The sequence below is a fragment of the Paracoccus sp. TOH genome, from assembly GCF_030388245.1.
In the GTDB taxonomy this organism is placed as follows: Bacteria; Pseudomonadota; Alphaproteobacteria; order Rhodobacterales; family Rhodobacteraceae; genus Paracoccus; species Paracoccus simplex.
Genome location: NZ_CP098362.1, coordinates 113,946 through 169,949 on the forward strand (window position 1 = coordinate 113,946; position 56,004 = coordinate 169,949).

The 56,004-nt window shown below is 69.4% G+C and carries 52 protein-coding genes (2 of these 52 running past the window's edge); 16 read left to right on the forward strand and 36 right to left on the reverse strand.

Going from position 1 to position 56,004, the window contains the following annotated elements; translation table 11 throughout:
• The 4 genes from NBE95_RS17665 to NBE95_RS17680 all read right to left on the reverse strand — a co-directional run.
• On the reverse strand, positions 1–5,446 hold the 5' portion of the coding sequence (locus NBE95_RS17665) for a hypothetical protein (protein WP_289896346.1). Its footprint begins 749 nt before the window's first position; only the first 5,446 of its 6,195 coding nucleotides appear in the window; its start codon is at positions 5,444–5,446; its stop codon lies beyond the left edge, outside the window.
• A gap of 115 nt (positions 5,447–5,561) precedes the next feature.
• Complete coding sequence (locus NBE95_RS17670) at positions 5,562–7,733, reverse strand: M23 family metallopeptidase (protein ID WP_289896347.1); 2,172 nt, start codon at positions 7,731–7,733, stop codon at positions 5,562–5,564.
• A 3-nt stretch (positions 7,734–7,736) separates the two neighbouring features.
• Entirely contained in the window at positions 7,737–8,516 is a 780-nt protein-coding gene (locus NBE95_RS17675) for a hypothetical protein (RefSeq protein WP_289896348.1), read from the reverse strand.
• 7 nt (positions 8,517–8,523) lie between these two features.
• On the reverse strand, positions 8,524–8,925 hold the full coding sequence (locus NBE95_RS17680) for a DUF1036 domain-containing protein (RefSeq protein WP_289896349.1): 402 nt from the start codon (positions 8,923–8,925) through the stop codon (positions 8,524–8,526).
• A gap of 80 nt (positions 8,926–9,005) precedes the next feature.
• Between NBE95_RS17680 and NBE95_RS17685 the strand changes: the two genes are divergently transcribed.
• The 5 genes from NBE95_RS17685 to NBE95_RS17705 are packed head-to-tail and all read left to right on the forward strand — an operon-like array spanning position 9,006 to position 12,005.
• On the forward strand, positions 9,006–9,500 hold the full coding sequence (locus NBE95_RS17685) for a hypothetical protein (RefSeq protein ID WP_289896350.1): 495 nt from the start codon (positions 9,006–9,008) through the stop codon (positions 9,498–9,500).
• A complete protein-coding gene (locus NBE95_RS17690) occupies positions 9,500–10,129 on the forward strand; it encodes a MotA/TolQ/ExbB proton channel family protein (RefSeq protein WP_289896351.1) in 630 nt (209 codons plus the stop codon). The genes NBE95_RS17685 and NBE95_RS17690 overlap by 1 nt, the downstream gene beginning before the upstream one ends.
• 3 nt (positions 10,130–10,132) lie before the next feature.
• Positions 10,133–10,609: a biopolymer transporter ExbD gene (locus NBE95_RS17695; protein WP_289896352.1), complete on the forward strand. Its 477-nt coding sequence runs from the start codon at positions 10,133–10,135 to the stop codon at positions 10,607–10,609.
• Positions 10,606–11,001 carry a biopolymer transporter ExbD gene (locus NBE95_RS17700; protein WP_289896353.1) on the forward strand — a complete coding sequence of 132 codons (396 nt, stop codon included), beginning with the start codon at positions 10,606–10,608 and terminating at the stop codon, positions 10,999–11,001. The genes NBE95_RS17695 and NBE95_RS17700 overlap by 4 nt, the downstream gene beginning before the upstream one ends.
• The gene (locus NBE95_RS17705; RefSeq protein WP_289896354.1) at positions 10,998–12,005 is read left to right on the forward strand and encodes a hypothetical protein; all 1,008 of its coding nucleotides are present in this window, start codon (positions 10,998–11,000) and stop codon (positions 12,003–12,005) included. The genes NBE95_RS17700 and NBE95_RS17705 overlap by 4 nt, the downstream gene beginning before the upstream one ends.
• Here NBE95_RS17705 and tssH read toward each other — a convergent pair.
• The 11 genes from tssH to NBE95_RS17760 form a co-directional block, all read right to left on the reverse strand.
• Positions 11,990–14,620, reverse strand: coding sequence for a type VI secretion system ATPase TssH (gene tssH, locus NBE95_RS17710; RefSeq protein WP_289896355.1), 2,631 nt, complete (start codon positions 14,618–14,620; stop codon positions 11,990–11,992). The two genes, NBE95_RS17705 and tssH, sit on opposite strands and share 16 nt — an antisense overlap.
• Positions 14,620–15,618 carry a type VI secretion system baseplate subunit TssG gene (gene tssG / locus NBE95_RS17715; protein ID WP_289896356.1) on the reverse strand — a complete coding sequence of 333 codons (999 nt, stop codon included), beginning with the start codon at positions 15,616–15,618 and terminating at the stop codon, positions 14,620–14,622. Before tssG ends, tssH begins: the two co-directional genes overlap by 1 nt.
• A complete protein-coding gene (tssF, locus tag NBE95_RS17720; RefSeq protein WP_289896357.1) occupies positions 15,615–17,516 on the reverse strand; it encodes a type VI secretion system baseplate subunit TssF in 1,902 nt (633 codons plus the stop codon). Before tssF ends, tssG begins: the two co-directional genes overlap by 4 nt.
• A 10-nt stretch (positions 17,517–17,526) precedes the next feature.
• The gene (locus tag NBE95_RS17725; protein WP_289896358.1) at positions 17,527–18,051 is read right to left on the reverse strand and encodes a GPW/gp25 family protein; all 525 of its coding nucleotides are present in this window, start codon (positions 18,049–18,051) and stop codon (positions 17,527–17,529) included.
• 162 nt (positions 18,052–18,213) lie between these two features.
• Positions 18,214–18,711, reverse strand: coding sequence for a type VI secretion system tube protein Hcp (locus tag NBE95_RS17730; protein WP_289896359.1), 498 nt, complete (start codon positions 18,709–18,711; stop codon positions 18,214–18,216).
• A gap of 37 nt (positions 18,712–18,748) precedes the next feature.
• Positions 18,749–20,239, reverse strand: a complete 1,491-nt coding sequence (gene tssC, locus NBE95_RS17735; protein WP_289896361.1) for a type VI secretion system contractile sheath large subunit — start codon at positions 20,237–20,239, stop codon at positions 18,749–18,751.
• Entirely contained in the window at positions 20,239–20,757 is a 519-nt protein-coding gene (tssB, locus tag NBE95_RS17740) for a type VI secretion system contractile sheath small subunit (protein WP_019352244.1), read from the reverse strand. The genes tssC and tssB overlap by 1 nt, the downstream gene beginning before the upstream one ends.
• Positions 20,758–20,826: 69 nt before the next feature.
• A complete protein-coding gene (locus tag NBE95_RS17745) occupies positions 20,827–22,173 on the reverse strand; it encodes a type VI secretion system ImpA family N-terminal domain-containing protein (protein WP_289896362.1) in 1,347 nt (448 codons plus the stop codon).
• A gap of 15 nt (positions 22,174–22,188) precedes the next feature.
• Positions 22,189–23,379, reverse strand: a complete 1,191-nt coding sequence (gene tagH / locus NBE95_RS17750; RefSeq protein WP_289896363.1) for a type VI secretion system-associated FHA domain protein TagH — start codon at positions 23,377–23,379, stop codon at positions 22,189–22,191.
• Between the two features lie 6 nt (positions 23,380–23,385).
• Positions 23,386–23,970 (reverse strand): hypothetical protein, encoded by a 585-nt coding sequence (locus NBE95_RS17755; RefSeq protein ID WP_289896364.1) that lies wholly within the window; start codon positions 23,968–23,970, stop codon positions 23,386–23,388.
• 141 nt (positions 23,971–24,111) lie between these two features.
• Positions 24,112–24,258 (reverse strand): hypothetical protein, encoded by a 147-nt coding sequence (locus NBE95_RS17760; protein WP_289896365.1) that lies wholly within the window; start codon positions 24,256–24,258, stop codon positions 24,112–24,114.
• Positions 24,259–24,475: 217 nt separating this feature from the next.
• On the opposite strand from NBE95_RS17760, the gene NBE95_RS17765 reads away from it, so the two are divergent.
• Together NBE95_RS17765 and NBE95_RS17770 are read left to right on the forward strand one after the other, a co-directional pair.
• The gene (locus tag NBE95_RS17765; protein ID WP_289896366.1) at positions 24,476–25,240 is read left to right on the forward strand and encodes an adenylyltransferase/cytidyltransferase family protein; all 765 of its coding nucleotides are present in this window, start codon (positions 24,476–24,478) and stop codon (positions 25,238–25,240) included.
• A gap of 24 nt (positions 25,241–25,264) precedes the next feature.
• A complete protein-coding gene (locus tag NBE95_RS17770; protein WP_289896367.1) occupies positions 25,265–25,822 on the forward strand; it encodes a HutD family protein in 558 nt (185 codons plus the stop codon).
• A gap of 18 nt (positions 25,823–25,840) precedes the next feature.
• Here NBE95_RS17770 and NBE95_RS17775 read toward each other — a convergent pair whose 3' ends face one another.
• The 7 genes from NBE95_RS17775 to NBE95_RS17805 all read right to left on the reverse strand — a co-directional run bounded on the left by NBE95_RS17775 (position 25,841) and on the right by NBE95_RS17805 (position 33,225).
• The gene (locus tag NBE95_RS17775) at positions 25,841–27,013 is read right to left on the reverse strand and encodes a LysR substrate-binding domain-containing protein (protein WP_289896368.1); all 1,173 of its coding nucleotides are present in this window, start codon (positions 27,011–27,013) and stop codon (positions 25,841–25,843) included.
• Positions 27,014–27,106: 93 nt separating this feature from the next.
• On the reverse strand, positions 27,107–28,072 hold the full coding sequence (locus NBE95_RS17780; protein ID WP_289896369.1) for a LysR family transcriptional regulator: 966 nt from the start codon (positions 28,070–28,072) through the stop codon (positions 27,107–27,109).
• A gap of 59 nt (positions 28,073–28,131) precedes the next feature.
• Positions 28,132–29,310, reverse strand: a complete 1,179-nt coding sequence (gene argE, locus NBE95_RS17785) for an acetylornithine deacetylase (RefSeq protein WP_289896370.1) — start codon at positions 29,308–29,310, stop codon at positions 28,132–28,134.
• Between the two features lie 57 nt (positions 29,311–29,367).
• Positions 29,368–30,045 carry a DUF1028 domain-containing protein gene (locus NBE95_RS17790; protein WP_289896371.1) on the reverse strand — a complete coding sequence of 226 codons (678 nt, stop codon included), beginning with the start codon at positions 30,043–30,045 and terminating at the stop codon, positions 29,368–29,370.
• 7 nt (positions 30,046–30,052) lie between these two features.
• Positions 30,053–30,472, reverse strand: a complete 420-nt coding sequence (locus NBE95_RS17795; protein WP_289896372.1) for a RidA family protein — start codon at positions 30,470–30,472, stop codon at positions 30,053–30,055.
• An 18-nt stretch (positions 30,473–30,490) separates the two neighbouring features.
• A complete protein-coding gene (locus NBE95_RS17800; protein WP_289896373.1) occupies positions 30,491–31,945 on the reverse strand; it encodes a 4-hydroxyphenylacetate 3-hydroxylase family protein in 1,455 nt (484 codons plus the stop codon).
• Between the two features lie 146 nt (positions 31,946–32,091).
• Positions 32,092–33,225 carry a branched-chain amino acid ABC transporter substrate-binding protein gene (locus NBE95_RS17805; protein WP_289896374.1) on the reverse strand — a complete coding sequence of 378 codons (1,134 nt, stop codon included), beginning with the start codon at positions 33,223–33,225 and terminating at the stop codon, positions 32,092–32,094.
• 263 nt (positions 33,226–33,488) lie between these two features.
• Between NBE95_RS17805 and NBE95_RS17810 the strand changes: the two genes are divergently transcribed.
• From NBE95_RS17810 to NBE95_RS17830, 5 genes are all read left to right on the forward strand, one after another.
• On the forward strand, positions 33,489–34,406 hold the full coding sequence (locus NBE95_RS17810) for a branched-chain amino acid ABC transporter permease (RefSeq protein WP_289896375.1): 918 nt from the start codon (positions 33,489–33,491) through the stop codon (positions 34,404–34,406).
• A 4-nt stretch (positions 34,407–34,410) separates the two neighbouring features.
• Positions 34,411–35,589 carry a branched-chain amino acid ABC transporter permease gene (locus NBE95_RS17815; RefSeq protein ID WP_289896376.1) on the forward strand — a complete coding sequence of 393 codons (1,179 nt, stop codon included), beginning with the start codon at positions 34,411–34,413 and terminating at the stop codon, positions 35,587–35,589.
• A complete protein-coding gene (locus tag NBE95_RS17820; RefSeq protein WP_289896377.1) occupies positions 35,586–36,380 on the forward strand; it encodes an ABC transporter ATP-binding protein in 795 nt (264 codons plus the stop codon). Before NBE95_RS17815 ends, NBE95_RS17820 begins: the two co-directional genes overlap by 4 nt.
• Positions 36,373–37,071: an ABC transporter ATP-binding protein gene (locus tag NBE95_RS17825; protein ID WP_289896378.1), complete on the forward strand. Its 699-nt coding sequence runs from the start codon at positions 36,373–36,375 to the stop codon at positions 37,069–37,071. The genes NBE95_RS17820 and NBE95_RS17825 overlap by 8 nt, the downstream gene beginning before the upstream one ends.
• A gap of 114 nt (positions 37,072–37,185) precedes the next feature.
• Positions 37,186–39,552 (forward strand): penicillin acylase family protein, encoded by a 2,367-nt coding sequence (locus NBE95_RS17830; protein WP_289896379.1) that lies wholly within the window; start codon positions 37,186–37,188, stop codon positions 39,550–39,552.
• Between the two features lie 49 nt (positions 39,553–39,601).
• On the opposite strand, the gene NBE95_RS17835 is transcribed toward NBE95_RS17830, so the two are convergent.
• The gene (locus NBE95_RS17835) at positions 39,602–41,254 is read right to left on the reverse strand and encodes an iron ABC transporter permease (protein ID WP_289896380.1); all 1,653 of its coding nucleotides are present in this window, start codon (positions 41,252–41,254) and stop codon (positions 39,602–39,604) included.
• 16 nt (positions 41,255–41,270) lie between these two features.
• A complete protein-coding gene (locus tag NBE95_RS17840; RefSeq protein ID WP_289896381.1) occupies positions 41,271–42,284 on the reverse strand; it encodes an extracellular solute-binding protein in 1,014 nt (337 codons plus the stop codon).
• Between the two features lie 90 nt (positions 42,285–42,374).
• Between NBE95_RS17840 and NBE95_RS17845 the strand changes: the two genes are divergently transcribed.
• Positions 42,375–43,490, forward strand: coding sequence for an ABC transporter ATP-binding protein (locus tag NBE95_RS17845; protein ID WP_289896382.1), 1,116 nt, complete (start codon positions 42,375–42,377; stop codon positions 43,488–43,490).
• 216 nt (positions 43,491–43,706) lie between these two features.
• On the opposite strand, the gene NBE95_RS17850 is transcribed toward NBE95_RS17845, so the two are convergent.
• From NBE95_RS17850 to NBE95_RS17860, 3 genes are read right to left on the reverse strand one after another with little or no spacing between them, the layout of a single operon-like run.
• Positions 43,707–44,597: a U32 family peptidase gene (locus NBE95_RS17850; RefSeq protein WP_289896383.1), complete on the reverse strand. Its 891-nt coding sequence runs from the start codon at positions 44,595–44,597 to the stop codon at positions 43,707–43,709.
• A gap of 2 nt (positions 44,598–44,599) precedes the next feature.
• Complete coding sequence (locus NBE95_RS17855; protein ID WP_289896541.1) at positions 44,600–45,595, reverse strand: peptidase U32 family protein; 996 nt, start codon at positions 45,593–45,595, stop codon at positions 44,600–44,602.
• Positions 45,595–46,125 (reverse strand): SCP2 sterol-binding domain-containing protein, encoded by a 531-nt coding sequence (locus tag NBE95_RS17860; RefSeq protein ID WP_289896384.1) that lies wholly within the window; start codon positions 46,123–46,125, stop codon positions 45,595–45,597. Before NBE95_RS17860 ends, NBE95_RS17855 begins: the two co-directional genes overlap by 1 nt.
• A gap of 107 nt (positions 46,126–46,232) precedes the next feature.
• On the opposite strand from NBE95_RS17860, the gene NBE95_RS17865 reads away from it, so the two are divergent.
• The 3 genes from NBE95_RS17865 to ric are packed head-to-tail and all read left to right on the forward strand — an operon-like array spanning position 46,233 to position 48,942.
• On the forward strand, positions 46,233–47,702 hold the full coding sequence (locus tag NBE95_RS17865; RefSeq protein ID WP_289896385.1) for a UbiD family decarboxylase: 1,470 nt from the start codon (positions 46,233–46,235) through the stop codon (positions 47,700–47,702).
• Positions 47,699–48,280 carry a UbiX family flavin prenyltransferase gene (locus tag NBE95_RS17870; RefSeq protein WP_289896386.1) on the forward strand — a complete coding sequence of 194 codons (582 nt, stop codon included), beginning with the start codon at positions 47,699–47,701 and terminating at the stop codon, positions 48,278–48,280. The genes NBE95_RS17865 and NBE95_RS17870 overlap by 4 nt, the downstream gene beginning before the upstream one ends.
• Positions 48,277–48,942: an iron-sulfur cluster repair di-iron protein gene (ric, locus tag NBE95_RS17875; protein WP_289896387.1), complete on the forward strand. Its 666-nt coding sequence runs from the start codon at positions 48,277–48,279 to the stop codon at positions 48,940–48,942. Before NBE95_RS17870 ends, ric begins: the two co-directional genes overlap by 4 nt.
• A gap of 24 nt (positions 48,943–48,966) precedes the next feature.
• Here the strand turns inward: ric and NBE95_RS17880 are convergent, their stop codons facing one another.
• The 9 genes from NBE95_RS17880 to NBE95_RS17920 all read right to left on the reverse strand — a co-directional run.
• Positions 48,967–49,239, reverse strand: a complete 273-nt coding sequence (locus tag NBE95_RS17880; protein WP_289896388.1) for a DUF6522 family protein — start codon at positions 49,237–49,239, stop codon at positions 48,967–48,969.
• Positions 49,240–49,329: 90 nt separating this feature from the next.
• A complete protein-coding gene (locus tag NBE95_RS17885) occupies positions 49,330–50,046 on the reverse strand; it encodes a Crp/Fnr family transcriptional regulator (protein WP_289896389.1) in 717 nt (238 codons plus the stop codon).
• A gap of 178 nt (positions 50,047–50,224) precedes the next feature.
• On the reverse strand, positions 50,225–50,935 hold the full coding sequence (locus tag NBE95_RS17890; protein ID WP_289896390.1) for a Crp/Fnr family transcriptional regulator: 711 nt from the start codon (positions 50,933–50,935) through the stop codon (positions 50,225–50,227).
• A gap of 88 nt (positions 50,936–51,023) precedes the next feature.
• The gene (locus NBE95_RS17895; protein WP_289896391.1) at positions 51,024–51,842 is read right to left on the reverse strand and encodes an SUMF1/EgtB/PvdO family nonheme iron enzyme; all 819 of its coding nucleotides are present in this window, start codon (positions 51,840–51,842) and stop codon (positions 51,024–51,026) included.
• A 69-nt stretch (positions 51,843–51,911) separates the two neighbouring features.
• A complete protein-coding gene (nirK, locus tag NBE95_RS17900) occupies positions 51,912–53,042 on the reverse strand; it encodes a copper-containing nitrite reductase (protein WP_289896392.1) in 1,131 nt (376 codons plus the stop codon).
• A 177-nt stretch (positions 53,043–53,219) separates the two neighbouring features.
• Positions 53,220–53,498 carry a metal-sulfur cluster assembly factor gene (locus NBE95_RS17905; protein ID WP_289896393.1) on the reverse strand — a complete coding sequence of 93 codons (279 nt, stop codon included), beginning with the start codon at positions 53,496–53,498 and terminating at the stop codon, positions 53,220–53,222.
• 5 nt (positions 53,499–53,503) lie between these two features.
• The gene (locus tag NBE95_RS17910) at positions 53,504–54,037 is read right to left on the reverse strand and encodes a DUF2249 domain-containing protein (protein WP_289896394.1); all 534 of its coding nucleotides are present in this window, start codon (positions 54,035–54,037) and stop codon (positions 53,504–53,506) included.
• Complete coding sequence (locus tag NBE95_RS17915) at positions 54,009–55,373, reverse strand: hypothetical protein (protein WP_289896395.1); 1,365 nt, start codon at positions 55,371–55,373, stop codon at positions 54,009–54,011. Before NBE95_RS17915 ends, NBE95_RS17910 begins: the two co-directional genes overlap by 29 nt.
• Before the next feature lie 111 nt (positions 55,374–55,484).
• Positions 55,485–56,004, reverse strand: partial view of a GntR family transcriptional regulator gene (locus NBE95_RS17920; RefSeq protein ID WP_289896396.1) — the 3' portion only. It continues 137 nt past the right edge of the window; only the last 520 of its 657 coding nucleotides appear in the window; its start codon lies beyond the right edge, outside the window — the gene reads right to left on this strand; the stop codon is at positions 55,485–55,487.

Here is a 56,004-nt window from a genome sequence, read left to right on the forward strand (position 1 = left end):
CGCCCAGCACGCCGAAGGCCATGTTCCAGCCGCCGAAACGGTCGTCGAAACAGGCCAGGTCGGTGCCGACCTGCATGCCGTAGTAATCGGCCTTGACCTCGCTTTCGACCTTGCTGATGCCATTGTCGGTATTGCCGTTCGCCGTGGCATGGCCTCCGATGGCGCGTCCCCAGCTGCCGATGCCGCAGGGTTTTTCCGTGTCTTCATAAGCCAGCGAGGTGACGAAGGGGCTGGTCGGCCGGTTCACCACCGAGCCGATCAGCGACTGCACCAGCGCCACGTTGCCGAAGATCGCGCCCATGGCCGGGTTCAGCTGGCTGACCAGGTCCAGGTTGCCTCGGCCGGCCTCGCGCTCGATCGAATAGACGATGCGCTCGGAACCGGCCGGCAGCTCGTCATGGCGGAAGACGAAATCGTTCTGCGAGCCGAAGGATTCGTCCACGTCGATCAGCGTCAGCCGCTCGCCGGATTGCGGGATGGTGTCGCGGTCGCCCAGATCGAAGCTGAGATAGTAGCTGCCGCGCGCCGCGCCGCCGTCCACGACGATCCGGTCGGCGGTCATGTCGCGCAGGTTCACGTCCAGCGCATAGGTGCCGTTGCCCGACAGCCCGCCCACGGTCAGCACGCCGCCGGTGCTGTCGTCCTCGAGGTCGATGGTGCCGTTGTTGGTCACCGCGCCGGTCACGCGCCCCTGGGCGCCCGAGGCATCGAGCATGCCGTGGTTCACCAGCGCGCCGTTCAGCGTGCCCGCCAACCCCAGCGTGCTGTCCGAGCCCACCACCGTGCGGGCCGCCGCGATCTGGCGGCCGGCGCCGACCGTGTAATCGGCGTTCAGCATGAAATCGCCGCCGATGCTCAGGCCGTTCCGGGTGGTCAGCGACCCGCCGTCATAGATCAGATCGCCGGTGATCCGACCGCCCAGCGTCGCGCTTCCCGAGGTCTGCAAAGACCCGTCCAGCGTGCCGGTCTGGTTCAGCGTGCCCTCGTTCAGCAGATCGCCCCGCAGCGTGCCGAGCAGCGCGAAGCCGGCGCCGGCTGCGTTCAGGCTGGCGGTGCCGGCCCCGGTCTCGGTCCGGGTCACCAGGGTCGAGCCCGAGGCGACCTCGATCTGGGCCCCGGATTCGTTGCGCAGCCCGCCCAGGATGGTCGCGGTGCCGCGCGTGGTCAGCGCGCCGGATCGGTTGACCACCCCGCCGGCGACGCTGCCGCCCAGCCGCAGCAGCGATTCATTGCTGACCGTGCCGCCGATGTGGCCGTCCCATTCGGCCGTGCCGCGGTTCAGCACCGATCCGGTGATCGTGCCGCCACCGCCCAGCCGGCCGGCATTGGCCAGCGAACCCGCCAGCGTGCCGTCGACCGTCAGGTCGCCCCCCGCCAGGTTCTGCGCGGCGACCGGGGCCGCCTCGGCCGCCGCGTCGGGATCGGCCATGGTCAGCCGGTTCGGCTCGGCGATGATCGCGGTGCCGGCATTGACAAAGCCCTCGGTCACCAGTTCGCCGCCGACGCGCAGGGTGCCCTCCGCCAGGTTCTCGACCGTGCCGACCCGGCCGCCGATCCGGGCGTTGCCGGCGTTTTGCAAGACGCCCTCGATGGTGCCCTGCCCGGTCAGCGTCCCCAGGTTGCCCACGTCGCCGCGCAGGGTGCCCCCGGCCAGCGTGGCCGTGCCGCCGGCGCGGTTCAGCAGGTCGGCATCCAGCGTGCCCGCAAGGCCCAGCCGGTCGTTGTTCTGCACCGTCGCGGCCGAGCGCAGCAGGCTGCCGGCGCCGATCGAGACGATCTCGTCATTGACTAGCTGGCCGATGGTCAGCGCACCGCTCGCGGTCAGGGTGCCGCGGTTGTGCAGCAGCCCGGCGATCTGGCCGGCGCCCGACAGCGTGCCGCTGTTGGCCACGTTGCCGTCGATGGTGCCGGCAAGCGTGGTGGTGGCGCGGTTGTCCAGCGAGCCGTCCAGCGTCCCGGCCACGGTCAGCCGGTCGCGGTTCAGCAGCGCGTTGCCCGTGGTCAGCGTCCGGCCCGCCGCAATGGCGACGACCTCGTCATTGATCAGCGTCCCGACCGCAAGGTCGCCCGACAGGCCCAGCGTGCCGGTGTTCTCCAGCCGCTCGACCTGCCCGGCGATGGTCGCCCGGCCGCTGTTCGCCAGCGTGCCGTCGATGGTGCCGCTGCCGGTCAGCGTGCCGCTGTTGGCCAGCCGGCCAACCAGGGTGCCGCCGGCCAGCGTGGTGTCGGCGAGGTTGCGCAGATCGCCCTGCACCCGGCCGGCCAGGTTCACGCTGCCGTTGTTGACGATGGCGCTGTCGGAAAGCAGGGTGCTGCCCCGCGCCACGTTCAGCTGTTCGTTGTTGGCCAGCCCGGCGACGCTGAGCGTGCCGTTGCTGGTCAGCGTGCCGTCATTCGTCACCGTCCCGGTCACCCGACCGCCGAGATAGGCGGCGGCGTTGTTCGCCAGCGTGCCGTCTATGGTGCCGCTGCCGGTCAGGCGGCCGTTATTGGTGACGGCGCCGGCGATGGTGCCGCCGCTCAGCGCGGTGGTGCCGGTGTTCACCAGATCGGCGGCCAGCCGGCCCGCCACCCCAAGCTGGTTGCCGTTCTGCACCGCCGTATCGGATTGCAGCGTGCTGCCCGCCGCGACCTCCACCGTGCCGGTATTCACCAGCGAGGCGGTATGCAGCGTGCCTTCGGATTCCAGCCGGCCGCTATTGGTCACGCCCGCGACCAGCCGGCCGCCGATGGTAGCGGTGCCGCTGTTGGTCAGCACGCCGGTGATGGTGCCGCTGCCGGTCATCTCGCTGGAATTGCTGACCGCGCCGGTCACGTTGCCGCCGCTGAGCGTGACCCGACCGCCGGCATGGTTGCTCAGCGCGGCGTCAAGCTGGCCCGCCAGCAACAGCCGGTCGCTGTTCTGCACCGTCGTGGCCGAGCGCAGCACGCCGCCGGAGGCGATGTTGACCAGCTCGTCATTGATCAGCCCGACGACACTCAGCGTGCCGTTCTGGTTGATGGTGCCGATGTTGATGATCTGGCCGGACACCTGCCCGCTCATCGCCATGGTGCCGCTGTTCGTCACCGAGTCCGAGATGGTGCCGTTGCCCTGCAGCTGCCCGCTGTTGGTCACCGCGCCATCCAGCGTGCCGCCCGCCAGCACGGTGGTGCCGGCATTGTCCAGATCGGCATCAAGGGTGCCAGAGACGTTCATGTCGGCCTGGTTCTCGACCGCGGCGGCCGAGGTCAGGGTGCCTGCGACGATCAGCTCGCCGTCGCCCTCGTTCAGCACGCTCTGGGCCGAGGCCGAAGCGCCGCTGGCGATGGTGAAGCTGCCCTCGTTGGTCAGCGCATTGACATTGGTCATGGCGCCCGAGGAATCGGCATCGGTGCCGATCAGGAAGCTGCCGCGGTTGCCGATATCGTTGCCTCGCACATCCAGCCCGGCCGAGACCGTGACCTCGCCCATGCTGTCATTGGTCAGGTTGCCGTCCAGAAAGGCGTCCTGGTCATAGGTCAGGGTGCTGCGGTTCAGCACGTCGCCGATGACGTTCACGTTGTTCACCACCGCGCCGGCCTCGATCGCGACCAGATCGGCAACGATGGTCATGGCCGAAGGCGTGCCGCTGGTATTGGTGCCGTCCACCACGCCGGAATTGGTGAAGGTGCCGTCCACGGTCAGCGTCACGTCGCCGGCGGTGCCGTCCAGCGTCAGGTCCGAGCGGTTGGTCAGGTCTCCGGTCACCTGCGACGAGGAATTGACCAGCATCGTGCCGTGGTTGGTGACGTTGCCGGTGATCTCGGCCCCGTCCAGCGCCAGGGTGGCGCCGCTGTTGTTCTGGATGCCGTCGCTGCCGGTCACCGTCACCGCGCCGCCGACATTCAGCGTGCCGTCGTTCGAGATGCGCTGGTCCGCGGTCAGCACATGGCCGGCGCCGACCGTGGTGGTGCCGTCGTTGTCCAGCCGGCCGACGCGCAGGTTGCCGGTGGTGGTCAGGCTGTCGTTGTTGTCCAGCGTGCCGGTGACGCGGCCGTGCCCGGTCATGGTGGCGTCGTTCTGCACATCGCCGTCGACCGTGCCGCCCCGCAGCGCCGTGGTGCCGTCGGCGTTCAGCAGGTCGCCGGTCAGCGTGCCGTCGATATTGGTCCGGCCGCGGTTCTCGACGCGCTCGCCGGCAGTCAGCTCATGCCCGGCGCCGATGGTGGTGGTGCCGGCGGTATGGGTGATCAGCCGCCCGACACTGACGTCGCCCGCGGTGGTGACGCTGCTGGCATTCGACAGCCGACCGAGGATCTGCCCGGCAATCTGCATGGTGCCGGCATTGTCGATGCCGCCGCCGATGATGGCGTTCTCGCCCATGGTCATGGTGCCGGTCGCGGTGTTGTCAAGCCCGCCCGCCAGGTTGCCGTTCACGGTCAGCTGGGCGTTGTTCTGCAGCGCCGAGCCGGTAGCCTCCAGCCGGTTCCCCGCCCCGATCACCACCGTGCCGTCATTGGTCATCCCGCCGACAGCCATGTTGCTGCCCGCCGTGACTGTGCCGCTGTTGGTGACATGCCCGGTGATGGTGCCCTCGCCCTCCAGCGTCCCGGCATTGGCCAGGTTGCCCTGCAGCCGGCCGCCGAACAAGGTGGTGCGGCCGGTTGCCGACGAGGCAACATCGGCATCCAGCTCGCCCCCGATGGAAAGCTCGCCACTGTTTTCCAGCGTGTCTTCCACCTCCAGCGACCAGTTTGTCGCGACGGTCAGCCGGGCGCCGTCACGGTTGATCAGGCTGTCGACATGGCCGACGCCGTCCGCAAGCAACTCTGCGGCATTGTCGATTTCACCGTCCACCCGGCCGCGCACAAACAGACGGTCGGTATTCAGCACGTCCCCGTTCACCGTGCCCCTGATCCTGAGCACTTCGTCATTGGTGATGCTGCCGACATGATCGCCGCGGATCGTCAGGACGCCCGCGTTCGAGACCGTGCCCTCGCTGTCGCCGCGAAAAATGAGTTCTCCCGGCCCGCTGACGCTGATCTCGTCCGCGGCCTCGACGTCCGAGCGGATCAGCAGTTCCGATCCCTCCGCGACGCTGAAGGCGAACGAGCCTCCGCCTGCGCGCAGGGTGCCGCTATCCAGCGTGAAGTTACCCCGTTCAACGGTCAGCCCGCCGGCCTCCACCGTGCCGCCGATCCTCAGGTTGATGTCATCGTCCGCTTGCCCGCGCAGCACGCCGATCTCGGTCGATGGCAGCTCGGTCGCATTCTCGCCATTCTCGTCGGTCCAGATGTCGCTCCACCACCTCCAGGTGCCATCCGCGACCTCGATCTCGCCATCGCCGGGATCGACGTTGTCGAGATACATCTCGGCCCGCGCCGCGCCGGGGCAAAGCGGCAAGCCGACCAGCGAGATCAGCGCGGTGGTCAGAAACAGATGAGAGCGGGCAAAGCGCCGCATCGGCGTGATAAAAATTGGCAGCATTGGCAATGTCTACTTTTTGCAAGGAGGCAGGGCGCACGCGAATATGGTTAAAAGGGTTACTTTGGCCTGCCCCGCCAGCACAAGCCCCATTGGCCGCAAAGGCCGATTTTCGCGCTCAACCCTGTCCTTTGCGCCGCAGGCGGTCCATTTCGGCGACGAAGGATCGCAACTCGGCGGTCAGCGGCTGCGCGGGCATGGTCTGGACCGGCGCCGCCGCGCCTGCCGGTCCGCTCATGCGGCGCTCGGCCCAGTTGCGCAGGTCGGCGATGGACCAGCGCCGCAGGAAGGGGTTCGCGCCGACCACCGCCGGCCCCATCACGCTTTCCACCGATTGCGCCGGGTCGGCGCGCAGCGCCAGGTCGGCCCCGGCAGGGCCCAGGAAATGCGCCAGATACAGCCGCCCGGCCGAGATGCCGTGGCCGCGCGCGCGCAGATAGGCCTCGTTCTCCTGCGCCAGGTGGCGGACCATCTGCCGCGACAGCGCCGGGTCGAGCCGCAGGTCCAGCAGCTCGCGCGCGCCCAGCGTCGCGACCAGGTCCGGGCGATAGCTGCGCATCATCCGCAGCCAGGTGCCCTCGATGAACTGGCCAAGGCCGGTCGCGGTCGAGCGCGGGTTCTTCGCCGTGGCGTCGCCGCCGCTTTCCACCCGGATGATATGCCCGATCAGCGCTTCGATGGAATCCGAGGCCAGCACCTCGCCGCCGCCGCCCAGCAGGGGCAGGGGATCGACCGGCCGGCCGTCCTGCACAAGCTGGAAGGCCAGACCCGGCTCGGACCGGCCGGGCGGCAGGCCGGCCCGGCCCAGCACCGCGCCGCGGGCGATCTCGGCCCCCCGGGCAAGATCCGGGGTGACGGCGGCAAGGCCCAGATAGCGGCTAAGCAGCCCGTCCGCATGGCTGATCTCGACCGAATCGCCGTCCAGCGCGGTGATGCGGCCGGCGGCGGCGGCCATCACGGGGCTGCCCTGCGGCGCGGTCCAGACGACCTGCCCGCGGCCCGTCTCGGCCTCTCCACCGGCCGAAGGCGGGACGAAACGCTGCGACAGCACGCCGCCCACCGGCTGCAACAGCCCGTCCGAAGCATCCGGCCGCCGGACGCGCGCGCCCGGCGCGTAGCACTCGAATCCCTCATCGGCAGGCACCACATAGCAGGGCTTGTCGCCCGATGGGCCGCTGATGCCCACGAACAGCACCGCGCCCGGCCGGTCGGCGGCGCCGTCGGCATAGATCAGCGTCAACCGGTCCTCGGGATCGGCATAGCCGTCCAGGTCGAAGACCTGCGACATCAGCGCCAGCGCCTCGCCGATGACCTCGGGCGGCACGTCGCCGCGCAGCGCCGCCGAATAGATCACGTCCAGCAGCCGCTGCTGGCCCTGCGGCGCCGGGGTGCCGGCTCGGGCCATGGCGTCCTGCAGCAGCGGCTGGTCGGCCCAGGCATCCGCCGCCGCCGCCAGCTGGCCGGCCGCCGACAGCGCCAGCGAGCCCAGATAGCCCTGGGGACCGTAAAGCGACAGCTGGACCACCTCGCGGCCGCCGTCGCGGGGCCGCCAGCGCAGCGCCAGCACGGCGCCCCGCGGCAATCCGCCCGGCAGGGAAAGCTGGCTTTGCAGCCGCTCGGCCAGACGCGACGCGCTGTCGGCGTCGAAGCCGTTCTCGGTCAGCAGCGCCTGGACCGTGGTGTCGCGCGCGGTCTCGAGGATCGTCTCGCGCCACAGCGGCGTGCGGTTGGCGGCGGCGCGCAGGAAGACGATGCCCGAGGCGGGATCGGGCGCCGCCGCGCCAGAGCCCGGCAGGGCCAGGCTGGCATTCATCAGCCGCTCGCGGCCGCGTTCGGCCTGGAACAGCGCGAATTCCTCGCGCGTCGAAGGCAAAGCGGCGACCAGTTGCCGGTCCCGCGGCACCAGCGCGCTGTCCAGAAGCGCAAGCTGCGCCGCCCGCCCCGGCACCCGTCCCGAGACGGCCAATGCCGCCGGCGCCGGCAGTTGCCGCGCGCCCTCGCCCTCGCCCGCTTCCGGGGGCGGGATGATGATCGGGTCGCCGGGAATGTCGGTGAAGGTGTCGCCGCGCACCACCGGTGCGATGTCGAACTGCGATTCCACCTGCACCATGGCCGGGTCCGCACCGGGTGTCAGCAGGGCCGAAACGCGCGGCGCCAGCATCGGCCCAAGCCAAGCCCCCAGCCCGGTCAAAACCAGCGCCGCCGCCCCGCCCCGCAGGGCCGAAACGCGGCGACGGCGGCGGCGCGCGCCCTTGCCCATCTGCCGGAAACGGGGATCGACCTCGGCCATGGCCTAGCGGAACATGCCCGAACCCATCAGCGACGGGTTGATCTGCCGGGTGGTGGTCGGCGCGCTTGGCGCGGCGCGGGAGGGTTGCGCGCGCTGCGGCGCGGTTCGGGCGGCAGGGGCCGAGCGGCTTTCGCGCGACGAGGCCGCACGGCTGGCATTGGCGCGCGAGGCCGTCGCCGGCTGCGCCGCCACGGGCGCGGCGACGGCGGCGCAACGCAAACTGGTGCTGCGGGCGATGCTGCGGAACAGCGGGATCTCGGGGGTGCTGCCGGCCTCGGCCTTGGCGGCCTGCGACCAGCGCTCGACCGCCCGCGCCGAGCCCGAGCCCCAATCGCCGTCGATGCTGCCGCCATAGCAGTCCATGCGCTGCAATTCGGTCTGGATCGCCTCGGCCAGCCGGTCGGCGGCCGGATCGAAGGCGCCGCGCCCCAGAAGCCGGTCGAAAAGCGCCGGGTCGCGCTGCCGGATCGCCTCGCGCGCCGCGAAGGGCAGGCCCAGCGGGCCGCGCGGGTCGTAGGCCGCGAGAACCGCCAGATCGCCGACGATGATCGAGGGCCGGGGCAGGCCGGTCCGGGCAGGCGCATCTGGCCCGGGCGCGGCAGGCTGGGCAGGCTCGGGGCCGGGCTGCGACGGGGGCGGCACGGCTGGCGCCTCGGAGGCGCGGATCACCTGGTCCGAGGGCAAGGGCGTGATCACCAGCCCCTGCGCCTGCGCGGGCGAGCCGCAGGCGAGCCAGACCGCCAGGGCGGCGATTCCCGCCAGATATGCCCGTTCTTGTCCCATCCGCGCCTCAATTCGGCCTTGGCGTCACGAAGACGGTCCAGTCGGGCCGGTCCTGCGTGTCCACCTCGGCGAAACGCGCGTCCAGGTAGCCGCGCAACAGGCAATCCTGCTGGCCCTCGATCTGGAAGCGCCGCGGCGCCACGCACATCGGGATCGACCCTACCAGAACCTCATTACCGAAAACATCGGTCGCAAAGACATAATAATAGCGTGACTGCAGCGGCTCGCGCTGCAGGGTCGCGCATTGGTTCGGCGCCACCCGCCACCAGCCGCGGGTGGCGAAATCCTGACCCGAAGGCTCGGCCAGCGCCACGTTCAGCACGTCGAAGGACTGGTTGCACAGCCGCAGCTCGGCCCGCGCCGGCCCTGTCCAGGCCAGGCCCGACAGCCCGGCAACCAGCCATTTCAATGCAGGGTTGATCAAGCGCCGATTGAGCACCGCTTCCAGCCATGTTACAGCCCGCAGGGGCAAAGGGAGTGTCAACAGGCATGAAACCGATCCTGACAGCGGGTGCAACCTTTCCGGCAGGCGCCGCCCTGCCGCATCGGCTTGCGGTTGGGCCGGCGGTTGCCCTGCTGGCGCTGCTGATCGGCCTGGCCGCGCCGCCGCTGCGCGCGCAGGCGCCCGAGGCGATCACGCTGGAGCTGAACGGCGCCGCCGCCACGCCGGACGGTGCCTGCCAGCTGACGCTGGTGGTGACGAACGGCCTGCCCCAGACGCTCAGGCGCGCCGCCTGGCAGGTCGCGATCTTCGACAGGGCCGGCGCGGTGCAAAGCCTGCCGGTCCTGGACTTCGGCGCGCTCTTGCCGGGCAAGACCCGCGTCGCGCAATTCGCCCTGCCCGGCCGGCCCTGCGACCAGCTGGGGCGCATCGTGGTCAACGACGTGGCCGAATGCACGGCCCAGGACGGCTCGGACCAGCGCGCCGCCTGCCTGGGCGGTCTGGCGACCCGCAACCGCAGCGAGATCGGGTTCGGATTGTGATGCCCCTGGACCTGCCGCTTGTCACCTGGATCGTCTTCGCCGCCCTGGCGGGCCTGTCGGTGCTGACCCTGACCGTGGTGATCTTCAAGCTGATGCAGTTCCGCCGCATGGGCGTCGGCCGCCACAAGCTGGCCGAGGCGATCCTGGACGACTGGCTGAACGGCCGCCCCGACGAGGCGCAGAGGAAGGCCCAGCCCGGGCGCACCGTGCTGTCCCGGGTGCTGGGCGCTACCATGTCCGGCCTGCGCGCCCGCCCCGGCGAACCCGCCTATGGCGAGGAACTGGCCCGCCAGGTCGCGCTGGCCGAGCTGGTGCAGATGGGTGCGCGGATGCGGCTTCTGGAGGCCGTGGCGCAGATGGCACCGATGCTGGGGCTTCTGGGCACGGTGATCGGCATGATCGACGCCTTCGGCAACCTGGCGCTGAGCCAGCAGACCTCGGACCCGCGCTTGCTGGCGGGCGGGATCTGGACGGCGCTGACCACCACCGCCGCCGGGCTTGCCATCGCGCTGGTGGCCTATTTCGTCTCGGCCTGGCTGGAGGGCCGGATCGAGGACGAGCGGCAGGGGATCGAACTGGCGGTCTCGGCCGCGATCCATGGCCGGATCGCGCGCGCCGCCGGACGCTAGGCCATGCAAGTGGTGCGGCCCCCGATCCGCCCGCCGGGGCTGGACCTGCCGCGCCGACCGCGCCAGCGCGGCGTGTTCGCGATGACGGCGCTGGCCGACGTGCTGTTCCAGCTGCTGATCTTCTTCATGCTCTCGGCCAGCCTGGTCGCCTATTCCATGCTGCCGCTGCGCAGCGGCGCGATCCGCGACGGCGGCGGCGGCGACGGCGCAGGGACCGAGGCCGGGACCACGGTGACCGATGCCAGCGCCACCGCGGTCTGGACGCTGAACCCGGACGGCATCACCGCCTCTGGCCAGCATTTCGCCCTGCCGCGCCTGGCCGCGCTGGCGGATGCGCTGGCGGCGCAGGGCACGCGCAACGTGCTGCTGGTGCTGCGCCCCGAAGTGCCGGTGCAGGACGTGGTGACGGTGCTCGAGACGCTGTCCGCGCATGGCATCGACTCGGTGCAGATCGCCGAGGCGCCGCGGGGCCGGTCATGAGCATGAACCTGCCTTCGCGCGACGGCCGGCGGGTGCAGGTCGATCCCTCGCTGGCGATCGTCAACATCGTGCTGCTGCTGATCTTCTATTTCCTGCTGGCCGGGCAAGAGCGGCCGGTCGAGACGCCTTTGGACCTGGCCACGACCACGACCCTGTCGCCCGAAAGCCTGCCCTCGCCGATGCTGGAACTGCGCGGGCCCGAGGACTGGCTGCTCGACGGCGCGCCGGTCCGGCCCGAGATGCTGCCCGCCGCGCTTGCCCAGGCGCAGGGGCCGGTGCATCTGCTGATGGACCGGAACGCACCGTCCGGCCTGCTGGTCTCGGTCCTGCGGCGGCCGGAACTGGCCGGGCACGAGATCCGGCTGGTGACGATGAAGGATGTCGGGCGGTGATCGGCCAGCAACCCGCGCCACGCGGTTGGGCCCTGGCGGCGGGCCTGTCGCTGGCGGTGCATGCCGCCGCGGCCGGGGCGGTGCTGTGGCAGCCGAGCTGGCACTGGTCCGACGGGCCGACGGAACCGGCGCAGATCACCGTCACCGCCCTGCCCATCCCCACGGCCCCGGAAAGCGACGTGCTGGAGCCGGTCAGCGCCCCAGTGCCGCCCGAACTGGCGGCCGGGGCCGAGGAGATTTCGGCGCCCGAGCCCGAGCCGGTGGCGCCTTCCGCCTCGCCGGTGCTGACGAACACCGCGCTGCCGACCGCCGACCGGGCCGAGACGCCCGTGCCCCCGCCATCGGCCGGCGAAAGCGGCCCGGCCGCGGCGGAAACCGATCCGCGCCTGGCCGAGCTTTTCGACCGTATCCGCAGCCAGTTGACCGCGCCCTGCCTGCTGGCGCTGCCGGCGCTGGACGCCGAGGGGGGGATCCGGCTGAACCTGCTCGCCTCGGACGACGCGCAGATCCCCGGATTGCTGCGCGCGCTGACGCAGGGGCTGGAAACCCAGGTCGAGGGCCAGGCGGTGCTGCTGGACCCGCGGCAATGCCCCGGCCTGGCCTTCGCGCGGCGCGATGCGCGCTATCCGGTGTTCCCGCTGGCGGTCCGACTGCAATCCCAGGACGTGGCCAGCGGCGAGAGCCTGCGCGGCACCATATCCGGCGGAGCGGGGCGTTATGTCACGCTGCTGATGATCGACGACAACGGCGTGACGCACGACCTGCGCCGCTTTCTGGTCAATGCCGGCGGGCGCATCCGCTTCGACGTGCCGGTGGCCCGAGACGGCGCAGGCCGCGACACCCATCAACTGCTGCTGGCCGTCGCCACGCCCTCGCGGCCCGAGACGGTCAGCCGCGCCGCGGGCGAGCCGGCCAAGGACTTCCTGGACCAGTTCGCGCGCGAGATCGGCCCCGAGGCGCTGATCGGCGTCGGCAGCGTCTATGTCCGTCAGGCGAAACCATAGGCGAAGCCGTCGCCCTCGACGCGGATGGCGACATCCGACATCGCCCGAGCCGAGACCATGCGCGACAGCACTTGCCGCGACAGGTCGGGCAGGATCGAGTTGGTGATGATGTTGTCGATCATCCGGCCGCCGCTGTCCGGGTCGCGACAGGCGGCGACGATATGGCCGACCACGGCATCGTCCCAGGTCAGTGCAGCGCCGTGGCTTTCGCGCATCCGCCGCGCCACCGAGCCGAGCTTCAACCGGGTGATCCCCGCCAGCACCTCGGCCGAAAGCGGCACATAGGGGATGGTGACGATCCGGCCCAGCAGCGCCGGCGGGAAGGTGCCCAGCAATTCCTCCTTCAGCGCGGCCTCCAGAACCTCCTCGTCAGTGATGGTGCCCTCGGGGGCGAGGTTCATGATGGTGCCGGTGCCGACGTTCGAGGTCATCAGGATCAGCGTGTTGCGGAAGTTGATCGGGCGGCCGTTGCCGTCCTCCATCCTTCCCTTGTCGAAGACCTGGAAGAACAGCTCGTGCACGTCGGGATGGGCCTTTTCCATCTCGTCCAGCAGCACCACCGAATAGGGCTTGCGGCGCACGGCCTCGGTCAGCCTTCCGCCCTCGCCATAGCCGACATAGCCCGGCGGCGCGCCCTTCAGCAGGCTGACGGAATGCGCTTCCTGGAATTCGGACATGTTGATGGTGATGACGTTCTGCTCGCCGCCGTACAGCGCCTCGGCCAGCGCCAGCGCGGTCTCGGTCTTGCCGACGCCCGAGGGGCCGCAGAGCATGAAGACGCCGATGGGCTTTTCCGGGTTGCCGAGACCGGCGCGGGCGGTCTCGACCCGGCGCGCGATCATCTGCAGGCCCTGGTCCTGGCCGATCACCCGCGCGCGCAGCAGGTCCGACAGGCCCAGCACCGCCTGCAATTCGTCGGCGACCATGCGGCCGGCCGGGATGCCGGTCCAGTCGCTGATGACGCTGGCCACCGCCTGCTCGTCGACATGCGGCCAGATCATCCGCGCGTCGGCATGGATCTGGCCCAGCTGGTCCATGGCACCGGTTAACTCAGTGCGGATCGTGTCCTCGTCGAAATCCTCGCCCTCGCGTGCCGCCAGCGCCTTGCGCAGAGCCAGGATCTGCTCAACCAGCGATTTCTCGTCGGCAAAGGCAGTTTCCAGATCGGCCAGCTTGGCACGCGCGTCGACCAGCCGGGCGCGGACCTCGTCCAGCCGGGCGGCATCGCCCTCGCCCAGGTCGCGCTCGGCCTCGCGGGCGGCGATCTCGGTTTCCAACCCGGCGATCTCGGCGCGCAGATCGGCGATGCGGGCGGGGACGGCGCTTTGGCTGACCGCGACGCGGGCACAGGCGGTATCCAGAAGCGACACCGCCTTGTCCGGCAACTGCCGTGCCGGCAGGTAGCGCGCCGACAGCTTCACCGCCGCCTCCAGCGCCGCGTCCGCGATGCGGACCTTGTGATGCGCCTCCATCGGTGCCAGCAGGCCGCGCATCATGGCGCAGGCGACCTCGACCGAGGGCTCATCGACCGCAATAGGCTGGAAACGCCGGGTCAGCGCCGGGTCCTTCTCGAAATAATTGCGGTATTCGGCCCAGGTCGTCGCGCCGATGGTGCGCAGCGTGCCGCGCGCGAGCGCCGGCTTCAGCAGGTTCGCGGCATCGCCGGTGCCTGCCGCACCGCCGGCGCCGACCAGCGTATGCGCCTCGTCGATGAACAGGATGATCGGGACGGGTGCGCTTTGCACCTCGTCGATCACGGAACGCAGCCGCTGCTCGAACTCGCCCTTCATGCTGGCCCCGGCCTGCATCGCGCCGATGTCCAGCATGTGCAGCCGCATGCCCTGCAAGGCCGGCGGCACCTCGCCCGAGGCCAGCTTCTGCGCGAAGCCCTCGACCACGGCGGTCTTGCCGACCCCGGCCTCGCCGGTCAGGATCGGGTTGTTCTGGCGCCGGCGCATCAGCACGTCGACGATCTGGCGGATCTCGTCGTCGCGGCCGACCACCGGGTCCATCTTGCCCTCGGCCGCCTGCGCGGTCATGTCGACCGAGAACCGCCCCAGCGCGGTCGCGGCGCCCTGCCCCTCGCGCCCGGCGGATGCCGCGCCGATGCCGGCGCCGTCCATGGGGCGCAGGTTCTCCTCCTCGGAGCCCTTCCACAGGCTGCGCGCCTCGGCGCCGATGCGCTCGGCCGACATTTCGGCGAAGACGCCGGAATATTGCTCGATCTCGCGCCGCAGGGCGTGGTCGTTCAGCAGCGCCACCAGCAGGTGGCCGGTGCGGATCTGCGCCTCGCCGAAGAACAGCGTGGCATAGGTCCAGGCATGGTTCAGCGCATCCGCCAGCCGTTCGGAAATGCCGGGGGTTTCGGTCACGTTCTTTTGCAGCGCATCCATAGCCCGGCCCAGATCCTTCAGCACCCGGCCCCGATCCAGTCCCAGCTCGCGCAGCGTCACCGAGATGTCGCCGTCCTGATGCGAGACGGCGTGGAACAGCCAATGCGCCAGTTCCACATTGCGGTTGCCGTCGCCGCGCGCCTGCCGCATCGCCTGAAGGAAGGCCTCGTAGCCCAGCCGGTTCATCTTGCCGGCGAATTTCTCGATGGTGATCGCGGTCATCAATGGCCTTTCGCGGAATGCTGGCCCGCATCGCGGCCAAGCGCGAAACGGGCGACTTCGATGTAATCCGCATCGCGCGGAATGCTTTCGGGACGCATCGCGGCCAGCCAGCCGATCGCGGCATCGCCGCCAAGCCGCGCCGGGGGAATCCGGTCGGGCGGCAAGGCCAGCGCCAGATCGACCTCGATGCATTTGCCGAGATACCAGAAGACCAGCCCGGCCAACTGCGCATGACGGTCCTGCCCAGGCAGGAAGCCGCGATAGGTCTGCGGATCGGGCAGGTTCAGGCGGATGCAGACCTTTTCGTTCACGGTCTGCAGCCGCGTGCCCAGATAGGTGTCACGTCCCAGCGCGCCGCCTTGCCCCAGGCCGCGCAGGTCGTCCGCCTCGAATTCCAGCCAGCTGGGTGCATGTTCCTGCACATCGACCGGACAGCCGAAATAGCACGCCAGAAGCTGGCGCAGCCGCACCGCGCTGCGCACCCGGCCGCCAAAGACCGGCACCAGCGGCAGGCGCGCGATATCCGGGAAACTGTCATGGTCCAGGAAGGCGGGCGAGCCGATGCCCGCCACCGCGCCGACATAGGCCGCGAAGCGGTCCTCCTCCGGCCGGTCGTGCTGGGTGACGGCATGGGCGTCGGACCAGGCCCGGAAGAACAGCTGGTAGAAGCGCGCCGACAGGATGTCGGTGAAGCTGACGAAGGCCTCCTCGCCCTCGTCCTGCCAACGCATCACCTCCTCGGTGGTGTTCAGCGGCAGGGCGCCCTGCGGGCCGAAAAAGCCCATGAACTGCGCACGGATGCGGGCGCGGGGCCCCGAGACGTCGGTCCCGCTGAGATCCTCGGCGGGAAAGGCCAGCCGCGGATCCTGGCCGATATCGGCGATGTCCTGCGCCCGCCGGGTCGAGCGGCCGATGCGCGGCCGGCCGGTCGCCTCGCGTTCCAGCCGCCGCAGCAGCGCCAGGAAGCCCGGCTCGCCCGTTCCCTGCGGCAGGCTCATATCAGCGGTCCCAGCCCGGTGCGCGGCGGGAAGCGCTTGACGACGCCGCGCTGGCGGCTGGCGATCACCGTCTGGGTGAAGCTGTTCACGCTGGCATATTCCGCCAGGAAACGGTCCAGCACCGCGCCCAGCCCGATGATGCCGCTGCCCTCGAAGGCGGTCTCGTCGAAGGTCAGCACCAGTTCCAGCCCGCGGGCCGGGAAGATGCCTTCGGGCCGGCGGATCGAGCGGGTGACGGGCCGCACCGCCAGGCCGGTCAACCCGGCGACCTGCACCTCGGTCACATGGTCCGAGGCATCGGCGAACAGCGCCAGGATCTCGCGCAGGCTGGCGGCGCCGTCACGGCCGAAACGGTCGTCCAGCCCGAAATGGTTCAGCGACAGATAGGAGATCAGCCGCCAGTAGACATCGCCCTGCCGCATCCGGTGCGGGCCGGCGCGCTCGACCTCGGTCATCGCCTCGCGCGGCTGGGTCGGGCCGTTCACGCAGGTCAGCGCCAGCGCCTGGTCCGAGACCATGGCGAAATCGTCCGAGCCCGCCAGCGGCAGCACCGCCGGCAGGTGGCGGTTGGAACAAAGCGCGCGGATATGCAGCCGCTGCGCCCGGCGGCCGACCACCGACTCGGGCGGCTCGTAGATGGCGATGAAGGTCTCGGTGCCGCGATAATCGTTGCGCAGCCCGGCGCGGCGTTCGGTCTCGGTCAGCCGGCGCGGCTTGCGGCGGGTGGTATAGTAATAGGCGGCCCGCGCGCCGCCCTGCTGCGGCAACGCGTAAAGCGGCGCCACCTCGACCCGGTCATGGGCGGTGCCATAGCTGGCCTGCACGCGCAGGATGCGCTGGATCTCGTAATGGGTGATCGGGCTGGAATCTGGCGTCACCACATATTCGTGGCGCCGGTCGTCCAGCCGCACCTGGTTCGAGCTTTCCTCGAACAGGTTGATCGCCGGGGCGCAGTTCAGCCGGATGTCGCGCGGCTGGATCTGGCGCGCCAGCTCGTCATTGGCGCGGTCGAATTCCAGGATCAGCTGCACCTCAGGCGTCGGGATGCGCGACAGCGCCGGGCAAAGGCCGGTCAGGCGGAAGCCTAGGAATTTGCGCGGAAAGGCGAACCAGTCGCGCAGGATGGCGAAGCCCTCGAACAGGCGGCGGTCGTTGTCGAAAAGCAGCTCCTCGCGCGAGAAACCGATCTGCTCGACCTGGTCGGGGCGCAGCCGCAGAAAGGCCGGATCGCCGTTCGGCTGCAGCCAGCGCAGCGAGACCCGGGTGGTGTTGCAATGCACCTGTTCATAGGCGGCGATGGCGCGGACATGGTCGGCGGTCAGGTGAAAGGTCAGGCTGTCCTGCGCGTTCACCTCCATCGCCTCGCCATCGGTGCGCGACAGGTCGATCTGCAGGCCGGCGCGGGTCGCCGGATCGGGATCCTGCCCCAGCCCGCCCAGCGTGGTGGTCTGGTCGTGATAGGTCAGGCCCGAGACGGTCAGCGGCAGCACATGCAGCGGCGCGGTCAGGCTGAAGCGGCAGGCCACACGCTTTTCGGCGTCGCGAAAGCGCGCATCCAGGTATTCGCCGCGTTGAAAGACCTGCACGCCCTCGTTCTGGCGGGTCAGCGGCGGGGCCTCGACGATCATGCAGCTGGGGCTGGGCGCCAGCGCATCGGGAAAGATCTGCTCGAGCAGTTCGGTGGTGAATGCGCGGAACTCCTCGTCCAGCTTCAACTGCACGCGGGCGGCCAGGAAGGCGGTGCCTTCCAAGAGGCCGGCGATCGTCGGGTCGATGTTCTCGCGCAGCACCCCGCCCAGCCGCTCGGCCAGGCCGGGGAATTCCTCGGCGAATTCGGCCGAACGCTCGTAGAGCATGTCCAGTTCGCGCTCATAGGCGTCGCGAAAGGCTTTTCTCATGGTCGGGGCCTCATGGCTCGGCCTGCGTGCGCTTCATGGCGATCTTGCCGGCGGCCGGGTCCACCTCGGCATAGAACTGCACGGAAATGTCGGTCGGGTCCGAGATCATCTCGGCCAGGATCTCGAAGGTGACGCGCTGGTCCGAGGTGGGCGCCAGGTCGTCCACCCGGACCTCCAGCGTCTCGGGGCGCAGTCGCGGCTCGTTGCGGATCAGCGCCTCGCGGATGGCCTGGGCCAGATCGCCGGGCGTGCGGTTCTCGCGCCAGAGCGTGTCCATGTCGGGCAGCCCGTGATTGACGACGGAATCGCGCACCCGCGGCGTGTCGGACAGGTCCGCGCAGACATCCAGCCGGATGGTGTTCATCAGGCTGGCGATGTCCTGCACCAGGTTGCGGCGCAACGATTCCTCGCTGGCGCCTTCGCGCCGCTTCTGGCTGAGCAGCGTCAGATCGCGCTCGCCCTCGGTATAGCGGCGCCCCTGGTCGCGCGAGTCGCGCCGGGCAGCGGAATCGCGAAAGATGTGCATCAGGGACATCTCGCGCAGGCCCCTGCGCCCCGGGTCCCCGTCAGAGGAAGGACGACGCGCTGTCATGTTCCGCCCGTTGATCCGGCGCCACCGACCAGTGCGGGCGGCGCGCAAAGGAACAGGGTCGGCCGTCGCTGCCGACCCTGTCCCGGTCTGCCATTGGCGGAACGCTTAGGCGCTCCACTCCTTGTTCTCGGCGATGTCCCAACCAGCCAGGGTCTCGGCGCCGGCGGCACCGGTGTCTTCCTGCAGCGTGTAGGCCACCTCGAACTTGCGGAAGTTCAGGGTCAGGGTTTCCTGGATGCGGTCCAGCCCGTCCTTGGCACCGCCGGTCGAGTAGCTGGTGATCATGATGTTGCTCATCTTGATCCTGAAATATTCGACCGGGGTGGAACCGCCCGACTTGCGCACGATCAGCTCGCCCGACTCGATGTGTTCGCCGTTGGTGCAGCGCTTGATCAGGTCGTTGGTGGCCAGATCGACATATTTGGTGAGGGTAATATCCTGCACGTTGACCTTGCCGCCGCCGCCGCCCGAACCGACATGGGTGGTGCCCGACTGGGTCAGGCCCCAGTTCCAGGCCAGCACGTCGATCTCGTTGCGGTGGGTGTCGTCCTGCGACTCGCCCTTGATGTTGTTCGAAAGTTTCAGAAAGATATCGACAGCCATTCGATCACTCCTTGGCTACAATAATAATCTCAATGGGTTACTTGCTTTTTGGAAGTTTGGAGACCAGCGACATGCCGACATCCATCCCTTCCAGCTGGAAATGCGGTTTCAGATAGAATTTCCCCATGTAGTAACCGGGATTCTCCTCGTCCTCCACAACTTCCACCTTCGCTCCGGCCAGGGGTTTCTTGGCCTTCTCGCGCTCGGTCGCGCTCTCCGGGTTGCCCGAAACGTATTTGTTGATCCAGGTCTGCAACTGCGTCTGCAGCTGCAGCCGGTCCGGGCTCTGACCGATCTTGTCGCGGACCATACATTTCAGATAGTGACTGAAACGTGACACCGCGAAAATATAGGGCAGGCGCGAGGACATGTTGTCCGAAGCCGTCGCCTGGTCGTCCACGTATTTCTTGGGCCGATACAGCGTCTGCGCGCCGATGAAGGCGGCCTTGTCGGTATGCTTGCGATGGATCAGGCCGATCAGCCCGGCCTTGGACAGTTCGGCCTCGCGCCGGTCGGTGATCGACACCTCGGTCGGGCATTTCAGGTCCTTGGACCCGTCGCCGGTGTCGAAATTGTGGGTGGGCAGGTTCAGCACCTCGCCGCCCGACTGCACGCCGCGGATCTGCACCGTCCAGCCATGTTCCTTGTGGGCGCGGTTGATGTTCACCGCCATGGCATGGGCGGCGTTCATCCAGGCATATTTCTGCCCGGCATGACCGTCGGTCTCTTCCTCGAAGTTGAACTCCTCGACCACCGAATTCGAGTTCTGGCCATAGGGCTCGCGCGCCAGGACGCGCGGCATGGTCAGCGCGACATAGCGCGAGTTCTCGCTGTCGCGCAGCCCGTTCCAGGCGGCGTAATCCGGCGTGTCGAAGATTTCCGACAGGTCCGGCGGCGTGCCCAGTTCGGTCCAGCTGTCCATGCCCAGAAGCTCGGGCGCGGCGGCCGAGATGAAGGGCGCATGCGCGGCGGCGGCGATCTTGGACATGTCGCGCAGCAGCGCCACATCGGCGGTGCCGTGGTCGAAGTAATAGTCGCCGACCAACGCGCCGAAGGGCTTGCCGCCCAGGGTGCCGAACTCGGCCTCATAGACGCGCATGTTCAGCGGCGACTTGTCCCATTTGGCGCCGGGATAGCGCCGGAACATCTGCTGCAGTTCCTTCTTCGAGACGTTCATCACCTTCACGCGCAGCGAGGCGTCGGTCTCGGAATGGTTGATCGTGTAGGCGAGGCCGCGCCAGCTGGATTCCAGCTTCTGGAATTCCTCGTGGTGGATGACCTCGTTCACCTGCTCGGTCAGCTTCTGGTCCAGCTTCGACAGCATCGCGTCGATGGTGTCGATCACGTCCTCGGCGATCAGGGTCTCGTCGTCCAGCGCCTCGCGCACCAGTGCGACGACGGCGTTGTCGACCTCCTTGGCGGCGACATCGGTGCGCGGCTTGATGGTCTGCTTCAGGATGTCCGAAAATTCGTCGAGCCCGGCAAGGGCGCCCGCACCGGCAACCTGAGCCTGCGATTCCTGCGCCATCAGCTATCCTCTTCCTCGGCGGATTTCGTCTTTTCGCGTTCGGCCAGCGCGGCCATCAGCTCGGGGTCGTTCAGCAGCTTGCGGATCTGCTCCTGCGCCTTGGGCTTCGAGTTCATGTAGCGCTGCAGGTTGGCCAGGTGCTGGCGTGCCTCCAGGAGCTTCTTCAGCGCCGGGATCTGGCTGGCGACCGCCGCCGGATTGAAATCGTCCATGCTCTCGAAGGTCAGCGAAACGCCCAGTCGGCCCTCGCCGCCCAGCTTGTTCTCGACGTTGAAGCTGGCGCCGGGCGCGATGCTTTTCATGTAGTCGTCAAGCGATGCCGCGGTCACGTCGACGAAGTCCCGCTCGTCCATGTCGGGCTTCTCGACCTCGGAGGCATTGCCGGAAAGATCGGACATCACCCCCATGACGAAGGGCAGCTCGACCATCTTTTCCGAGTCGTAGGGATCCTCGTAAGAAATGTTCACCCGAGGCGGGCGGTTGCGCTTGATAAAATCGGTCGCCTTGTCCGAAGCCATCAGATCAATCCTCCATTACGCAAAGGCAAACTGTAAAATACCCACCGAGTCAATTCCGCAAAACTGCCCTCAGGACCCGCCGGTCGGCGCAGCCGGAGCAAGCAATTCCGCGACGATGGCGTCGAAACGCTTGTGCAGCATGTCACGCGCCTTTGCCAGAAGCAACGGCACCGGACTGGCCGGTTCGTTGGTCGCAAAGTAGCCCTCGATCCCCAACAGGGTTGCGACAAGTTCCGAGCGGCGGGTGATCGGCGGCACCTCGCCGGGCGCGTTTCCGCCGATGCGCTGGCCCTCCAGCCCGGCCTGGGTCAGGGATTTCAACCGCTCCATGGACAGGGCGAAGGGCGTGCCCTGCCCGACGGTCAGAAGGGCCGATCCCGCCTCGCGCGGCATCAGCATCTCCAGCGCCTCGACCAGCGGCTTGCCGACCAGCAGCCGGGCCTGGGCGACCAGCAACAGCGCCGGCGAGGAAGGTTCATTCTGCGCCAGCCAGTTACAGGCTGCTTCCAGCGCCGCGCCGGCGGTGACCCGGTCGAGCACCGGCCGTTCCGAGGCCGGCGTCACCGGCTGCAGCGGCGGCGCCGCAGCGCCGACGGCCAGCGGCTGGTCCGCCGGCGCTGCCGCCTGCGGCCCGGGCTGGGCGCCGGCCTCCCAGGGGCGCAGCTCGGGCCGGGCGGCGGCGATCATCGCCTGCATCTCGGCCAAGGCCGCACGCAGCGCGCCCAGATCGGGATGGAAGGGCATCTCGGGATCGGCGCCGGCCAGCGACAGGATGCGATGCAGCGCATCCGAAAGCCGCAGCAGCCGCTCATGCGTCGCGGTCACGGCCCGCAGATTGGCGTCCGAGCGCAGCGTGCCGAGGAAATCCGAACCCTGCAGATCCGCCTCGGAGGCGCGGGGCGCGGCCTTGCCGGTGACCACCATGTAGCGACGCAACGTCACATCCGAATGCGGCACGACCGGCAGGTGCAGAAGCGGCATCACGACGCTCGCCTGGCCGTTGAGCGATTCGATTGCCGCTCGCCTTTCCGACCTGCGCGGATGCAGTTCGGCCGGCCATTGCGCCATGGCGGCGGCCATGTCCTCGACCGTCGAGGTGAATTCCTCGAGTCGCCCGGCCAGGATCTGGAACCGTCCCAGCAGGCTCATCAGCCGCAGGTCGCGCGAGCGGCCCAGCAGCGCGGCGATGGCCGCGGTCTCGGCCGCCAGATCGACCGAGCGCGGATCGAACAGCCGGTCCTCGCGCCCGTCGGCGGCCAGGCCGGGGGTGAAGTAGCGCTCGGGCAGGCGGGACTCGGCCTCGAAATAATAGTCGAGGAAAGCCTCGTCGTCCTGCCGTTCCAGATCGGGGCCGCAGGGCGCCTCGGGCGAAACCGGGTCGAGGATGTTGAAATCAGCCAAATCGAAACCTCTCATGCGAACGCGGCCAGCCTAGGGCAACGGTCCCTCGGCGTCATGCGCCTTGCGATAGGCGGCCGCGAACAGGCGCAGGAACTCGTCCAGGATGCCGTTCTCGCTGGCGGTGCGGGCGTCCCAGCGCGCGACATATTCCTCCCAGGCCTTGGCCTTGCGGTTGCCCATCAGCCCGCCCGACTTGGTGCTGCCCTCGATCTTTTCCGGGGCCAGCTCGTCCACCAGCCCCAGAAGCGCGGGTTGCAGGGCGGCGAACAGCGCGGTCTGGTGGCGGCGCAGATCGCCAAGCGCCCCGGCATAGCCTGCGGCCCCGGTCATGAAGCCGGCGCGCGGCCGCAGGAACAGCGCATCCAGCGCCTCGGCGGCGTCGGGCAGGAACTTCAGCGGATTGTTGTCGGCGGCGCCGCGCATGGTCCGTTCGGCCGAGCGGGTGAAATGCCGCGCCGCCGCCCGGTCCTGCAGCCCGGCCATGACCTGGTCGGTCACGGCGCGCATCGCCTGTCCCAGCGCGCGGGCCAGATCCTCGGCCGCGATATGGCGCGCCAGGTCGGGAGCCAGGCCCGCGCCTTCGCAAAACGCCCGGACGAAGGCCGAGGGGTCCTCGACCGGCGCTGCCGGCACGGCCGCGGGCATGGACGGGGCTGCCGGCCCGGCCGGGGCTGCCGATTCTGACGGCGCGGCTGGCGGGGGCGCAGCGGGTTCGGGCGCGTGAACCGGAAAGGCCAGGAAATCGCTGGCGAAATCCGGGCCGCGGCGGACGGAATCGGCCGGCGCGACGTCGATCGGCACCGGCGCCGGGGCCAGCGCCCAGGGATCGTCCAGCACCGGCTCGTCCACCGGGCTGTCCACCCGATGCGCCGGCAGCGATCCGGGGGTCATCGGCTGGCCCGGCTGCATGTCGAACAGCGCCACGACGATATATTGCCCGACCTGGAAGCGGTCGCCGTGGTTCAGCACATGCGGACCGTCCAGCCGGTGCCGGTGGCCCTGCAGGAAGGTGCCGTTGGTCGAGCGGTCGCGCAGCAGCCAGCGTCCGGTCTCGCAGGCGACATCGAAATGGTGGCCCGAGATATAGCGGCTGGCATCGGGCAGCACCCAGTCCATGCCGGCGCCGCGCCCGACCTGGATGCCGGTTTCCGGCACGGTGATGCTGACCGGACCGCCGTCGTCCAGCACATGGAAATTCTCGATTTGCAGGGTCAGGGTCATGTCACATCAATAGGCGCGAAACAGCGCCTCGGCCATGTCCAGGAAACGGGCGAGGTAGAACGAGCGCCGCGACAGGTCCGCCCGCGCCAGACAGGACAGCACCGCGCTGTTCAGCGCCACCGGCGTCTTGTGCGCGGCCGAGCGTTCGGGGTCGTTGGGGGCCGGCCCGCCGGTGGACCAGCCCGCCGCCAGCGCCAGCAGGACCGAGGGGCTGCGGGTCGGCGCCCAAAGCGCCTCGCGCATGATCTCGTGGCGCTGGCGCGTGGTCGGCTGCGCCAGCCACAGCGCGATCTTTTCCATCATCGGGCGTTCCTGCGGATGCAGGTGGTCGGCCATCAGCCGCAGGCATTCGTAGCCCCAGCCGGTGGCGGTGCTGGGCAGGGCGGCGAAGGCGGTGAAGGTGACCGCCTCCTCGGGCGTGGTCGAGGCGCGCAGCCGGGCCAGGAAGGCCAGCCCCTCCTCGTCCTCGCGCGGGCGCAGCTTCACCAGCTCGCCCAATTGCGGGATGGCGGCGAAAAGCGCCGGCGTCGGCACGTCGCGCAGCATCCGCCGCGGAGGCTTGGTCGTCTCGTCAGCCGCGTTTCCGTCCATCCTTGCCGTCTCGTCCCCTGCCCCGTCGGTCCCGACTATGAAACCAGCCCGCCGCTTGCGCAACCATGCGGGCATCGTCCGGCTGGTTACAGCCCGATCGCCGCCCGGTTGCAAGCCGGTATCCGGCCGGCGGGCCGCAGCTCAGCGGTTGCGGGCGTCCACGGGACAGACGGTGCTGAAACGGATGCGCTTCATCAAGGAACGCAAGCTGATGGTCTTGATCGGCAGCGCATCGGTCAGCCGCTTGCAGAACAGGCCGAAGGCGGCCATGTCCGGCACCGCCAGCATCCCGGCCGGGGGAGCGATGGGCGGGCCATCTGACCGCATCCCGGCCCGGCCGCGAATGTGAATCGGGCCTCGCAGCGCGGCCACCGCATGCGGTCCCGGCCGTTCCCCGCCGCTTGCATCCAAAATCCTGAGCCTGCGCTTCCGCAAAGGCGATTTTGGCGGTGCAAAGGCCCTTGCTACTGCTGTTGCATCGCCGTGCTGCCGGGAGGGCCGGGAAGTGATCCAAGTTTCGATCCAGTCGCCGCAAACGCGCGGGCTCGCCGTCATCCGGCACCGGCTCGTGCAGGGATCGGCGCTGCGCGGCGGCGTGATCGTGCTGGGCAATTTCGACGGCTTCCACCGCGGGCACCAGTTCCTGATCCGCCGCGCCCGTGCGCTGGCGGGCGCACGGCCGGTGGGCGTGATGTCGGTCGAGCCGCATCCGCGCCAGGTCTTCGCGCCGCAGGCCGAGCCCTTTCGCCTGGCCAGCCCGGCGCAAAAGCACCGGATGGCGGAAAGCCTGGGGCTGGATTTCGTCTATGAACCGGCCTTCGAGCCGGATTTCGCCGCCCTCTCGCCCGACGCCTTCATCACCGAGATCCTGGCGGCGCGGCTGGGGGTCGGGCATGTGCTCGTGGGCGCGGATTTCCATTTCGGCGCGCGCCGGGCCGGAACCACGCGGACGCTGGCCGAAACCTGCCCCGGCCTGGGGATCGGCGTGACGGTCCTGCCCCTGCAGGGCGGCTTTTCCTCGACCGCGGTGCGCGAGGCGCTGCGCGCCGGCGACATGGCCGCCGCCACCCGGCTGCTCGGCCGCCCCTGGGAGGCCGAGCTGACCCCGAGCGGCCGGCTGTCGCCGCGACAGATCTGCCCGCCGGCGGGCAGCTATCTGGTGCGGGGGCCGGGCTTCGGGCCGCATCTCGCGCGCCTGACCGGCCGGGGCCGCGTCATCGCGGCCGAGCCGCTGCCCGCCAGCCTGACCTTCCTTGACCGGCGCGCCTGAGCGCCCCTGACCCGAGAAAGAGACATGCAAGACCTGCTGCACCTGCCCGAGACGGGCTACCGCACCCTGCCGTGGAAGAACGGCGCGGGACAGACGGACGAGATCTGGCTCTGGCCGACCGCTGCCGACCGCGACGCCTTCTCGATCCGCATCTCGCGCGCGCCGATCCCGCAGGACGGCGCCTTTTCCTCGTTTCAGGGCGCGGATCGCGTCATCACCGTGATCGAGGGACAGGGGTTGGCGCTTGATTTCGGGTCCGAGACCCACAGGCTGGAGCCGCTGGAGCCGTTCCGCTTCGACACCGCTCGGGCCCCGGTGGGGCGGCCCCTGGGTGGCGCGGTGCGGGTCTTCAACGTCATGGCCGCCCGTCACGACTGGCGGATCGCCGGCGCCGGGCTGGCCCATGCCGGCGACAGCGTGACGGCCGGGCTGGCGGTGATCCTGACGCTGGAGGCGCAGCGCATCCGCGTCGGACAGGCGGATCGCGCGCTGGCCGCCCAGGACACCGCCGTCTGCCGGGCGGCGGGGCCGATCCGGCTGGGCGGCCGGGCGCTGGCGGTCAGGCTGGAGCCTGCCGCCTGACCTTTCGGCCGCGGGCCGTCAGGCCCGCGCGAATTGCTCGCGGCATTTGCGGGCGAAGCGTTCCGCCGCGCTGCCCAGCCGGTGCCCGCGGCGCCAGGCCAGGACCAGATGCGAGGGCGCGCAATCCCCGGCCAGCGGCCGCGCCACCAGCGGCAGGCCGTCATAGCTCATGCTCGCCGTGGGCTTGGTCACCAGAAGCGTATAGCCCAGCCCGTGCGCGACCATGCCCCGCACCATCTCGAACGAGACCGAGCGATGCGCGATCACCGGCTCGACCCCCTGCGCCTGCAGGATTCCGGTGAAGTAATCCCCCGAAGGCGGGGCATCCAGCAGCACCATCGGCTCGGCCGCAAGGTCGATGGGCAGGATCTCGGACTGCCGGGCCAGCGGATGGTCGGCGGCCAGCAGCACATAGGGGGTCAGCGTCGCCAGCGCCTCGCATTCGAAACGGTCGTCAAGGCCGATGTCGTAGATCAGCGCCAGTTCGGTCTCGCCCGAGATCAGGCTTTCGGTCAGCCGGCGCTGGTCGCCCTCCAGCAACCCGATGTCGAGCCCGCCAAGCTGGCGGATCAGCGCCGGCATCAGGAAGGGGCCGAAGGTGTGGAAGCAGCCGACATTCAGCGCGATGCCCTTGCCGTTCAGCACCCCCCGCATGCTGCGCGGCGCGTCGATGCGCCGCGACGAGCCATAGGAACGGTTGGCATAGATCAGCGGCGAGCCGAGCCGGGCGCTATGCGTGTCCTCGACCCCGCAAAGCAGCACGTAATGCGTCCCGACCCGCTCGGCCGAGACCACGCGGCATTCAAAGGCCACCAGCGCGTCGGCGACGCGGGGCGGGCCGCTGGGCAGCGCCACCCAGTCGGTGCATTCAAACTTGTCGCCCAGCTCGTCCTTGAAGCGGCCGGCGAAGGCTTCCGAGATATAGGACTGGTCCTCGCGCAGCACGTTCACGCAAAGCACGCCGTTCTCGATGATCTTCGGCGCCGCCGGGCTGAGATGGTGGACGCAGACCAACAGCGTCGGCGCCTCGCCATCGGCCGAGACCGAGGCCATGGCCGAAACGGTGACGCCCGCCCGCCCGGCGCGGCCGTCGGTGGTGACCACGTTCACCGTGCAGGCGGCATGGCTCATCCCGGTCACGAAACGGTCGCGGGCAGAGATCTGGTTGATCTGGGTCTCGGCTGTCATCATGGCATTCCCTGGGGCAGATTTGCTCTTGTCCTTCTGCATTCAGAGTGACGGCTTTCCCGCCCGTCCGAAAATCATGTTTTCCTCGGCTCTGCCTCAGGAAGTCCGAAGAACCTCGGCCGCCGGCGCCGCGGGCGCATCCAGCGGCAACATGCCGGGGAAGGAGCCGTCGCGGATCACCTCCTGGCAATGCGCGATGAAGGCCTCGACCACGCGCGAGCGCCGGATCTCGGACAGGCAGGCGATGCCGAAACTGATCGGCGTCGAGACATCCTCGAGCGGCAGATAGACCAGCGGCAGGCCGTTCTCGGCGATCTGGTTCACCGGCCGCGCCGTCATCAGCCCGTAGCCGATCCCCGCCGCCACATAGGAGCGCAGCGAGGCGGTGGACGAGGTCTCCATGACGATGTGCGGCACGCCGCCGATCTGGCGGAACAGGCCCAGGAAATAGTCGCGGGTCAGCGGCAGGTCGATCAGGATGAAGGGATCGTCGAGCAGCTCGGCCAGCCGGATCGAGCCGCGCCCGGCAAAGCGATGCTCGGCCCCGACCAGCGCATAGGACCGCAGCTGCGCCAGTTCGATGAAAGTCACGTCCGGCGGCATGTTGAGGTTGTAGGTCAGCGCCAGGTCGATCCGCGCCAGCCGCAGGCTTTCGATCAGCTCGGCCTCGCCGCCTTCGGTCATGGTCATCTGCACATCCTGATAGCGGCGCGAGAATCCGGCCCAAAGCTCGGGCGCGATCAGCGGCGCGAAGGTGAAGAAGGTGCCGACCTTGATCGAGCCCGAGACGCGGTCGTTCAGGTCGCTGGCGACCTCGTAGAGCCCGGCCGCAGCACGCAGCGATTCCTTGGCCGCCCGCAGCAGCCGCATGCCGGCGGGGGTCAAGGACAGCCCCTGCGCATGATGGCGGATGAAAAGCTGGACGTTCAGTTCGGTCTCGAGATGCGAGATCGCGGCCGAGATCGAGGGCTGCGAGATGTTGACCTGCTCGGCCGCCTTGGTGACCGACAGCGTCTCGCCCGCCGCGATGAAATAGCTGAGTTGCCTGAGTGTGAAGCGCATCGTTTCCAGTCCTGTCCTGCATGCCAAGTGGAAACATTTTATCGCAGCGCGCCAAAGCCCTATTTCACCATTTCCGGCGCCGCCATCTCGTCCAACAGCGTGGCCAGCATCCGGTCGCAGCGCGCCAGCTGGTCGAGCGAGACGAATTCGTCGGGCTTGTGGCCCTGATCCATGAAACCCGGCCCGCAGATGGCCGTGGACATGCCCAGATCCTGCTGGAAAAGCCCGCCCTCGGTGCCGAAGGCCACCTTGATCGTCGGCTCCGGCCCCCGGGTCAGCCGGCGCAGCAACCGGACGACCGGCGCGGTCTCGGGGGTCTCCAGCCCCGGATAGGCAGAGACTTCCGCGATCTCGATGCGCGCGTCGGGGAAGCGGGCGCGATGCGGGGCGGCGATGGCCTCGGCATCGGCAGCGATGTCGGCCAGGATGGCGGCGGGATCGTCGGCGACGATGTTGCGGATCTCGAAGTCGATCTCGCAGCGGTTCGGCACGATGTTCAGCGCCGTGCCGCCCCGCATGAGGCCGGCATGGATGGTCGAATAGGGGATGTCGTAAGCCGGGTCGCGGGCGCCCGCATGGGCCAGCTCCTCCTGCCGGGCCTGCAGGCCGGCGACGAAGGCCGCGCCCAGATGCAGGGCGTTCAGCGCGTTCGGAGCCAGCGCCGAATGGCCCTCGCGGCCGTGGCAACAGGCCCGGCAGGCCAGCTTGCCCTTGTGGCCGGTGGCGATGCGCATGCCGGTCGGCTCGCCGACGATGCACAGCGCCGGGCGGTCGGGACGCGCCGCCAAGGCCGCGATCATGCCGCGCACGCCCAGGCAGCCGATCTCCTCGTCATAGGACAGCGCCAGATGCAGCGGCGTCCGCAGGCCGCGCCGGGCGGCATGCAGGGCGGCATGCAGGGCGGCGGCGACGAAGCCCTTCATGTCCGCCGTGCCGCGTCCATAGCAGCGCCCGTCGCGCTCGGTCAGCGTGAACGGATCGACGCTCCAGTCCTGGCCCGTCACCGGCACCACGTCGGTATGGCCCGACAGCACCACGCCGCCCGGTCCGTCGGGACCGATGGTCGCCCAGAGATTGGCGCGGCTGCCATCCGGATGCGCGAAGCGTTCGACGCGCGCGCCCACAGGCACCAGCAGCCCCTCGACATAGTCCAGCAGGTCGAGGTTCGGACGGCGGGACACCGTCTGATAGGCAACTAGCCGGCGCAGGATATCGACGGTCGAGGGGATCGCGGTCATGGAAATCTCATCGCAAAGACCGGGGGCGGCACGGGCCGCCCCCGAGTTGGGGGGAAATCACTCGTCGCCGGGCACGCCGTAGCTGGGCGCGGCGTCGGGGTTCAGCGCCCGGGTCACATAGGCGTCCATCTCAAGCCGCCAGCGCTCCCACAGCGCAGCGCAATCCTCGATGGGATCGCCCTCGCTCCAGTCGACGCGCAGGTCGGCGATGGGCCAGCTCACCTTGTCCACGATCAGAAGGCCCATGGAATGCACCGGCCCCTCCTCGCCGCCGGCGGCGACCGAGGCGCGCATGCCCGCCAGCAGCCGGTCGCCCAGATGCCGGCCCCGGGCCGCCATGAAGGCATCGACCATCTTCTGCGGGATCTCGTCCGAGCGAAGCAGGTTGCCCGCCGCCGTCACGCCCGCGCCATAAGCGATGCCATGCGTGCCCAGCGTCTTGGCCCCGGAACGGCCGGCGGTGCCGCCCGCCGCATCGACCAGTGCAAGCTGGCGGTATTCGACATGCGGCGCCTCGGCGACCAGCCGCTCCAGCGCCTGCGCCGCCGAAAGCCCCTGCGCCATCAGGTCCAGCCCCTTCGGCCCCAGGCTCGGGTCGGTGATGTTCTGGGTCGCGACCACGCCCACGCCCGCCCGCGCATGGGCGCAGCGCGCCGCCACGCAGGGCGAGGAGGAGGAGACGGCGATGCCGAACATGCCGGTTTCGGGGCAGCGGGCAGAAATCGAGAAGGTCATGCCCGCCTCATGCGTCCGGGATGACGGCGGTGGCCTCGATCTCGACCACCCATTCGGGCCGGGCCAGCGCCGGCACCACGATGCCGGTCGAGCAGGGATGCACGCCCCGCAGGTGCTTGCCCATCTCCTGATAGACCGCCTCGCGATAGCGGATGTCGGTGACATAGACGACGATGCGGCAGATATGCTCCATCCGCGATCCCGCTTCTTCCAGCAGCATGCGGATGTTTTCCATGGTCTTGCGGGTCTGCGCCGCCGGATCGCCGGCATGCAGGCATTCGCGGGTCTCCAGATCCTGCGAAACCTGGCCGCGCAGGAAGACCATGGTGCCGCGGGCGACGACGCCCTGGCTCAGGTCGTTGTTCAGCTTCTGCTCGGGATAGGTTTCCTTGGTGTTGAAGGGGCGGATGCGGTGATGGATGGTCATGGTGTCTGCTCCGGTCGGTCAGTGTTTGGTGCCCCAGACCTGATCGGACAGGCCCGCGGATTTGTGGGTGAAGCGCAGCGCCTCGTTCCAGTCGAAGTTGCGATAGACCGCAGCCAGATGGGCGAAGGGCGGGGATTGCGCGAAAAGCTGGAAGGTCAGCCGGTGGCCGGCATAGTCCGAATTCAGCAGGTCGCGGGCATAGGCCAGCAGCTTGCGGCGATCCTCGCTGCCCCAGTTCTCGTTCAGCGTGTAGAACTTGTCGAGCCAGGGCGCGGTTTCGGGATCGTCGAAACAGGCGGCGTCGGGGGTGATGCAGATCTGGCCGCCGCAAAGCTCGCGCGTCAGGTGCATCATGTGGTGCAGCTGCGAACAGGCCAGCACGCGGCCGGTCATCAGCAGCGACTGGTTCGGCATCATCAGCCCGCCGGGGCTTTCCTCGGCCTCGGCAATGGCCGCGGTCAGGTGGGCGTTGATCCCCTCGCGGTAGCAGGCCAGCGTCGCCAGCTTCTCCTGCACCGCCGGCTGATGCTCCAGCCCGGTCTGGCGCACGTTCCACAGCGCCGCGCCGATCAAGAGGTCGGCGAGCTTCAGGTTGCGCTGCACGAAGGCGAAGGCGGAATAGCGGTGCAGCGTGGCGCGGATGAAGGTCGCGGCCTTGGTGTGCTGGTAGAACAGCACGTTCTCCCACGGGATCAGCACGTCGTCATAGATCACCAGCGTCTCGACCTCGTCGAAGCGGTTCGACAGCGGATAGTCCCGGGCCGGCGCGCGGCCGGCAAAGCCGGTGCGGGCGATGAAGCGCAGGTTGGGCGAGGAGAAGTCGCAGACGAAGCCCACCGCGTAATCCGACATCGCCTCGTTGCCCCAGTTGGCGATGGTCGGCTTGGTGAAGGCCTGGTTGGCATAGGCGGCGGCGGTCTCGTATTTCGCGCCGCGCACCACGATGCCCGCGTCGGTTTCCCTGACCACATGCAGCAGCATGTCCGGGTCCTGGTCCTGCGGCCGCTTCGAGCGGTCGCCCTTGGGATCGGTATTGGCCGAGACGTGGAAGGGGTCGGTCATGATGACGCGGTGGATGTGGTCGCGGATGTTTTCCGAAAAGCGCGGGTCCACCTCGTTCAGGATGTCCTGGCCGTCGAACAGCGACCACATCTCGCCCGCCGTCTCGTCGCCGACGCGGGTGACGATGCCGCCGACCTCCTCCAGCACCGCATTGGTGGCGGCGCGCTTGGCGCGCCAGTCCTCGCGGGTGAAGGGCAGCTTCAGCCCGACCGAGAAGCGCTCGCCGTTCTCCTCGTAGCTCATCAGGTCGCGCGTGGCCTCGGCATGGGCCATGTCGTAGATATGCGCGCGGATGTCGACCAGCGGCTTGAACATCGGATGCCGGGTGATGTCCTGTACGCGCTCGCCATTGATCCAGACGCGGCGGCCGTCGCGGATGGAGTCGCGATACTGTTCTCCGGTTCTTAGCATGATTTCCTCGGGATTGGCCTTTCGGCGGATGGGTTCGGCCCGGGCACGCTGGCCCTTGGCCGGGATCGGGCAGACCTTCCCCGTCCCTTGCGAGCGGGGCGCGCAGGGGGCGGGATCGGTCGGCGGGTTGGTCAGGTCAGCGGGCGTCAGGACTTGGCATAGCTCGTCCAGGCGCCGTCCTTGACGGTCTTCAGCTCGATGGCGATCGGGGTCTGGGTCTGGCCGTTGGCATCGAAGGTGATCTGGCCGGTGGCGCCGTCATGCTGGATGGCGCGGATCGCCTCGGCCAGCTTGGCCTTGTCCTCGGCCCCGACCTCGTTGATCGCCTGAATGATGATGTTCGCCGCGTCGAAGGCGTATTTCGTATAGGGGCTCATCGGCTCGGCGAAGCCCTTGGCCTGGTAGTCGGCCTCCATCTGCGCCAGCTTCGGCGTCTGCGAGGCCACCGGATAGGAAACGATGGTATTCGGTGCCGCGTCGCCCGCCACCGCGATGAATTCCGGGTCGTAGAAGCCCGAGATGCCCAGCATCGGCTTGTCGAGCCCGATTTCCTTCATCTGCCGGGCCAGGATGCCGGCCTCGGTGATGACGCCGCCGAAATAGACCGCATCGACCTGCTTGCCCTTCAGCGAGGTCAGGACGGTGCGGAAATCGGTCGAGCCCACCGGCAACAGGTCGGTCGAGACCACCTCGCCGCCCGCCGCCGGGACGAATTCGGCGATCGCCTCGGCATTCGACTTGCCGTAATCCGAGGTGTCGGCGATGACGGCGATGCGCTTGGCGCCCAGATCCTTGACCATCCATTCCGACAGCGGCTGGTTCTCGGTCAGAAGCGTCGGGGTGACGCGCGTCACCTCGGGCAGGTTCTGTTCGGTGATGGCCGGCGAGATCGCGCCCCAGATCACCAGCGGCGTCTGGAAACGGGCAAAGACCGGCATGGTCGCCAGCGCCACGGGCGAATTCCAGTGCCCGGTCGCGGCCACCACCTCGGGGTCGTTCACCAGCTTCATCGCTGCGCCGACGCCGGTCTGCGGGTCCGAGGCGTCGTCCAGCACCACCGGCTCGATCTGATACTTGCCGGCCGGATCGGCATTCGCCTGCTCGATGGCCAGCAGGAAGCCGTTCTTCGCCCCCAGACCCTGCTGCGCGTTGCCGCCCGACAGCGGGCCCATGAAGCCGATCTTGACCTTCGCCTTCTCGGCGAAGGCGGGGGCGGCGAAGATCGCCGTCGAAAGCACGAGCCCGGCCAGAACGGCGCGGCGGGTGGGAATGATGGGCATGTCTGTCTCTCCTGTCGGTGCAGAGGTCTTGTGGCTGCTGGTCTTGCGGACCCGCCCCTTTTCGCCGGTCGTGCCGGGTGGAGCTTGTCGTTCCGGAGCCGAACATCGGACGATTTCCGCCCCGCTGAGAAGTCGCATTAACTGAAGCAGTGGCTCAGAAAAAACGAAGCGCCGCCGGGGCCCTTTTCATTTGCCTGAACCAGCCGGCCGCCGCCATTGTCCTCGGAAAAGCCGAACCAATGAATCAATCCGGGAGGTCCGACGTGGAAAGTCTGATCCTCCAGCACCTGCTGAACTGGCTGGTGCTGGGAAGTATCTACACGCTTGTCGCCATAGGTTTCAGCCTGCTGTTCGGGCTGCTGAACGTCATCCATTTCTCGCATGGCGACGTCTCGATGATCGCGCCCTTCGTGGCGCTGGGAAGCCTGCAGGTGCTGTTCGGCCTGGCCGGAAGCAGCGCGGGCATCCTGCCGATCCTGGCGGCGCTGGTGATCGCCGTGCTGGTCACCGGGCTGGTCGGGATCGGCGCCGACCGGCTGGTCATCTCGCGCTTTCGCCACTCGCCGGCCATGATGGCGCTGGTGGCCACGGTGGCGCTTGGCACCGTGGTGCGCGAGCTGATCCGCGGCTTCTATCCCCAGGGCTCGAATCCCAAGTCCTTTCCGGCCATCGTGCAGGGCTTCGTGGAATTCGGCGGGCTGCGCCTGCCGGCCCTGCCGGTGCTGATCGTCGTCTCGACCGTCGCCATCGTGGTGCTGATGTATCTGCTGATGCAGAACAGCCCGATCGGCATGCGCATCCGCGCCGTGGCCGAGGATGGCGCAACCGCCCGGCTGATGGGCATCACGCCGGCGCGCATCTTCGCCTTCACCTTCTTCCTGGCCTCGGCCGTGGGGGCGCTGGGGGCGCTGTTCTTCGCCAGCTATGCCGGGGTGGTGCGCTTCGACTTCGGCGTGCAGCTGGGCCTGATCGGCTTTTCCGCCGCGGTGATCGGCGGGCTGGGCTCGATGGGCGGCGCGATCCTGGGGGCGCTGGCCATCGCCGGGATCGAGACCATCGTGCAGGCGAACATGGCCGACGGCGCCTCCTACCGGCTGGTCTTCGCCTTTGCCCTCGTCATCCTGATGCTCTGCATCCGGCCCTCGGGCCTGCTGGGCAAACCCGTCTTCGAAAAGGTCTGAGCCGATGTCCACCACGACCCTGACCCATGTCCAGAGCCGCGCCGCACTGCCCGCCGGCCTGACCGTCGTCGCGACCGAGATCGGCGGCGCCGCCCTGCTGGGCGCCTTCCTGCTGGCCGAGGCGACGCCCATGGTGCTGGCGCTGCTCGCCCTGATGGGCGGGCTGTTCGCGGCGCTGCAACTGCGGCCCCGGATCGAGGAGGAGATCGTGCGCGCCTTCCACGAGGCGCGCGGGCTGGCGACCGTGCTCGCCGTCGCGATCGTGCTGGTCTATCCGTTCTTCCTGGGGGGCAACACCTATGCGCTGCACCTGCTGATCGTCTCGCTGCTTTATTCGGTGCTGGCGCTGGCGCTGAACTTCCAGCTCGGCTCGGCCAACATCCCGAACTTCGCCACCGGCGCGACCTATGGCATCGGCGCCTATACCTCGGCGCTGCTGGCGATCCATCTCGGCTGGAGCTTCTGGGCGACGCTGCCGGCCGCCGCCATCGTCGCCACGCTCTTCGGCTTCCTGCTGGGCATTCCCTCGATGCGCACCCGCGACAGCTATCTGGCGCTGGTCACCATCGCCTTCGGCATCGTCATCCACCAGATGCTGAACAATCTCAGCTGGACCGGCGGCCCGAACGGCCTGGTCGGCATCCCGGCCCCCAGCCTGCTGGGCCATTCCTTCATGCAGCCGATCGAGCTGTTCGGCTTCCGGCTGCCCTCGCAGGCGAATTTCTACTATCTTTCGGCGGCGCTGCTGGGGCTGGCGATCCTGTCGGCCAAGCGGCTGCACGAAAGCCGCGTCGGCCTGGCCTGGAACGCGATCCGCGCCGACGAGCTGGCGGCGAAATGCCAGGGCATCAACGTGGTCTGGTACAAGATCCTGGCCTTTGGCGTGGACGCCTTCCTGGCCGCCTTCGCCGGCACGATCTATGCCTTCTACATCTCGTATATCTCGCCCGACAACTTCACCTTCCTGGTCTCGGTCACGATCATGACCATGGTGATCGTCGGCGGCATGGACAACACGCTGGGGGTGATCCTGGGCGCCTTCCTGCTGACCATGCTGCCGGAAAAGCTGCGGATCTTCTCGGACTACCGGCTGCTTTTCGTCTCGGTCGTGGTGATCCTGTTCCTGATCCTGCGGCCCAAGGGCCTGTTCCCGCAACGCCAGCGCCATTACGGAGGCCAATGATGACCGCACCGCTGCTGCAACTGAGCGGGCTCGGCATCCGCTTCGGCGGCCTCGTCGCCGTGGACGGAGTCGACCTGACCGTCGCCCCCTCGACCATCACCTGCATCATCGGCCCGAACGGCGCCGGCAAGTCCACGCTGTTCAACCTGGTCACCGGCATCTACCGGCCGACCGCGGGCAGCGTCGCGCTGGCGGGCGAGGACATCACCGGCCTGCCCGCGCACCGGATCGCGACGCGCGGCATCGCCCGGACCTTCCAGTCCTCGCGGCTGTTCGAGGACCTGTCGATCCTCGACAACGTCATCATCGGCATGCACGGGCGCAGCCGAACCGGCGTGCTGACCGCGCTGCTGCGTCCCAAGAGATCCCGGCGCGAACTCGGCGCCTGCGCGGATCAGGCCGAGACCATCCTGCGCGGCATCTCGGAGGAGCTTCACGCCCGGCGCTACGAGCCGGCGGGCATCCTGCCGCAGGCCGACCGGCGCCGGCTGGAGATCGCCCGCGCGCTGGCCTCGCGCCCGCGGCTGATCCTGCTCGACGAACCGTCCTCGGGCATGGACGACCGCGACACCGCCGCGCTGATGGCCGATATCCGCCGCGTCATGGCGGACAATCCCGGCCTGTCCTTCCTGATCATCGAACATGACATGCGCCTGGTCGCGGAACTGCCCGACAGCGTGGTGGTCATCGACTACGGCAAGAAGATCGCCGAAGGCGCCTTTGCCGAGGTGCGGCAATTGCCGCGCGTGCAGCAGGCCTATCTGGGACAAAAGGCAGTCGAACATGCTTGAACTGAAGAATGTCAGCACCTCCTACGGCCCGGTCGCCATGCTGCGCGAGGTCTCGATGAGCATCGGCCAGGGCGAGCTGGTCTGCCTGCTCGGCCCGAACGGCGCGGGGAAATCCACCACCTTCAAGGCGCTGTCCGGCCTGTTGCCGCTGGACGGCGGCGAGATCCGGCTGATGGGCGAGGATGTCTCGCGCCTCGGCACCGAGCGGCTTGCCGCGCTCGGCGTCGGCTTCGTCCCCGAGGGCCGGCGGCTGTTCCCCTCGCTCAGCGTGCGCCAGAACCTGCGGCTCGGCTATGACGCCTCGGGCTGCCGCGAGCCCTTCGAGGCGCGGCTCGAAGTGATCTGCGCCCTGTTTCCCCGCGTCAGGGAGCGGCTGAACCAGCAGGCCAACACCATGTCGGGGGGCGAACAGGCGATGGTCGCCCTGGCGCGGGCGCTGATCGGCGACCCGCAGATGCTGATCATGGACGAGCCGTCGCTGGGCCTTTCGCCCAAGCTGATCGACGAATATTTCGACACCGTCTCGCGCATCCATGCCGAGGGCAAGACCGTCCTGCTGATCGAGCAGAACGCCGAAACCGCCCTGTCGATCTCGGACCGCGGCTATCTGATCGTGCGCGGCCGGATCGCCGTCACCGGCACGCGCGCGGCGATGCTGCAGGACGACACCATCCGGCACATGTATCTGTAGCCCGCCGCTCTCTGGCCGCCAGGCTGCTAATCACATTGACCGACCGGGCGGTCAATGTATAAGTGACGCGGCGTCACGGGCAGCATCCCGGCGCGGTTCTGGGAGGAGCATGGAATGAATCTGAAGCGGAAACCCCTGGCATGGCTGCTGCTTTCGGCAACGGTCGGACTTGGATCGGCGGCGGCAAATGCCGGATCCAGCGTCGAGATCATCCGCGACGACTGGGGCGTGCCGCATGTCTATGCCGATGACGTCTACGGGCTTTATGCGGGCTTCGGCTATGCGGTCGCGCAGGATCGCCTGTTCCAGATGGAGATGGCCAGGCGCTCGGTGCTGGGAACCGTCTCCGAGGTGCTGGGCGCCGAGCGGCTGCCCTTCGACATCGCCACCCGCGCCGATTTCGACCATGCCGACATCCGCGCCCAGATCGAGGCGCTTCCCGCAGAGCAGCGCGACATCCTGCGCGGCTACGCGGCGGGCTACAACAAGCGCCTGGCCGAGGTGCTGGCCGACCGCGAGCATCTGCTGCCCAGGCAGTTCACCGATTTCGGCATGGAGCCGAGCAGCTGGACCGAGTTCGACGTGGCGATGATCTATGTCGGCACCATGGCCGGCCGCTTCTCGCATTACTCGACCGAGCTCGACAATGCCAAGGTGCTGGCCCGGCTGGAACAGGCCCATGGCCCGGAAAAAGCGGCCGAGCTTTTCGACCAGATGTATTGGCTCGAGGATCCGCTGGCCCCGACCACCGTGCCCGAGGGCGGGCAATACCGGATCAGGGCGGATGCGGCCCCGCCCGAGGCGGGGCGTTTCCGCGGCCTGCTCGACCTGGCGGTGCCGGGCGGCGACAACGACCGGCCGCGCGCCTCGAACATCTGGCTGGTCGGACCGGAAAAGACCAGCGATGGCAGCACGATCCTGCTGAACGGGCCGCAATTCGGCAATTTCAACCCGTCCTATGTCTATTCCATCGGGCTGCACGGCGCCGGATTCGACCTGACCGGCAGCACGCCCTTTGCCGTTCCCAACATCCTGTTCGGCACCAACGGCCGGATCGCCTGGGGCGCGACCGCCGGCCCGCTGGACGTCAACGATTACGTCGAGCTTGAACTCGACCCCGAGGATCCGACCCGCTACCGCAAGAACGGCGAGCTGGTCGAGATGACGGCCCGGCAGGAGGTGTTCAAGGTCAGGGGCCAGCCCGACGTGACCACGACGGTCTATAGCAGCGCATACGGCGTGGTCAGCCGCTTCGATCCGGCGAACCGCCGGGCCTATGCCTTTCATCGCAGCTGGAAGGGCAAGGAGATCCAGACCCTGATGGCCTGGGTCGATTCGACCAAGGCGCAGACCTATCAGGACTGGCTGCAGCAGGCCGAGAAGGTCGCCACCACCATCAACTGGTATTACGCCGACCGCGACGGGAACATCGGCTATGTCTCGCCCGGCCTGCTGCCCCTCCGGGCCGAGACGCAGGACCAGCGCGTGCCCGCCAGGGGCGACGGCAGCCAGGACTGGCAGGGCATCCGGCCCTTCTCGGAGGTGCCCAAGACCTACAACCCCGCCCAGGGCTGGATCGCGAACTGGAACAACCGCTCGACGCACGGGCCGGTCGGCAATTTCGAGGCGAACCCCTGGGGCGACGCCGACCGGGTGGACGAGATCATGTCCCGGCTGCAGGCGAAGGACAAGCTGACGCCCGAGGAGGTCTGGGATCTCAACCGCGAGATCAGCTTCCTCGACATCAACGCCCGCGCCCTGCTGCCCTTCCTGCTGGAGGCGGCAAAGGGGGTTCCGGCGCAGGATCCGCGCGGCGCGATGCTGGCGGCGCTGCGGGACTGGGACGGGCAGATGCTGCGGGCCGAGGACGGCCGCGCCACCGCGCCGGCGGTGCAGATCTTCCGCACCTGGGTCGACACGATGGTGCAGGACGTGCTGATGGACGACGCGCCGGGCATCGACCCGACGGTGCTTTACAACCGCGTCTCGCGCCCGGTCCAGGTGCTGCGCAATGCGCTGCTGGGCGACAAGGCGGGCGTGCCGCAGACGCATGATTTCTTCAACGGCGCCGACAAGGCCGAGGTCATGCTGGCCGCGCTGAGCAAGACCGGCGACAAGCTGGCCGCGGATTACGGCAGCGACGAGGTCGCGGACTGGCGGATGCCGCTGCCGCAGCACGATTTCCTGACCGACAACTACCTGGGCATCCCGCAGGCGGACGAGGGAGAGGCGCTGTCCATCGGCACGGCGATGAACCGCGGGACGCAAAGCGACCTGATCACCTTCAGGGACGGCAAGGTCAGCGTCTGCATCGTCGCCCCGCCCGGCCAGAGCGGCTTCATCAGCCCCTCGGGCGAAAAATCCCCGCATTACGACGACCAACTGACGCTCTACGAGAATTTCGAATGCCGTCCGCAGGCCCTGCTGCGCGAGGATGTCGAAAAGGTCGGCAAGGACCGCATCACCCTGACGGTCGAATAACCCGCAGGGACCGGGCCGCCCGCAGCCGGGCGGTCCCGCCCGGCCGCCGTCAGCGCCGGATCGTCCGCGCCAGCACCATGACCGGCAGGATGCCGATGACCACGATGATCAGCGCCGCGATGGCCGCATCCTCATAGGTGCCGCGCGCCGCCTCGCCGTAAAGATGCGTCGAGAGGGTTTCGAAATTCAGCGGCCGCAGCAGCAGCGTGGCCGGCAGTTCCTTGACGCAATCGACGAAGATCAGCAGCCCCGAGGCGGCCAGCGCCGGACGCGAGATAGGCACATGCACCTGCCGGAACACCTGGCCGGGGCTGCGGCCCAGCGTCCGCGCCACATGGTCGAGCGAGCGCGGCACCCGGCTCAGCCCGGCCTCGATGCCGCCGGTGGCGATGGCCAGGAAACGCGCCACATAGGCATAGACCAGCGCCGCGCCGGACCCCAGCAGCAACAGCCCCGGCCCGGCGCCCAGCAGCGCCTGCGAGGCGGCGGCGATCTGGCGGTCGGCCAGCGCGATCACCGGCAGAAGCCCGATGGCCAGGATGGTGCCCGGCACCCTATAGCCCAAGGTCGAAAGCCGCACCATGGTCTGGGTCAACCGCCCCGGCCGCATCCGCGCGGCGCCGGTCACCACCAGCCCCAACAGCAGCGCCACCAGCGTCGCCAGCGCGGCGAAGAAGGCGGTGTTGCCGGCCTCTTCGAGAATGCGCGGCGACAGGCCGGCGAAACGGTAGCGCGCCCAGGCCGCGCCGACCAGATACCAGGCCGGCGCCGCGAAGCCGAAGGCGACCGGCAGCGCGCAGACCAGCACCGCCGCACCGGCCCGCCAGCCGCGCAGCCGCGTGCGCCGCAAGGGTTGGCTGCGCTGCGCCCCCGCCGCGTAACGCTGGCGTTTGCGACCGCGGCGCTCCAGCATGACCAGCGCCATGGTGATGGCCAGCATCGCCAGCGCGATCTGCGCCGCCCCCGGCAGGTCCGAACGGTTGATCCAGGTCGAATAGACCGAGACGGTCAGCGTGCGCACGCCCAGGAACTCGGCCGCGCCGATGTCGTTCATCGCCTCCATCAGCGCAAGCGCCGTACCGATGGCGACGGCCGGCCGGGCCAGGGGAATCGCCACGCGCAGGAAGGTGGCGACCGGCCCGGCCCCCAAGGTTCGGCCGGCATCCAGCAGGTTGACGGCCTGCATGGCGAACAGCGCCCGCACCGGCAGGTAGACATAGGGATAAAGCACCAGCCCCAGCAGAAGGATGCAGCCGGGCATCGAGCGGATGTCGGGCAGGCGGAACTCGTGCGGGCTGGCATAGCCCAGCCAGCCGCGGATCGCGCCCTGCACCGGCCCGACCGGATGCAGGATGTCCAGATAGGCATAGGCGACGATATAGGTCGGCACCGCCAACGGCAGCAGCAGCGCCCAGCCGAAGATGCGCCGCCCCGGAAAATCGCAGGCCGCGACCAGCCAGGCCGTCACCGTGCCCAGCGTCGCGACGATGATGCCGACACCCACCAACAGGATCACCGTCTGCCGCGCCGCCACCGGCAGCACGTTGCCGATCAGATGCGCCCAAAGCCCTGGGCTGCCCTGCAGCGCGAACAGTCCCAGCGCCAGCACCGGCAACAGAACCAGCGCGGCGATCACCAAAGCTGCCGCCTGCCAGCCCGTCCCCGCGCGGTCGCGGGAAGCCTGTGTCAATTCCGGGTTCATGCCTGCGCGCTTCGCTTCAGTTATCGAAGCCGACCGTCTCGGCCAGCTCGCTCGCCGTCTTGCGCTGGCGGGCGATCTCGGTCAGGTCGGCGGCATCGGCCTTGAGGCCCGCCATGTCCTCGATCACCGGGCTGACCGCGACGCCGGCCTTGACCGGATATTCGAAATTCGCCTCGGCATAGAGCTTCTGCGCCTCGTCCGAGACCAGGTATTCCAGCAGCTGCACCGCCTCGTCCTTGTTCGGCGCGTGCTTGGCCACCGCCGCGCCCGAGACGTTCACCTGCGTGCCGCCGCTCTCGAAGGTCGGCAGGACGACCTTGATCGCCTTGACCCATTCCTGCTGCTCGGGGCCGCCGGCGCCGCTGCGCATCAGGCCGACGTAATAGGAATTGGCGATGCCGATCTGGCAGATGCCGCCCATGATGTCGCGCGCCACGTCGCGGTCGCCGCCGCCGGCAGTGCGGGCCAGGTTCGCCTTGACGCCCTCCAGCCAGGTCTTCGCGGCTTCCTCGCCGTGATGCACGATGTAGGAGGCGGTCAGCGCCACGTTGTAGGGATGCTGACCCGAGCGGATGCAGACCTTGCCCTTCCATTCCGGCTTGGCGAGATCCTCATAGGTGAAGCTCGACAGATCCAGATTCTTGTCGGCGTAAAGCACCCGCGCCCGCTGCGACAGCGCGAACCAGTTGCCGTCCTTGTCCCGCAGATTCTCGGGGATGGCGGCCGCCAGCACCTCGGAATCGACCGGCTGGGTCAGGCCGCGATCGACCAGGTCGACCAGGTTGCCGATGTCCACGGTCATCAGCACATCGGCGGGCGAGGCTTCGCCCTCCTGCTCGACCCGCTCGGGCAGGCCGTCCTTGAGGAAGATGGTGTTCACCTTCACCCCGGTCGATTCGGTGAACGAGGCCAGCAGCGGCTCGATCAGATTCGGCTCGCGCGTGGTGTAGAGGTTCAGTTCCTGGGCGTTTGCGGCAACCGCCTGCGCAGCCAATACGGCACCGATCAGTCCAGAGAGTCCGACACGCATTCTGTCCTCCTTGCGATTTCTCGACCTGTTTACTAAACTAACTACTAAAGTAAACTATTCTCCTGCGGGTGCGGTCACGAAGGGATGCCGATGAACCAGTTAGCCAGCCCTCCCGACTGGGCCAGCCAGGTGGATGCGCGCGAGGCCGCGCCCGATATCGCCGCAACCCTGCCCATGCTGGAGGTCAAGGCGCTGTGCCGCCGCTTCGCCGGCGTGGCGGCGGTCGAGGATATCGGCTTCCGCGTGGCACGAGGCGAGGTGACCTGCCTGCTCGGCCCGTCGGGCTGCGGCAAATCGACCACGCTGCGCATGATCGCCGGCATCGAGCGGCCCGATTCGGGCACCGTCCGGATCGACGGCCGGCCCATGTCGGGGGCCGATACCTTCCTGCCGCCGGAACGGCGCCCGGTCGGCATGGTTTTCCAGGATTTCGCGCTGTTCCCGCATCTGGACGTGGCGGCCAATGTCGGCTTCGGCCTGCAGGGCCCAGCGCGGCAGAATCGCGGCCGCATCGGCGAGCTGCTGGAGCGGGTCGGCCTGTCCGGCCATGCGGCGAAATATCCGCACGAGCTTTCGGGGGGCGAGCAGCAGCGCGTGGCGCTGGCCCGCGCCCTGGCGCCGCGCCCCTGCCTGATGCTGATGGACGAACCGTTTTCCAGCCTCGACCACCGGCTGCGCGACGGCGTGCGCGACGCGGCGCTGGACCTGCTGCGCGAGACCCGGACCACGGTGCTGATGGTCACGCACGACCCCGAGGAAGCGATGCTGATGGGCCATCGCATCGCCGTCATGCGCCAGGGCCGGCTGATCCAGGAAGGGCGGCCCGATCAGCTTTACGACCGGCCCGCCGATCGCGGCGTCGCAGCCTTCTTCTCGGACCTGAACACGGTCGAAGGCCGGGTCAGGAACGGCCGGGTGCAGACCGTGCTGGGCGCCTTTCCGGCCTTCGGCCTGGCCGAGGGCAGCCGGGCCGAGGTGGTTGTCCGCCCGCAGCATCTGGTCACGGTCGAGGTCGGCGGCACCCCGGCCCGGGTCGAGCGCGCCCGCTATCTGGGTCGCGACAGCCTGGTCGAGACCCGGCTGGAGCCGGGCGGCGCGGCGATGAAATCCCGCATCCCCGGCCTGGTGCTGCCGGCACCCGGCAGCCTGATCCGCTTGGCCCCGCGGCCGGGCAGCGTCATGGTGTTTCCCGGCCCCGCCGACTGACGGGCGCCCGGGTGCCGGCCGAGCCGAGGCCATCGGCCGCGATGACCACATGGTGTTTGCCCTCGACGGCATGGGTCATCGGCACGGACGGGCCGGCACAACCCGAGGGCGATCAGATCCGGCGGGCTGGCCCGACGGTGGTCCGGTGGTGAAAAACCGTCGCCCGCCCTGTCGGCGGACGCGGATTCGCGCGCGGCCGGCCCTCTCGGATCGGCCTCAGCCGGCGATGCTGGCGCCCGGCGTCCCCGCCAGGAAGCCGTCGGCGAGCGCGGCTTCCGGCATCAGCCGGCGCAGCCCGGCCAGCGCCTCGGGGCGCGGCGTGCCGCCCTGGGCGATACGGTGGTAAAGCCCGACCAGCCCGGCGAAATCGCCGGTCTGCGGCGACAACCGCAGCGCCGTCACGCCGGCCTCGCGCAGCTCGTCGATCTGCCCGGCCGCGGTGGTATGGGCATGGCCCAGCGTCTGCACGCCGTTCACTGTCAGGAAGGGCACGCCTTCAAGCGTCTCGACATCGCGGCCGTCCGGGTCGTCGCCGCAGATGAACTGGCAGCTGTCCTTGGCGCGGTCGTGCAGGCGAGCATGATAGCAGCGCCCCGAGATCGCCAGCGGCGCGCGGCCATGCCCCCAGACCTCGACGGCAAGACCCGCCGCCGCACCCGCCGCCGCAAGCCGGGCGACCGAGGCCAGCGGCAGCTCGGGCGGCAGGCAGATGCGGGTCGCGCCCTTCCTCGCCAGCCATTCCAGCGTGCCCTCGTTATAGACATTGACCAGCGGCCCGACCTGGAAGGGCATCCCCTCGGGCAGGTGTTTCAGCGCCCCCAGATCGGCGATCTCGACCGGCAGGCCGGTGGCGAACAGTTCCTCGGTCTGCCGACGCTCGCGCCGCAGGGTGATCAGCGACAGCGTGGACAGCGCCACCTCCTTGCCGGCGGTGCGCAGGCATTCGACGGCGCCGGGAATCTCCTGCTGCCAGAATGGCAGGCGTTTCGAGCAGACCCATTCGCCGATCACCACCCGCCGCGCCGGACTTGCGGCCAAAGTCCGGTAAAAGCCGCGCACGGTTTCGGCGTTCCAGAAAAAGGCGATCGGCCCAATGGTCAGATCCATGGCTACCTCCAGGTTTTCGCGTAGGCGCCGGTGGTGGCGGCCTGACCCTCGGTCAGCTTCGCCAGCAGGCCGGCGGGTATCGGTGCACCGGTTTCCACCGCCTCGACCGCCGCGCGGAAGGCGCGCACCACCTGCGCCACATAGGCGCGCGAGCGCTGGCGGCCCTCGATCTTCAGCGCCGTCACCCCGGCCTGGCGCAGGCGCGGGATCAGTTCGGTCGCGTCCAGGCTCACCGGGTCTTCGAACAGATGGCCGGTCTGGGCGGCGCCGGTGGCGGTGGCGGGCGCGGTAAAGCAGCCCTTGCACAGCGTCGGATAGGGTGCGGGCGCCCCCTTGGGCGTGCGGTGGATCAGGAAGCCGCCCAGCCGGGCCTCATTCTGGCCGCCCACCTCGCCATAGACCACATGGCTGGCCGGTGAGCAGACGCCGTTCATGTTCGGCGACAACCCCGTCGCGTATGAGGACAGCGAGCAGCGTCCCTCGGCCATGACGCAGAGCCCGCCAAAGACGAAGACCTCGGTCTCGACGTCGATCTCGCGGTTGATGGCGGTGATCTCCTCGACCGTCAGCACCCGCGGCAGGACGACGCGCCGGATGCCGAAGGTTTCGGCATAGAAGTTGATCGCATCCGGGTTGGCCGCCGCCGCCTGCACCGACAGATGCAGCCGCAGGTCGGGATGCGCCTCGGCGGCATGGGCGATCAGGCCCAGGTCGGCCAGGATCACGGCATGGGCGCCGGCCGCCTTGGCTTCGGCCACCGCGCGGTGCCAGATCGCCTGGTCGCCGGCGCGCGGGAAGGTGTTGATCGCGACCAGCACCCGGGCGCCGCGCGCCGCGGCATAGGCCACGCCCTCGGCCAGCTCCTGGGCCGAGAAGTTCAGCCCCGGAAAGTTGCGGGCGTTGGTTTCATTGGCAAAGCCGCAATAGACCGTATGCGCCCCCGCATCCACGGCCGCGCGCAGGGCGGCGGGGGTGCCGGCGGGACAGACCAGTTCCATCATGGGCTCGTCTCCTGTCTGGAAAGCACATAGCCGCTGCGCCGCGCCAGCAGGTCGGCGCCCCGGCGCAGCCAGCGGTCGAAGGGGCGGCCGGGAATCGCCGCAAGCTCGGCGGCCAGGTCCAGTTCCGCGTCGTCCAGCGCATTGCGCAGCGCCAGCACGGCGGAGGTGTCGCCGCCGATCTGCAGTTCACCGGAAAAGAACAGCGCATCGCCGTCCTCGGCGCCGTGCAGCATGGCGAGAAAGGCGGCAAGCCGGCCGCGGATCGCCGCATCATGGTCGGGTTCGCGGCTGCGGGGATGGGCGGCGATGCGCCGGGCCGCGGGCTCGATCAGCAGCAGGACCGGGCCATCGGTCACGTCGATCAGGAAGCGCGCGGCCTCATATGGGCCGAGCCGGGACAGGATCGCCGGCTGGCGGCGGGCGATGCGCCGCAGCAGCGCGGTCAGGGCAATCCCCATCAGGCGCGGGGCGAGTGGCGGGACCGGCAGACGGCGCAGCACGGTCGGAAGGGGGCGGGGCGAGGTCATGCCTCCGACCTAGCCCGCAAATTCCGCCGCCGAATTGATATCGGTCAAGCGGCACGCGCATTTCCGGCCCTAGGTTCCGCCGCAACGAGCCGAGACCGGAGCCCCCGATGCGCAGCCTGCCGCCCTTTCCCGACCTGCGGGCGTTTCTTGCCTTTGCCGAGGCGCGCGGCGATCTGGCGCGGATCGCCGCCCCCGTCTCGCTGCGCCACGAGATGACGGCGGTGCAGCTTGCCGCCCTGCGCCGTGGCGGGCCGGTGCTGCGCTTCGACGCGCATGACGGGCCACCGATGCCGGTGGTGACCAATCTTTTCGCCACGCGCGAGCGGGTGGCGGCCGGCCTGGGGCTGGCGCTGGACGAGATCCCGGCCTTCGGCGGCTTCCTGGCCAGCCTGCGCAGCCCCGAGCCGCCCGAGGGGATGCGCGACGCGCTGTCGCGCTGGCCGGTGCTGCGCGCGGCGCTGGCCGCCCGGCCGCGTCTGTCGCGCCATGCCGCCTCGCAAGAGGAGGTGCTGCCCGGCCTCGACCGTCTGCCGGTGCAGACCCCCTGGCCCGAGGATGGCGGGCCGCTGATCACCTGGCCCGTGGTCATGACCCGGCCGCACGGGTCCGAGGCCGCGGACCATGGCCGCTATAACCTGGGCGTCTATCGCGCCCAGGTGCTGGGGCCGGACCGGCTGATCCTGCGCTGGCTGGCGCAACGCGGCGGCGCGGCGCATCACCGCTCGTGGCTGCGCGCCGGCGAGCCGATGCCGGTCGCCATCGCGCTTGGCGCCGATCCGGCGCTGTTGCTGGCCGCCGCCCTGCCGCTGCCCGAGACCGTCTCGGAACTGGGCTTTTCCGGCGTGCTGCGCGGCGCGCGCACCGAACTCGCCGCCGCCCGCACCGTGCCGCTGATGGTGCCCGCCCGCGCCGAGATCGTCGTCGAGGGCTGGGTGCATCCCGGCGAAACCGCGCCCGAGGGGCCCTTCGGCGACCATACCGGCTATTACAACGCCGTCGAGCTATTCCCGGTCATGCGCGTCAGCGCCGTCACCTGCCGACGCGACCCGCTTTACCTGACCACGGTGACGGGCCGGCCGCCCGACGAGCCCTCGGTCATCGGCGAGGTGTTCAACGACCTGGCGCTGCCTGTGATCCGCAGCCAGATCCCCGAGGTCCGCGACCTGTTCCTGCCGCCCGCCGCCTGTTCCTACCGCATGGCGGTGGTGCGCATCGACAAGGCCTATCCCGGCCAGGCGCGGCGGGTGATGATGGCGCTTTGGGGCATGTTGCCGCAGTTCTGCTATACCAAGATGATCGTGGTGGTGGATGGCGAAATCGACATCCGCAACTGGGACGACGTGCTTTGGGCCTTGTCCACGCGCATGGATCCGGCGCGCGATGTCATGCTGATCGACCGCACGCCGATGGACTACCTGGACTTCGCCTCGCCGCGCGAGGGGCTGGCCGGCAAGATCGGCATCGACGCCACCACCAAGATCGGCACCGAGACCGCCCGCGACTGGGGCCGCGAGATGCGCCTCGACCCCACGCATGAGGCGCGGGCGGCGGCGATCCTGGCGGAGGTCGTGGCATGAGCCGGGTGGTGCTGGGCGTCTCGGGCGCCTCGGGCGCGGCGCTGGCGCTCGCCTGCGCCGAGAAGCTGGCCCGGCTGGGGGCCGAGATCGACCTGGTGGTCTCGGCCATGGCCGAGCGGACGTTGGCCGAGGAGGTCGGGCCGCAGGCGCTGGCCGGGCTTTGCGCCATGGCGGCGCGGGTGCATCCGCAGCGCGACCTGGGCGCGGCCATCGCCTCGGGCTCCTGCCCGGTGGCGGGGATGATCGTCGCGCCCTGCTCGATGCGCAGCCTGGCCGCCATCGCCCATGGTTTCGACGACAGCCTGCTGACCCGCGCCGCCGGCGTGCAGCTGAAGGAACGCCGGCCGCTGGTGCTGCTGGCGCGCGAGGCGCCGCTGACCCTGGCGCATCTGCGAAACATGCAGGCCGCGGCCGAGATGGGGGCGGTGATCCTGCCGCCGGTCCCGGCCTTCTACCTGCGCCCGGCCAGCCTGGCCGAGGCCGTGGCCCAGATCGCGGCCCGCGCCGTCGATCTGCTGCATCTCGCCCCGCCGCAGGCCGGGGCCTGGAACCCCGAAGCAAAAGGAAACCACCCATGACCGACACGCTGCTCTATCCCGAAAACACCGTGCGCGACATCGCCGCGAAACTGCCCGGCGCCGCCGGCATCTTCCGCGATGCCGACATCAGCTTCTGCTGCGGCGGCGATATCAGCCTGGCCGAAGCCGCCCGCAAGGCCGGGCTGGACCTGGCGGCGCTGACCGCGCAGCTACAGGCGCTGATCGACCGCGCGGCACAGGACGCCCCCGCCGACACGGCCGGGCTGGTCGCGCATATCCTCGACCGCTACCACGCCACCCATCGCGAGGAGCTGGCCTTTCTGGTCCAGCTCGCCAACCGGGTGGAATCGGTGCATGGCGACCATGACGAGGCGCCGCTGGGCCTGACCGAGGCGCTGATCCTGCTGCACGGCGATCTGGACGCCCACATGACGAAAGAGGAAAAGGTGCTGTTCCCGGCCATTCTGCAAGGTGCCGGCGCCACGCTGGCCGGGCCGATCCAGGTGATGCACCAGGACCATGCCGACACCTCGGAACTGCTGCGCCGGATCGAGCATGTCACCAACGGGCTGCGCCTGCCCATCGGCGCCTGCGGCTCGTGGACCGCGCTTTACACCGGGCTGCGCAAGCTTTGCGACGACGTGGTCGCGCATATCCACCTGGAGGAAACGATCCTGTTCCCGCGGGCGCTGGCCGCCTGAATCCGGCCGGGTCGCGGCGGCGCCTCAGCCGGCGCCGCCCGGGCGTTCGGGGCGGTCGAAGCGCGCCTGTTTCAGGATGCGCCCCTCGGCGTCGACGGTCAGGCGCAGGACGCGGCCGGCATGGAAGAAGCTCAGGCGGAAAGTGCCGGCATCCGCGCCCTCGCCGGTCTCGTGGCGGCTGGTGATCCGGCCCTGCTGCATCAGCCCCGGCACCAGGGCCGGGTCCAGGCCGAAGGCCGGGCCGAGCAGTTCGGCATCGACGACGAAGCGCCCATCCTGCCGGCTTATCCTGTCCATGACCCCTGCCTCCTGCGCAGCCGCCGGCCGCCGGCGGTCTGGCCGAAAGCCCAGCCGCTTCCTCGACCGATGTCAAGCCTTCCGTCCGGCTCAGCCGGCGGGACCGAGCGCGCCCAGCGTGTCGGCCTGGGCCAGGTCGCGCAGCCGACTGACCGAGGCGATGGCGGCGCTGGTCTGGCTGACCCGCACGCCATGATCGCGCAGCCGGGCAAAGGCGCGGCTCAGGCTTTCCGGCTTCATGCCCAGCCGCCCCGCGATCAGCGCCTTGTCATAGGGCAGCACCACCGTGGCGCTGGCCTCGCCTTCGGGGCAAAGCTCCAGCAGGAACTCGGCGACCCGCTGGGCGCCGGACAGCGCCTTGAGCTGCTCGATCTGCTCGACCAGCCCCTGCAGATGCATGAAGGTGGCCGACAGGATCGAGATGGCGATGGCGGGATGCGCGTGCAGCAGGTCGAGCACCGCGCGCGCCGGAATGGCGATCAGCTGACAATCCGTCGATGCCTCGGCCGAGACCGGATAGCTGGCGCGGCGCAGCGCGATCGGCTCGCCGAAACTTTGCCCGCGCGTCATCACCCCCACCACCGCCTCGGAGCCGTTGGCGGCGATGCGGTAGAGCTTGACCCAGCCGTCGGCGACGACATGGATGGAATGGGCGGCATCGCCCTGGTGAAAGACCACCTGGCCGCGGCGCTGGCGGCTGACATGCGCCGCATCCAGCAGACTATCGCGCAGATCGGGCGGCACGGCCGAAAGCAGCCGCGACTGGCAGGCGATCTGGCGATGCGCGGCAGAGAGCTTCATTCTCATCGGATCGGACCTTTCCGGGACCAAGGCCGGCCGACCCCGGCGGTCACGGCCGGGACAGCGGCGGCAAAGGGCGAAGGCGGGTGCATCGGCATGGTATCCGGGTCATGGGTTCGGAACCAAGCCTCTATGCCCTTCCGCGCGCCGCCTCGTTGAGCGAACGCAAAGAAGCGGCCGGAAATCAGTTCGCGGGATCGGCGATCCGCGCCAGGGCGCCGGCGTCGATCACCGTCAGCTTCTGCCGGCCGCCCTCGACCAGGCCCCGCGCCTCCCAGCCGGACAGCAGGCGCGAGACGGTGTGCAGCGTCGTGCCGGTCATCTCGGCGATGTCCTGGCGGGTGATGGGAAAGTCGATGCGGGTGCCGCCGCCCTCGATGCGGCCGGCCTTCTCGGCCAGACGCAGGACGGCATGGGCGACCCGGCGCTCGACCTCCTGGGTGGACATCTCGCGCAGGCGGGTATGGGCCTCGTCCAGGCGCTGGCCGATGGTTTGCAGGGCGTTGATCGCCAGCCGGGGATTGCTTTCGACCACCGTGTCCCAATCCGACATCGGCCAGCCGGCCACGATCGAATCGACCGCGGCGCGGGCGGTGCCGGGATAGTCGGGCCGCGCCAGGGCGCGGGCAAAGCCGAACAGGTCGCCGGGATGCACCACGCGCATCATCACCTGCTGGCCGTCCGGCGTGACCTGCGTCACCTTCAGCCGGCCGTGCAGCAGCAGGTAGAAGGCCGTGGCCTGCGCGCCCTGTTCGAACACCGTTTCGCCCTGCGCCACGCGATGCGCGCCGGCGCGCGCCATCAGCCGCGTCAGCGCCTCGGACGCCATGTCCCGGAACAGCGGCAGGTTCCGCACCAGTGAAATGTCGATCGCCACATTCCGCGCCTTCACCATGGGTTTCCCCCTAGGTGCCGCAAAACCGGGCGAGAGCAAAGCATTCCTATGGCCTTCTTCCGTGGTGTTTCGTCCCAGGCGCGCGGGATCAGCCGGTCTCGCGCACCAGACGGAACCCCAGATTGGCGGGCGGCACCCCGACCGAGCAGCCGCCGGATTTCGGATCGCGGATGAAATCGACCATGGCCGCACGATGCAGCCCCTCGGCGATGTAGATGCCGCAGCTTTCGCCTTCGCGCAGGATGCGGCCGCTGTCGTCGATCTGGACCTGGCGCAGGCAGGTCGAGGTCCATTCCCAGACGGCGCCGCCGATGTCATGCACGCCCAGCGAGTTGACATTCAACTGACCCACCGGCCGGATCTCGCGGTCCAGTTCGCGCTGGCGGGCGGCATCGACGGCATATTGCGCCAGCCACAGCACCGCAGGATTGGCGGGGTCACTGTCCACCCCCAGCCGGTCGTCGCGGAACAGCTCGGCTGCGGCATGGGCCCATTCGACATCGCTGGGCAGGCGCCAGCTCTGGCCGGTCTCGGCCGAAAGCCAGGCGGCATAGGCGGTGGCGTCCAGCCAGTTCACCCCCGTCACCGGCAGTTCGCCCCGGTCGGTCGGGCCGCCGGGCGCGGTGCAGGCCCCGGCCGCCACGCATTCCAGGTATTGCCCGGTGCTGACCGGAGTCGCCATGATCTCGACCGGCGCGGGGATCGAGACGGTGGCGACCGGCGCGTCCACCGGCCAACCGTCCCGCTGCCAGTCGCCGTCCAGCCGATGCTCGAAGGGCCGGGGCTCGAGCCGCACCATGGCGGGCAGGTCCGGGCCCTTCGCCGTCTCGCGCTGCAGGAAGGGCGGCCACAGGCTCAGGCCAAGCGCGCCAAGCGCCGCGGCGAAGAGGAAGGCGGATCCGTGCATCGGATCTCTCCGTTCACAGCAGAAGGGAAAAGGCCGCCCCGGCGACAGGCGCGGGGCGGCCGGATCGGATCACGAGCTGATCGGGCTCGGGGCCATCACCTGCTTCATCAGATCATCGTCCCAGTCGCCCTCGACCACCACATGGCCGGCGGCGCCCAGCTCGAAGGCCTCGATCAGGTTGTGGTTCACATAGGCGTAGACGCCGGGCTGCTGGAACTTGTAGATCATCAGCCCCGCGGTGCCGCCGGGGATGAACCAGGTCTCCAGCCCGTGCTCGGGCGGGTTGGTGAACTTGCCGGTTGCCCAGACATAGTCGCCATGCCCGCCGATCAGGTGCGGCCGGGTGTCGCGGTTGGCCTGGCTGTGGATGAAGGCCACCGTCTCGCCCACCTTGGCCTTCAGCGCGTTGTCGCCGGTCAACGCGCCAACGGCGCCGTTGAAGACCACGTGGCTGGGCGTCAGCGTCTTCATCACGGCAACGGTATCCTCGTAGCTTTCGCCGGGGGTGTCGTAGGTCTTCCACTTGCCGTTCTCGTCCTTGGGCACGTAGAAATCCTGTTCGCCGATGTAATAGACGCGGTCGTATTTGACCGGCTGGCCGTCGCGGTCCTTCAGCCCGTCGCGCGGCAGCACCATGACGGCGCCGTTCATGCCCGAAACGACGTGCCAGGCCACCATGCCGGGCGGGGCGCAGTGATAGACGAAGACCCCGGGCTTGGTCGCTTTCCAGCGCAGCACGCATTGCTCGCCGGGGTTGACCTGGGTCAGGCCGCCGCCGCCCAGCGCGCCGGTCGAACTGTGGAAGTCGATATTGTGCATCAGCTCGTTCGAGGGCGGGTTGACCAGCGTCAGCTCGACATAGTCGCCCTCATGCACGACCATCAGCGGGCCGGGCACCGTGCCGTTGAAGGTCGAGGCCCAGACCTCGGCGCCGTCATTGTTCAGCGTGATCTTCTTCTCCTCGATGACCATCCGGAATTCCACGATCTTCGGGCCGCCGGTGGCCACCTGCTCATGCGCGTGCACGAAGGGCGGATCGACCAGCTTGACCTGGACCCGCGGCAGGCCGGCCACGTCGGTCGCGGCGGCGGGGGTCAGCACCTCGCCGGTCTCGGCTGCGGCCCGGCGCACCTGGGTCAGAACCCCGGCAACGGCGGCGCCCGCCAGCATGGTGCGGCGGCTGACATTCAGGGTGGTCATGGCTTGCTCCTTTCGGTCTGTCTTTGCGACCCGGTTCTTTCCGGTTGCCATAATGATGGCAGGTTTCGCCAAGCCCTTCGTTGTGCCGGAACAAGCAACTTCGACTCTTTCGCCCGGATATTTGATGCAGCGCAAAGAGCATGCGTTTTTCCGGGCAGCGAAGGGCACGGGCGGGCCTCAGGCCGGCTCCATCCGATCCGGGGTCCAGGGCGGATCCCAGGTCAGCCGCACCTCGACCCCGCGCACGCCGTCAAGGCGCGACACCGCCGCCTCGACGCCCTGGCGCAGCATCTCGGTCAGCGGGCAGCCGCGCGTGGTGGTGGTCATGTCGATGGTGACATGGCCGGCTTCCTCGGCGATGGCATAGATCATGCCCATGGCGACCAGGTCGCGGCCGGTCTCGGGGTCCAGCACCTCGCGCAGCCGGTCGCGGACGAGATCGCGCAGATCGGCCATGGCCGTCACCCCCGACCGCCGCCGTCGCCGCGGCGCACCATCAGCCGATAGCTCGCGCCATCCGCGGCGAAGTTCCCCGCCCATTCGTGATGGCGCATGGCCAGTTCGGGAAACAGGAACATCGGCTCGCGGTCGAGCAGCGCGAACAGCACCTCGCCCGCCGCCATGGCCTCCAGCGTCTCGAGGATGCGCACCATGGGCTCGGGCGGCATCAGCCCGGTCAGGTCCAGGGTCTGCGCGGGATCGGGCCACAGCGCCGCGCCGGCGGCCGAGCCGGGGGTCAGCCCCGCCTCGGGCGCGGCGCCGGCGACCGGGGTGAAGGTCACCTCCCAGCCGCCGTCCTGCAGCGGCCGGTCGCTGGCGCCGAAACCGCGATTCGCCATCACCCCGAACAGCGGCACCGGCCGGAACGGGGTGATCAGGCGCAGCGGCTGGCCGGGCAGCAGGCTGTCCACCGCCGCCATGATGGCGGAAAACGGCTCCTCGCCGCGAGCCAGAGGCGCGCGGACGTCAAGCTCCAGCGGTTCGGGGATGGTCATGGTCGGATCTCCGGGGTGAAGGGGGAAGGATCATCGGCGGCAGAAGGGCGGGCCGGCGATCGGCGGCGAGGTGGCGCAGGCGGCGGATCAGCACGGCCTCGCGGCACAGGCCCAGGGCGGCGACCAGCAGCCCCAGCGCCGCCAGCCGGAAGCCGGGGGCAAAGCCCGCAAGCAGCGCCGCGGTGCCGCCCGCCGCCGCCGCCGCCCACAGCGCCAGCCAGCGCCCGGCGGCGCGGGCGCCGGTCAGCTCATGCACCATCGGCACCGGCCGCCGGCCGATCAGTGGCGAGAACACCTGGATCCAGGTCAGGAAGCTGGCGATCTTGACCATCTGCGCCAGCGTCAGCGTCGAGAGCCAGCCGACCAGCGCCGCAAAGACCGCCGCCTCGGCCCAGACGCCGCCGCGCCACAGCGCCGGCCCGCTCAGCAGGACCGCAAGGGCCAGGAAAGCCAAAGCGGCGCGGCTCCATTGCATGTTGAGCTCGGGCTGCGGGCGGCGGCGGGCTTGCCACATGCGCCGGGCCTCGGCCAGGTAAAGCGCCACCACCGCCGCCGAGGCCAGCGCCGCAAGCGGCAGCAGCAGCGGCAGCGCGGCTCCTCCGCCCAGCAGCAGCGCCGCCAGCCCGGCCAGGATCAGGCCGAGCACCAGCAGCGCGCAGGCGAAGCCGGCATCGCGCAGCCGGCTGCCCCTGTCGGGCGCCAGCAGGAACATCGGGAACAACTGGTAACTGACGCCGATGGCCGAAAGCGTCAGCCAGCCGCCGACGCCCAGCAACACATGCAGCGGCACCCCTTCCGGCAGCAGCGCCATGCCGATATCGGACCCCGAGAGCGCCAGCGCCATGCCGGCGCCGCTGGCCCAGAGCGCCGCCAGCGCCAGCAGCGCCGCCAGCACCGTGCGCCCGGCATCCTGCCGCCAGCCCCGGACCGCCAGCAGCGTCGCGGCCACCATCGCGCCCACCAGCGCGAAGGCCAGCGCCAACGGCAGCGGCGCGGCGGCCAGCAAGGCGAAGCCCGGCTCCCAGCCGTCAAGCGCCAGGAAGCCCCCGGCCAGCAGCGCCGTCCCGAAGCTGCAGGCCAGCAGCGCCGGCAGCGCCAGCCGGGCCAGCGCCAGCGGCCGGGCCGCCAGGACCGGGGTGAACTGAATCAACGCGCCCAGCATCATCTGGCAAAGCCAGCCCAGCGCGAACAGGTGCAGCACCGCCAGCCCCGGTCCCGAGGACCACCGCCCCGGCCCCGCCGCGCCCAGCACGGCAAGGCCCAGCGCCGCCAGCAGAAAGGCCAGCGCCGCAGCGAACCAGGCCATCGTCCAGCGAGAGAGCTGTTTGCCGATCATGGGGCACCTCGGAATGCTTTGCCCCATCCTCACGCAATTTCCGCCGCCGTTCCTTGTCGCGGCACAAATTCGGCGCGATCCGCCACCGCGAATCGCCCCGGCGCCGGCGACTCAGTCGCCCTGGCGCAGCGCTGCGATCAGATCATGGAAACGGTCGCCCTGCACGATGACATGAGCGCGCAGCGTCTCGGCCGCGCCCTCGCCATCGCCGGCGCGGATGCGCGCCACCACCGCGTCATGTTCCGCAAAGGACCGCATCATCCGGTTGCGCACCTTCAGCTGCATGCGCCGATAGGGTTGCAGCATGGCGTGCAGGCGCGAGGCCTCCTGTTCCAGGAAGGCGTTGTGCGTGGCGCGATAGATGCAATGGTGGAAATCCGAGTTGCGGGCGTAATAGGCCTCGACCTCGCCCGCCTCGGCCAGCCGGCGGCATTCGCCATGCACCGCCTCCAGCGCCGCCAGTTCCGTCTCGGTGATGCGGCGGGCGGCCAGGCGGCCGCAGGTGGCCTCGATCTCGGCCATGACCTCGAAACGCTCGGCCAGTTCGCTGGGACTCCATTCGGTGACGAAGGTGCCGCGCTTGGCCACCACCCGGACCAGCCCCGACGCCTCTAGCTGGTGCAGCGCCTCG

Coding starts and splice junctions, on each gene's coding strand:
- NBE95_RS17835 (WP_289896380.1), bottom strand. CDS start 41,254: ATGAACCCGGAATTGACACAGGCTTCCCGCGACCGCGCGGGGACGGGC.
- tssF (WP_289896357.1), bottom strand. CDS start 17,516: ATGAGAAAAGCCTTTCGCGACGCCTATGAGCGCGAACTGGACATGCTC.
- NBE95_RS17880 (WP_289896388.1), bottom strand. CDS start 49,239: ATGGACAGGATAAGCCGGCAGGATGGGCGCTTCGTCGTCGATGCCGAA.
- NBE95_RS17675 (WP_289896348.1), bottom strand. CDS start 8,516: ATGGGACAAGAACGGGCATATCTGGCGGGAATCGCCGCCCTGGCGGTC.
- NBE95_RS17910 (WP_289896394.1), bottom strand. CDS start 54,037: ATGACCATCCCCGAACCGCTGGAGCTTGACGTCCGCGCGCCTCTGGCT.
- NBE95_RS17840 (WP_289896381.1), bottom strand. CDS start 42,284: ATGCGTGTCGGACTCTCTGGACTGATCGGTGCCGTATTGGCTGCGCAG.
- NBE95_RS17795 (WP_289896372.1), bottom strand. CDS start 30,472: ATGACCATCCATCACCGCATCCGCCCCTTCAACACCAAGGAAACCTAT.
- NBE95_RS17800 (WP_289896373.1), bottom strand. CDS start 31,945: ATGCTAAGAACCGGAGAACAGTATCGCGACTCCATCCGCGACGGCCGC.
- NBE95_RS17690 (WP_289896351.1), top strand. CDS start 9,500: ATGCCCCTGGACCTGCCGCTTGTCACCTGGATCGTCTTCGCCGCCCTG.
- NBE95_RS17845 (WP_289896382.1), top strand. CDS start 42,375: ATGAACCAGTTAGCCAGCCCTCCCGACTGGGCCAGCCAGGTGGATGCG.
- NBE95_RS17780 (WP_289896369.1), bottom strand. CDS start 28,072: ATGCGCTTCACACTCAGGCAACTCAGCTATTTCATCGCGGCGGGCGAG.
- NBE95_RS17730 (WP_289896359.1), bottom strand. CDS start 18,711: ATGGCTGTCGATATCTTTCTGAAACTTTCGAACAACATCAAGGGCGAG.
- NBE95_RS17850 (WP_289896383.1), bottom strand. CDS start 44,597: ATGGATCTGACCATTGGGCCGATCGCCTTTTTCTGGAACGCCGAAACC.
- ric (WP_289896387.1), top strand. CDS start 48,277: ATGACCGACACGCTGCTCTATCCCGAAAACACCGTGCGCGACATCGCC.
- tssC (WP_289896361.1), bottom strand. CDS start 20,239: ATGGCGCAGGAATCGCAGGCTCAGGTTGCCGGTGCGGGCGCCCTTGCC.
- NBE95_RS17890 (WP_289896390.1), bottom strand. CDS start 50,935: ATGGTGAAGGCGCGGAATGTGGCGATCGACATTTCACTGGTGCGGAAC.
- NBE95_RS17885 (WP_289896389.1), bottom strand. CDS start 50,046: ATGAGAATGAAGCTCTCTGCCGCGCATCGCCAGATCGCCTGCCAGTCG.
- NBE95_RS17805 (WP_289896374.1), bottom strand. CDS start 33,225: ATGCCCATCATTCCCACCCGCCGCGCCGTTCTGGCCGGGCTCGTGCTT.
- NBE95_RS17725 (WP_289896358.1), bottom strand. CDS start 18,051: ATGTCCCTGATGCACATCTTTCGCGATTCCGCTGCCCGGCGCGACTCG.
- NBE95_RS17670 (WP_289896347.1), bottom strand. CDS start 7,733: ATGGCCGAGGTCGATCCCCGTTTCCGGCAGATGGGCAAGGGCGCGCGC.
- NBE95_RS17790 (WP_289896371.1), bottom strand. CDS start 30,045: ATGACCTTCTCGATTTCTGCCCGCTGCCCCGAAACCGGCATGTTCGGC.
- NBE95_RS17830 (WP_289896379.1), top strand. CDS start 37,186: ATGAATCTGAAGCGGAAACCCCTGGCATGGCTGCTGCTTTCGGCAACG.
- NBE95_RS17770 (WP_289896367.1), top strand. CDS start 25,265: ATGCAAGACCTGCTGCACCTGCCCGAGACGGGCTACCGCACCCTGCCG.
- NBE95_RS17860 (WP_289896384.1), bottom strand. CDS start 46,125: ATGACCTCGCCCCGCCCCCTTCCGACCGTGCTGCGCCGTCTGCCGGTC.
- NBE95_RS17915 (WP_289896395.1), bottom strand. CDS start 55,373: ATGATCGGCAAACAGCTCTCTCGCTGGACGATGGCCTGGTTCGCTGCG.
- NBE95_RS17755 (WP_289896364.1), bottom strand. CDS start 23,970: ATGGACGGAAACGCGGCTGACGAGACGACCAAGCCTCCGCGGCGGATG.
- tssG (WP_289896356.1), bottom strand. CDS start 15,618: ATGAGCCTGCCGCAGGGAACGGGCGAGCCGGGCTTCCTGGCGCTGCTG.
- NBE95_RS17700 (WP_289896353.1), top strand. CDS start 10,606: ATGAGCATGAACCTGCCTTCGCGCGACGGCCGGCGGGTGCAGGTCGAT.
- NBE95_RS17760 (WP_289896365.1), bottom strand. CDS start 24,258: ATGCTGGCGGTGCCGGACATGGCCGCCTTCGGCCTGTTCTGCAAGCGG.
- argE (WP_289896370.1), bottom strand. CDS start 29,310: ATGACCGCGATCCCCTCGACCGTCGATATCCTGCGCCGGCTAGTTGCC.
- nirK (WP_289896392.1), bottom strand. CDS start 53,042: ATGACCACCCTGAATGTCAGCCGCCGCACCATGCTGGCGGGCGCCGCC.
- NBE95_RS17865 (WP_289896385.1), top strand. CDS start 46,233: ATGCGCAGCCTGCCGCCCTTTCCCGACCTGCGGGCGTTTCTTGCCTTT.
- NBE95_RS17815 (WP_289896376.1), top strand. CDS start 34,411: ATGTCCACCACGACCCTGACCCATGTCCAGAGCCGCGCCGCACTGCCC.
- NBE95_RS17775 (WP_289896368.1), bottom strand. CDS start 27,013: ATGATGACAGCCGAGACCCAGATCAACCAGATCTCTGCCCGCGACCGT.
- NBE95_RS17745 (WP_289896362.1), bottom strand. CDS start 22,173: ATGAGAGGTTTCGATTTGGCTGATTTCAACATCCTCGACCCGGTTTCG.
- NBE95_RS17855 (WP_289896541.1), bottom strand. CDS start 45,595: ATGGAACTGGTCTGTCCCGCCGGCACCCCCGCCGCCCTGCGCGCGGCC.
- NBE95_RS17685 (WP_289896350.1), top strand. CDS start 9,006: ATGAAACCGATCCTGACAGCGGGTGCAACCTTTCCGGCAGGCGCCGCC.
- NBE95_RS17695 (WP_289896352.1), top strand. CDS start 10,133: ATGCAAGTGGTGCGGCCCCCGATCCGCCCGCCGGGGCTGGACCTGCCG.
- tagH (WP_289896363.1), bottom strand. CDS start 23,379: ATGACCCTGACCCTGCAAATCGAGAATTTCCATGTGCTGGACGACGGC.
- NBE95_RS17825 (WP_289896378.1), top strand. CDS start 36,373: ATGCTTGAACTGAAGAATGTCAGCACCTCCTACGGCCCGGTCGCCATG.
- tssH (WP_289896355.1), bottom strand. CDS start 14,620: ATGACCGCGATCACCATCGAGAAATTCGCCGGCAAGATGAACCGGCTG.
- tssB (WP_019352244.1), bottom strand. CDS start 20,757: ATGGCTTCGGACAAGGCGACCGATTTTATCAAGCGCAACCGCCCGCCT.
- NBE95_RS17895 (WP_289896391.1), bottom strand. CDS start 51,842: ATGCACGGATCCGCCTTCCTCTTCGCCGCGGCGCTTGGCGCGCTTGGC.
- NBE95_RS17905 (WP_289896393.1), bottom strand. CDS start 53,498: ATGGCCGATCTGCGCGATCTCGTCCGCGACCGGCTGCGCGAGGTGCTG.
- NBE95_RS17820 (WP_289896377.1), top strand. CDS start 35,586: ATGATGACCGCACCGCTGCTGCAACTGAGCGGGCTCGGCATCCGCTTC.
- NBE95_RS17870 (WP_289896386.1), top strand. CDS start 47,699: ATGAGCCGGGTGGTGCTGGGCGTCTCGGGCGCCTCGGGCGCGGCGCTG.